General features: G+C 42.2%; 63 protein-coding genes, 7 tRNA genes and 6 pseudogenes (1 of these 76 cut by a window edge). 58 read left to right on the top strand and 18 right to left on the bottom strand.

Features of this window, described 5'->3' with window-relative positions; translation table 11 throughout:
• The 3 genes from gsiB to BXO87_RS16805 all read left to right on the top strand — a co-directional run.
• On the top strand, window positions 1-264 hold the 3' portion of the coding sequence (gsiB, locus tag BXO87_RS16815) for a glucose starvation-inducible protein GsiB (RefSeq protein WP_012116853.1). 108 nt of this gene lie to the left of the window's left edge; only the last 264 of its 372 coding nucleotides appear in the window; its start codon lies beyond the left edge, outside the window; its stop codon occupies window positions 262-264.
• A 134-nt stretch (window positions 265-398) separates the two neighbouring features.
• Window positions 399-740, top strand: a complete 342-nt coding sequence (locus BXO87_RS16810) for a cupin domain-containing protein (RefSeq protein WP_038457012.1) — start codon at window positions 399-401, stop codon at window positions 738-740.
• Window positions 734-1,093 (top strand): DUF4937 domain-containing protein, encoded by a 360-nt coding sequence (locus BXO87_RS16805; protein WP_038457013.1) that lies wholly within the window; start codon window positions 734-736, stop codon window positions 1,091-1,093. Before BXO87_RS16810 ends, BXO87_RS16805 begins: the two co-directional genes overlap by 7 nt.
• Window positions 1,094-1,129: 36 nt before the next feature.
• On the opposite strand, the gene BXO87_RS16800 is transcribed toward BXO87_RS16805, so the two are convergent.
• Together BXO87_RS16800 and BXO87_RS16795 are read right to left on the bottom strand one after the other, a co-directional pair.
• The gene (locus BXO87_RS16800) at window positions 1,130-1,951 is read right to left on the bottom strand and encodes a manganese catalase (protein ID WP_014416954.1); all 822 of its coding nucleotides are present in this window, start codon (window positions 1,949-1,951) and stop codon (window positions 1,130-1,132) included.
• A gap of 83 nt (window positions 1,952-2,034) precedes the next feature.
• Window positions 2,035-3,087, bottom strand: coding sequence for a TRAP transporter substrate-binding protein (locus BXO87_RS16795; protein ID WP_038457015.1), 1,053 nt, complete (start codon window positions 3,085-3,087; stop codon window positions 2,035-2,037).
• Between the two features lie 80 nt (window positions 3,088-3,167).
• On the opposite strand from BXO87_RS16795, the gene BXO87_RS16790 reads away from it, so the two are divergent.
• The 8 genes from BXO87_RS16790 to BXO87_RS16755 all read left to right on the top strand — a co-directional run bounded on the left by BXO87_RS16790 (window position 3,168) and on the right by BXO87_RS16755 (window position 11,515).
• Window positions 3,168-4,790: an ATP-binding protein gene (locus BXO87_RS16790; protein WP_038457016.1), complete on the top strand. Its 1,623-nt coding sequence runs from the start codon at window positions 3,168-3,170 to the stop codon at window positions 4,788-4,790.
• Entirely contained in the window at window positions 4,765-5,436 is a 672-nt protein-coding gene (locus BXO87_RS16785) for a response regulator (RefSeq protein WP_003156219.1), read from the top strand. The genes BXO87_RS16790 and BXO87_RS16785 overlap by 26 nt, the downstream gene beginning before the upstream one ends.
• Window positions 5,437-5,544: 108 nt before the next feature.
• Window positions 5,545-6,801 (top strand): C4-dicarboxylate transporter DctP, encoded by a 1,257-nt coding sequence (gene dctP, locus BXO87_RS16780; RefSeq protein ID WP_032872974.1) that lies wholly within the window; start codon window positions 5,545-5,547, stop codon window positions 6,799-6,801.
• A gap of 185 nt (window positions 6,802-6,986) precedes the next feature.
• Entirely contained in the window at window positions 6,987-8,036 is a 1,050-nt protein-coding gene (locus tag BXO87_RS16775; RefSeq protein ID WP_007410215.1) for an AI-2E family transporter, read from the top strand.
• A gap of 101 nt (window positions 8,037-8,137) precedes the next feature.
• The gene (locus BXO87_RS16770) at window positions 8,138-9,064 is read left to right on the top strand and encodes an ABC transporter ATP-binding protein (protein ID WP_038457019.1); all 927 of its coding nucleotides are present in this window, start codon (window positions 8,138-8,140) and stop codon (window positions 9,062-9,064) included.
• The gene (locus tag BXO87_RS16765; RefSeq protein WP_038457021.1) at window positions 9,057-9,824 is read left to right on the top strand and encodes an ABC transporter permease; all 768 of its coding nucleotides are present in this window, start codon (window positions 9,057-9,059) and stop codon (window positions 9,822-9,824) included. Before BXO87_RS16770 ends, BXO87_RS16765 begins: the two co-directional genes overlap by 8 nt.
• Before the next feature lie 94 nt (window positions 9,825-9,918).
• Window positions 9,919-10,254, top strand: coding sequence for a hypothetical protein (locus tag BXO87_RS16760; RefSeq protein ID WP_032872980.1), 336 nt, complete (start codon window positions 9,919-9,921; stop codon window positions 10,252-10,254).
• A 115-nt stretch (window positions 10,255-10,369) separates the two neighbouring features.
• Complete coding sequence (locus BXO87_RS16755) at window positions 10,370-11,515, top strand: acyl-CoA dehydrogenase family protein (protein WP_038457022.1); 1,146 nt, start codon at window positions 10,370-10,372, stop codon at window positions 11,513-11,515.
• Window positions 11,516-11,540: 25 nt separating this feature from the next.
• Here the strand turns inward: BXO87_RS16755 and fbpB are convergent, their stop codons facing one another.
• Both fbpB and BXO87_RS16745 read right to left on the bottom strand, forming a co-directional pair.
• Window positions 11,541-11,687 (bottom strand): Fur-regulated basic protein FbpB, encoded by a 147-nt coding sequence (gene fbpB, locus BXO87_RS16750; RefSeq protein WP_003156206.1) that lies wholly within the window; start codon window positions 11,685-11,687, stop codon window positions 11,541-11,543.
• A complete protein-coding gene (locus tag BXO87_RS16745) occupies window positions 11,674-11,853 on the bottom strand; it encodes a Fur-regulated basic protein FbpA (RefSeq protein WP_032872984.1) in 180 nt (59 codons plus the stop codon). Before BXO87_RS16745 ends, fbpB begins: the two co-directional genes overlap by 14 nt.
• Before the next feature lie 215 nt (window positions 11,854-12,068).
• Between BXO87_RS16745 and BXO87_RS16740 the strand changes: the two genes are divergently transcribed.
• A complete protein-coding gene (locus BXO87_RS16740) occupies window positions 12,069-12,962 on the top strand; it encodes a cation diffusion facilitator family transporter (RefSeq protein WP_038457023.1) in 894 nt (297 codons plus the stop codon).
• Here the strand turns inward: BXO87_RS16740 and BXO87_RS16735 are convergent.
• Window positions 12,959-13,276: a thioredoxin family protein gene (locus tag BXO87_RS16735; RefSeq protein ID WP_003156200.1), complete on the bottom strand. Its 318-nt coding sequence runs from the start codon at window positions 13,274-13,276 to the stop codon at window positions 12,959-12,961. The genes BXO87_RS16740 and BXO87_RS16735 overlap by 4 nt on opposite strands.
• Before the next feature lie 153 nt (window positions 13,277-13,429).
• Between BXO87_RS16735 and BXO87_RS16730 the strand changes: the two genes are divergently transcribed.
• From BXO87_RS16730 to BXO87_RS16710, 5 genes are all read left to right on the top strand, one after another.
• Complete coding sequence (locus tag BXO87_RS16730) at window positions 13,430-14,515, top strand: D-alanine--D-alanine ligase (RefSeq protein ID WP_003156199.1); 1,086 nt, start codon at window positions 13,430-13,432, stop codon at window positions 14,513-14,515.
• A 76-nt stretch (window positions 14,516-14,591) separates the two neighbouring features.
• Window positions 14,592-15,962, top strand: a complete 1,371-nt coding sequence (locus tag BXO87_RS16725; RefSeq protein WP_038457026.1) for a UDP-N-acetylmuramoyl-tripeptide--D-alanyl-D-alanine ligase — start codon at window positions 14,592-14,594, stop codon at window positions 15,960-15,962.
• Window positions 15,963-16,291: 329 nt separating this feature from the next.
• Window positions 16,292-17,776 (top strand): degradosome RNA helicase CshA, encoded by a 1,485-nt coding sequence (gene cshA / locus BXO87_RS16720; RefSeq protein ID WP_032872993.1) that lies wholly within the window; start codon window positions 16,292-16,294, stop codon window positions 17,774-17,776.
• Window positions 17,777-17,892: 116 nt separating this feature from the next.
• The gene (locus BXO87_RS16715; RefSeq protein WP_007410226.1) at window positions 17,893-18,372 is read left to right on the top strand and encodes a PH domain-containing protein; all 480 of its coding nucleotides are present in this window, start codon (window positions 17,893-17,895) and stop codon (window positions 18,370-18,372) included.
• Complete coding sequence (locus tag BXO87_RS16710) at window positions 18,362-19,828, top strand: PH domain-containing protein (protein WP_038457027.1); 1,467 nt, start codon at window positions 18,362-18,364, stop codon at window positions 19,826-19,828. Before BXO87_RS16715 ends, BXO87_RS16710 begins: the two co-directional genes overlap by 11 nt.
• On the opposite strand, the gene BXO87_RS16705 is transcribed toward BXO87_RS16710, so the two are convergent.
• Entirely contained in the window at window positions 19,825-20,424 is a 600-nt protein-coding gene (locus BXO87_RS16705) for a rhomboid family intramembrane serine protease (RefSeq protein WP_003156193.1), read from the bottom strand. The genes BXO87_RS16710 and BXO87_RS16705 overlap by 4 nt on opposite strands.
• Window positions 20,425-20,516: 92 nt before the next feature.
• On the opposite strand from BXO87_RS16705, the gene acpS reads away from it, so the two are divergent.
• From acpS to BXO87_RS16635, 14 genes are all read left to right on the top strand, one after another.
• The gene (gene acpS / locus BXO87_RS16700; protein WP_007609580.1) at window positions 20,517-20,882 is read left to right on the top strand and encodes a holo-ACP synthase; all 366 of its coding nucleotides are present in this window, start codon (window positions 20,517-20,519) and stop codon (window positions 20,880-20,882) included.
• Between the two features lie 164 nt (window positions 20,883-21,046).
• Entirely contained in the window at window positions 21,047-22,054 is a 1,008-nt protein-coding gene (locus BXO87_RS16695; protein ID WP_007410230.1) for a LolA family protein, read from the top strand.
• A 116-nt stretch (window positions 22,055-22,170) separates the two neighbouring features.
• Window positions 22,171-23,340: an alanine racemase gene (alr, locus tag BXO87_RS16690; RefSeq protein WP_076851405.1), complete on the top strand. Its 1,170-nt coding sequence runs from the start codon at window positions 22,171-22,173 to the stop codon at window positions 23,338-23,340.
• Between the two features lie 119 nt (window positions 23,341-23,459).
• The gene (gene endB / locus BXO87_RS16685) at window positions 23,460-23,741 is read left to right on the top strand and encodes a type II toxin-antitoxin system antitoxin EndoAI (RefSeq protein ID WP_003156188.1); all 282 of its coding nucleotides are present in this window, start codon (window positions 23,460-23,462) and stop codon (window positions 23,739-23,741) included.
• 5 nt (window positions 23,742-23,746) lie between these two features.
• Window positions 23,747-24,097 carry a type II toxin-antitoxin system endoribonuclease NdoA gene (gene ndoA, locus BXO87_RS16680; RefSeq protein ID WP_003156187.1) on the top strand — a complete coding sequence of 117 codons (351 nt, stop codon included), beginning with the start codon at window positions 23,747-23,749 and terminating at the stop codon, window positions 24,095-24,097.
• A gap of 117 nt (window positions 24,098-24,214) precedes the next feature.
• Entirely contained in the window at window positions 24,215-25,036 is an 822-nt protein-coding gene (locus BXO87_RS16675; RefSeq protein WP_003156182.1) for an STAS domain-containing protein, read from the top strand.
• A 4-nt stretch (window positions 25,037-25,040) separates the two neighbouring features.
• A complete protein-coding gene (gene rsbS / locus BXO87_RS16670; RefSeq protein ID WP_007609584.1) occupies window positions 25,041-25,406 on the top strand; it encodes an RsbT antagonist protein RsbS in 366 nt (121 codons plus the stop codon).
• A 2-nt stretch (window positions 25,407-25,408) separates the two neighbouring features.
• The gene (locus BXO87_RS16665) at window positions 25,409-25,810 is read left to right on the top strand and encodes an anti-sigma regulatory factor (protein ID WP_003156178.1); all 402 of its coding nucleotides are present in this window, start codon (window positions 25,409-25,411) and stop codon (window positions 25,808-25,810) included.
• A gap of 11 nt (window positions 25,811-25,821) precedes the next feature.
• Complete coding sequence (locus tag BXO87_RS16660) at window positions 25,822-26,829, top strand: PP2C family protein-serine/threonine phosphatase (protein WP_007410233.1); 1,008 nt, start codon at window positions 25,822-25,824, stop codon at window positions 26,827-26,829.
• A 63-nt stretch (window positions 26,830-26,892) separates the two neighbouring features.
• Window positions 26,893-27,222, top strand: a complete 330-nt coding sequence (gene rsbV / locus BXO87_RS16655) for an anti-sigma factor antagonist RsbV (RefSeq protein ID WP_003156176.1) — start codon at window positions 26,893-26,895, stop codon at window positions 27,220-27,222.
• The gene (rsbW, locus tag BXO87_RS16650) at window positions 27,219-27,701 is read left to right on the top strand and encodes an anti-sigma B factor RsbW (protein WP_003156173.1); all 483 of its coding nucleotides are present in this window, start codon (window positions 27,219-27,221) and stop codon (window positions 27,699-27,701) included. The genes rsbV and rsbW overlap by 4 nt, the downstream gene beginning before the upstream one ends.
• Window positions 27,667-28,455 carry an RNA polymerase sigma factor SigB gene (sigB, locus tag BXO87_RS16645; protein ID WP_003156171.1) on the top strand — a complete coding sequence of 263 codons (789 nt, stop codon included), beginning with the start codon at window positions 27,667-27,669 and terminating at the stop codon, window positions 28,453-28,455. The genes rsbW and sigB overlap by 35 nt, the downstream gene beginning before the upstream one ends.
• A complete protein-coding gene (gene rsbX / locus BXO87_RS16640) occupies window positions 28,455-29,057 on the top strand; it encodes a phosphoserine phosphatase RsbX (RefSeq protein WP_007410234.1) in 603 nt (200 codons plus the stop codon). The genes sigB and rsbX overlap by 1 nt, the downstream gene beginning before the upstream one ends.
• A gap of 72 nt (window positions 29,058-29,129) precedes the next feature.
• Entirely contained in the window at window positions 29,130-31,289 is a 2,160-nt protein-coding gene (locus tag BXO87_RS16635) for a Tex family protein (protein WP_038457031.1), read from the top strand.
• 9 nt (window positions 31,290-31,298) lie between these two features.
• Here BXO87_RS16635 and cmpA read toward each other — a convergent pair whose 3' ends face one another.
• Entirely contained in the window at window positions 31,299-31,412 is a 114-nt protein-coding gene (gene cmpA, locus BXO87_RS20630) for a cortex morphogenetic protein CmpA (RefSeq protein WP_003156164.1), read from the bottom strand.
• 99 nt (window positions 31,413-31,511) lie between these two features.
• Here cmpA and BXO87_RS16630 point away from each other — a divergent pair, with 99 nt between their 5' ends.
• From BXO87_RS16630 to BXO87_RS21065, 9 genes are all read left to right on the top strand, one after another.
• On the top strand, window positions 31,512-31,961 hold the full coding sequence (locus BXO87_RS16630) for a SprT family protein (protein ID WP_029326211.1): 450 nt from the start codon (window positions 31,512-31,514) through the stop codon (window positions 31,959-31,961).
• A gap of 135 nt (window positions 31,962-32,096) precedes the next feature.
• Window positions 32,097-32,171, top strand: a tRNA-Asn gene (locus BXO87_RS16625).
• 3 nt (window positions 32,172-32,174) lie between these two features.
• Window positions 32,175-32,265: transfer RNA gene (locus BXO87_RS16620), tRNA-Ser, on the top strand.
• 19 nt (window positions 32,266-32,284) lie between these two features.
• A tRNA-Glu gene (locus tag BXO87_RS16615) sits at window positions 32,285-32,359 on the top strand.
• Window positions 32,360-32,370: 11 nt separating this feature from the next.
• Window positions 32,371-32,445: transfer RNA gene (locus BXO87_RS16610), tRNA-Gln, on the top strand.
• A gap of 33 nt (window positions 32,446-32,478) precedes the next feature.
• Window positions 32,479-32,554 (top strand) — tRNA-Lys (locus BXO87_RS16605).
• A gap of 8 nt (window positions 32,555-32,562) precedes the next feature.
• Window positions 32,563-32,644: transfer RNA gene (locus tag BXO87_RS16600), tRNA-Leu, on the top strand.
• Between the two features lie 68 nt (window positions 32,645-32,712).
• A tRNA-Leu gene (locus BXO87_RS16595) sits at window positions 32,713-32,796 on the top strand.
• Window positions 32,797-33,049: 253 nt separating this feature from the next.
• The gene (locus tag BXO87_RS21065; RefSeq protein ID WP_038457033.1) at window positions 33,050-35,419 is read left to right on the top strand and encodes a P-loop ATPase, Sll1717 family; all 2,370 of its coding nucleotides are present in this window, start codon (window positions 33,050-33,052) and stop codon (window positions 35,417-35,419) included.
• Between the two features lie 179 nt (window positions 35,420-35,598).
• Here BXO87_RS21065 and BXO87_RS16585 read toward each other — a convergent pair whose 3' ends face one another.
• Genes BXO87_RS16585 through BXO87_RS16575 form a run of 3 tightly spaced genes read right to left on the bottom strand, consistent with a single transcriptional unit; the run spans window position 35,599 to window position 38,317 of the window.
• A complete protein-coding gene (locus BXO87_RS16585) occupies window positions 35,599-36,057 on the bottom strand; it encodes an SMI1/KNR4 family protein (RefSeq protein WP_038457034.1) in 459 nt (152 codons plus the stop codon).
• Between the two features lie 8 nt (window positions 36,058-36,065).
• On the bottom strand, window positions 36,066-36,584 hold the full coding sequence (locus BXO87_RS16580; protein WP_032873014.1) for a hypothetical protein: 519 nt from the start codon (window positions 36,582-36,584) through the stop codon (window positions 36,066-36,068).
• Window positions 36,585-36,595: 11 nt separating this feature from the next.
• Window positions 36,596-38,317 carry a ribonuclease YeeF family protein gene (locus tag BXO87_RS16575; RefSeq protein ID WP_032873017.1) on the bottom strand — a complete coding sequence of 574 codons (1,722 nt, stop codon included), beginning with the start codon at window positions 38,315-38,317 and terminating at the stop codon, window positions 36,596-36,598.
• 470 nt (window positions 38,318-38,787) lie between these two features.
• Here BXO87_RS16575 and BXO87_RS20740 point away from each other — a divergent pair.
• The 10 genes and pseudogenes from BXO87_RS20740 to BXO87_RS16540 form a co-directional block, all read left to right on the top strand.
• Window positions 38,788-38,874 (top strand): annotated as a pseudogene (locus BXO87_RS20740) (hypothetical protein); the annotation flags it as partial.
• Between the two features lie 212 nt (window positions 38,875-39,086).
• Window positions 39,087-39,611, top strand: a complete 525-nt coding sequence (locus BXO87_RS16570) for an NAD(P)H-dependent oxidoreductase (protein ID WP_038457036.1) — start codon at window positions 39,087-39,089, stop codon at window positions 39,609-39,611.
• A gap of 480 nt (window positions 39,612-40,091) precedes the next feature.
• A pseudogene (locus BXO87_RS20665) lies at window positions 40,092-40,247 on the top strand (tetratricopeptide repeat protein); the annotation flags it as partial.
• Window positions 40,204-40,332, top strand: a complete 129-nt coding sequence (locus tag BXO87_RS21060; protein WP_228842191.1) for a hypothetical protein — start codon at window positions 40,204-40,206, stop codon at window positions 40,330-40,332. The pseudogene BXO87_RS20665 and the gene BXO87_RS21060, both read left to right, overlap by 44 nt.
• Window positions 40,289-40,428, top strand: a pseudogene (locus BXO87_RS20625) (IS1595 family transposase); the annotation flags it as partial. The gene BXO87_RS21060 and the pseudogene BXO87_RS20625, both read left to right, overlap by 44 nt.
• 725 nt (window positions 40,429-41,153) lie before the next feature.
• Window positions 41,154-41,520, top strand: a pseudogene (locus tag BXO87_RS21055) (BCCT family transporter); the annotation flags it as partial.
• 38 nt (window positions 41,521-41,558) lie between these two features.
• A complete protein-coding gene (locus BXO87_RS16555; protein ID WP_032873021.1) occupies window positions 41,559-42,962 on the top strand; it encodes an MFS transporter in 1,404 nt (467 codons plus the stop codon).
• A 339-nt stretch (window positions 42,963-43,301) separates the two neighbouring features.
• Entirely contained in the window at window positions 43,302-43,616 is a 315-nt protein-coding gene (locus BXO87_RS16550) for a MarR family winged helix-turn-helix transcriptional regulator (RefSeq protein ID WP_076851403.1), read from the top strand.
• A 160-nt stretch (window positions 43,617-43,776) separates the two neighbouring features.
• Window positions 43,777-44,128: pseudogene (locus BXO87_RS16545) on the top strand (cystatin-like fold lipoprotein); the annotation flags it as partial.
• 125 nt (window positions 44,129-44,253) lie between these two features.
• Window positions 44,254-44,679 (top strand): MaoC family dehydratase, encoded by a 426-nt coding sequence (locus BXO87_RS16540; protein ID WP_007609622.1) that lies wholly within the window; start codon window positions 44,254-44,256, stop codon window positions 44,677-44,679.
• Window positions 44,680-44,941: 262 nt separating this feature from the next.
• On the opposite strand, the gene BXO87_RS16535 is transcribed toward BXO87_RS16540, so the two are convergent.
• The 3 genes from BXO87_RS16535 to BXO87_RS16525 form a co-directional block, all read right to left on the bottom strand.
• Window positions 44,942-45,283, bottom strand: a complete 342-nt coding sequence (locus BXO87_RS16535) for an MmcQ/YjbR family DNA-binding protein (protein WP_015239219.1) — start codon at window positions 45,281-45,283, stop codon at window positions 44,942-44,944.
• Window positions 45,284-45,431: 148 nt separating this feature from the next.
• Window positions 45,432-45,533 carry a hypothetical protein gene (locus BXO87_RS21050; RefSeq protein WP_225307344.1) on the bottom strand — a complete coding sequence of 34 codons (102 nt, stop codon included), beginning with the start codon at window positions 45,531-45,533 and terminating at the stop codon, window positions 45,432-45,434.
• A gap of 116 nt (window positions 45,534-45,649) precedes the next feature.
• Window positions 45,650-46,093, bottom strand: a complete 444-nt coding sequence (locus BXO87_RS16525) for an Rrf2 family transcriptional regulator (RefSeq protein WP_038457041.1) — start codon at window positions 46,091-46,093, stop codon at window positions 45,650-45,652.
• A 197-nt stretch (window positions 46,094-46,290) separates the two neighbouring features.
• On the opposite strand from BXO87_RS16525, the gene BXO87_RS16520 reads away from it, so the two are divergent.
• Window positions 46,291-46,929: an NAD(P)-dependent oxidoreductase gene (locus BXO87_RS16520; RefSeq protein ID WP_014416975.1), complete on the top strand. Its 639-nt coding sequence runs from the start codon at window positions 46,291-46,293 to the stop codon at window positions 46,927-46,929.
• Between the two features lie 563 nt (window positions 46,930-47,492).
• Here BXO87_RS16520 and desA read toward each other — a convergent pair.
• A pseudogene (desA, locus tag BXO87_RS16515) lies at window positions 47,493-48,520 on the bottom strand (Delta(5) desaturase DesA).
• Between the two features lie 113 nt (window positions 48,521-48,633).
• Between desA and BXO87_RS21305 the strand changes: the two are divergent.
• Together BXO87_RS21305 and cspC are read left to right on the top strand one after the other, a co-directional pair.
• Complete coding sequence (locus BXO87_RS21305; RefSeq protein ID WP_123912789.1) at window positions 48,634-48,795, top strand: molecular chaperone TorD family protein; 162 nt, start codon at window positions 48,634-48,636, stop codon at window positions 48,793-48,795.
• A gap of 446 nt (window positions 48,796-49,241) precedes the next feature.
• Window positions 49,242-49,445, top strand: a complete 204-nt coding sequence (cspC, locus tag BXO87_RS16510) for a cold shock protein CspC (RefSeq protein WP_003156143.1) — start codon at window positions 49,242-49,244, stop codon at window positions 49,443-49,445.
• Window positions 49,446-50,088: 643 nt separating this feature from the next.
• Here cspC and BXO87_RS16505 read toward each other — a convergent pair.
• Window positions 50,089-50,550, bottom strand: a complete 462-nt coding sequence (locus BXO87_RS16505; RefSeq protein ID WP_032870361.1) for a CarD family transcriptional regulator — start codon at window positions 50,548-50,550, stop codon at window positions 50,089-50,091.
• A 556-nt stretch (window positions 50,551-51,106) separates the two neighbouring features.
• Between BXO87_RS16505 and BXO87_RS16500 the strand changes: the two genes are divergently transcribed.
• Entirely contained in the window at window positions 51,107-51,787 is a 681-nt protein-coding gene (locus tag BXO87_RS16500; RefSeq protein ID WP_038457046.1) for an aspartate/glutamate racemase family protein, read from the top strand.
• A gap of 109 nt (window positions 51,788-51,896) precedes the next feature.
• Here the strand turns inward: BXO87_RS16500 and BXO87_RS16495 are convergent, their stop codons facing one another.
• The 3 genes from BXO87_RS16495 to cotR form a co-directional block, all read right to left on the bottom strand.
• Window positions 51,897-52,466: a DUF2812 domain-containing protein gene (locus BXO87_RS16495; protein WP_038457047.1), complete on the bottom strand. Its 570-nt coding sequence runs from the start codon at window positions 52,464-52,466 to the stop codon at window positions 51,897-51,899.
• Window positions 52,453-52,770 (bottom strand): PadR family transcriptional regulator, encoded by a 318-nt coding sequence (locus tag BXO87_RS16490; protein WP_015416893.1) that lies wholly within the window; start codon window positions 52,768-52,770, stop codon window positions 52,453-52,455. The genes BXO87_RS16495 and BXO87_RS16490 overlap by 14 nt, the downstream gene beginning before the upstream one ends.
• Window positions 52,771-53,135: 365 nt before the next feature.
• Entirely contained in the window at window positions 53,136-54,101 is a 966-nt protein-coding gene (gene cotR / locus BXO87_RS16485; protein WP_014416989.1) for a sporulation hydrolase CotR, read from the bottom strand.
• A 277-nt stretch (window positions 54,102-54,378) separates the two neighbouring features.
• Between cotR and BXO87_RS16480 the strand changes: the two genes are divergently transcribed.
• From BXO87_RS16480 to BXO87_RS16465, 4 genes are all read left to right on the top strand, one after another.
• A complete protein-coding gene (locus tag BXO87_RS16480; protein ID WP_038457051.1) occupies window positions 54,379-54,855 on the top strand; it encodes a DinB family protein in 477 nt (158 codons plus the stop codon).
• A 35-nt stretch (window positions 54,856-54,890) separates the two neighbouring features.
• A complete protein-coding gene (locus BXO87_RS16475) occupies window positions 54,891-55,256 on the top strand; it encodes a cupin domain-containing protein (RefSeq protein WP_038457053.1) in 366 nt (121 codons plus the stop codon).
• A gap of 162 nt (window positions 55,257-55,418) precedes the next feature.
• Window positions 55,419-55,604 carry a hypothetical protein gene (locus BXO87_RS16470; RefSeq protein WP_017419203.1) on the top strand — a complete coding sequence of 62 codons (186 nt, stop codon included), beginning with the start codon at window positions 55,419-55,421 and terminating at the stop codon, window positions 55,602-55,604.
• 241 nt (window positions 55,605-55,845) lie between these two features.
• Entirely contained in the window at window positions 55,846-56,145 is a 300-nt protein-coding gene (locus BXO87_RS16465) for a hypothetical protein (RefSeq protein WP_032873045.1), read from the top strand.
• The last annotated feature ends 249 nt before the right edge of the window (window positions 56,146-56,394 follow it).

Here is a 56,394-nt window from a genome sequence, read left to right as displayed (position 1 = left end):
GGCGGAGAAGCCACAAGCAAAAATCACGACAAAGAATTCTATCAGGAAATCGGTGAAAAAGGCGGAGAAGCAACAAGCAAAAATCACGACAAAGAATTCTATCAGGAAATCGGTGAAAAAGGCGGAGAAGCAACAAGCAATAACCATGACAAGGAATTCTATCAAGAAATCGGCCAAAAAGGCGGAGAAGCCACTAGTAAAAATCATGACAAAGATTTTTATAAGGAAATCGGCCAAAAAGGCGGAAACAGACGAAGCAGCTAATAAAAGCATAAAAGGCAGACAACCTGCAGATCAAAAGCGATCCGGCGAATCAGCTGGATCGCTTTTTATTTTGGGAAAATCTTGATCTGAGCCGCCGTTGCGATACAATAAAATGAAAAAGGGGTTTTTCACTCGTGTCTGACATGCTGAATTTAATCGCTATCGCTAATAAAGTCAAAGAAAAACACGATAATTTTTCAATCGCGGAGATCAATGACCACTGTGTGCGCCTCGCAGTGTTTACGGGAGAATATGACTGGCACCATCACCCTGACTCAGATGAATGGTTCATCGTTCTGGAAGGGGAGCTGCTGATCGATTTTAAGGACAAAGAAACCGCAGTGCTCAAAGCAAATGACAGCCTGCTCATCCCGAAAGGCACGATTCACCGCACCCGCTCATACGTCAGAACCGTGAATCTCTGTGTTGAGCATACGCATGCGAAAACAGTCATCACAGAGGAACGGTCATGCTGATCAAAAAGATTGTATGTGAAACAGACGCTGCAAACGCTGAAGCATTTGCGCAAGCACAGTCAAGGTGGGAAGCATTATCATGTGTAAATGGCTTCGTCAAACAGGCCGGCGGGTGGCGGAAAAACGCAGACGGCCTGTTCATCGCAGAGATCATCAGCGTTTGGGAGAACAGACAGGCCTATGATGATTTTATGGAGAACGAACATGACCGCCTATACGAAGAAATCGAGCAGAAGGCTGCGATTCTTTCAATAGAAGTGATGCTGTACGAAGAGGATGAACCTGTCATTCACGAGCTGTTACATCACCCGGACATCCGATACGAACCGGACTGGACGGTTCAGAAGGCATAATGAAAGCCCAAAACAGTTTGTTTTGGGCTTGTGTCTTTACTCGCGGCCGGGAAGCGTGTTGTGGACATACGGCGGGACGGGATCCAGCTTAGCTATTTCGCCGTGCGCTTTCGGTTCCTTTTCGTATTCAAATGGTTCTCCGTCCGGCGCTGTTTCCTTCAGCCAATTTTGTTCAGCGCTTTCTGCTCCATCTGAGAAATGAATAAGCTTATGGGAGAATGACTGTTTTTCCAGAGCCTTCGGGAAGGTGGAAGGAACGATCGGACCTTCCTGTTCTTCTAATTCTTTAATGGCCGCAAGCCATTGGTTTTGATGCATGGTATCGCGGGCCAATAAAAAGCTGAGCATATCTTTCACGCCTTTATCATCGGTCATTTCATACAGGCGTGCGACTTGAAGCCTTCCTTGTGATTCGGCGTTCAGATTGGCGCGGAAGTCTGCCAGAAGGTTTCCGCTTGCGACGATATAGCCTGCGCTCCACGGAACGCCCGTGCTGCTCTCCGGCATTGCGCCGAGTCCTGAGACGATCGCATGATGCGGATTCATGCCGCCTAAAATGGACCCGATGACCGGATCATCAGCCGCTTTTTCCTGCTCTGCCAGCGGGGCGTCTTCTAACAGTCTCGCAATCATCGTCGCGATCATTTCGACATGGCCGATTTCTTCCGTCGCGGTATCCATCAGAAGATCCTTATATTTTTCATTGCCCCGTGTATTCCATCCTTGGAACAAATATTGCATGGCGACGGATATCTCCCCGTATTGTCCCCCTAAAATTTCCTGCATCTTTTTTGCGAACAGCGGGTCAGGACGATCCGGTTTAGCCGGATGCTGCAGTTTTTTCGTATGTGTAAACATGTCTCCATCTCCTTTTTTGCTCTGTCCCTATTTACTTCCCCGGCGGGAAAAGGGATGAAACGGAGATGGGCGTATTGGTCCTGCTAAGGCTCGCGGCGCAAGGATAACAAATCCTGCACAAGCCCGCGGCCGATCACCTGTTCATATTGTTCGTAAATCGGGTCGAGGCGTTTCATCCATGTGTTCTTTTCCGCTTTGCTCAGCACATGAATATGAATGGATGAATTCTTCTTTATCTCTTCAAGCTGGTCTTTATTCATTTTCTCAGCGGAGGCTTCGTTCCACTCCGTCGTTTCTCTCATCGCCTCCGTTAAGATGGTTCTCGTTTTTTCTGTCTGCGAATTCCAGAAATGCTCGTCGGTCATCACGGCATAACCGAGGTACCCGTGATTGCTGATTGTCAAATAATCTTGAACATTATAAAATTTTTTAGAATAGATATTTGAAATCGTATTTTCTTCTCCGTCTACAAGATTGCTTTCCAAGAGCTGAAACGTGGAATTAAAGGAATCCTGCCGCGGGTGCGCGCCGAGCAGACGGTATTGGTCTTCGATCACGCTGCTCGGCATGATCCTGAGCGCCTGTCCTTTCAAATCGTCCGGAGTGAAGATCGGTCCTTTATTTGACGTAAGCTGCTTAAACCCGTTCGTCCAGTACGCCAGTCCTTTCAAATGATGCTTTTCTAATGAAGTGAACAGGCGTGTGCCGATTTTGCCGTTGAGGCCTTCTTGCACGGCTTTATAGTTTGTAAACGCGTACGGCAGATCCAAAACACCCCATTCGGGAGACAGTGATCCGAGCTTTGAGGTGGAGGGAGCGATGAATTGCACGTCCCCGTTTTGGAGGGCGTTTATTTCTTCATTATCTGAATAGAGGCTCCCGTTTGGAAACACCTCTACTTTAATGGTGCCGCCGGACTTTTGATAGACAAGGTCGGCAAACTTATTCGCCGCCCGCCCTTTAGGCGTGTTTTCAGCAACGACATGGCTGAATTTGAAAACGATTTGATCTTTCAGGCCTTCTTGTTCGTCATCATAATACGGTTCTTCCGTTGAGAAATGATCATGAAAGCCGATGAATAAAGCGGTTCCGATACCGAGTACCATCAGGCTGAGACAAGTCAGCAAGCTTTTCATCGAAAACCCCCTCCGCCATTTTCTATAACAAGCATAATCGGGCGGGCCGTTTTCGTAAAGAGACGGAAAGGAAGAGGCCAATGACGAAAAAAAAGCTCACCATCCGCTGGAAAATCACCATACTTTCGTATATCGTCGTGCTTTTTACCTTTTTGATCGTCGGCATCGTGCTGATCGGCAATATTCAGCATACAGAGGAGCGCGAGCTGAAAAAACGGCTGATGAATACCGCGCGGACGGTATCTGAGATGACCGATGTCAAACGCGCCCTCGAGCAGAAAAAACAAAGGGAAGACGTGCGCCATGCGGTCGAAGAAATAAGGATCATCAATGAAGCGGACTACATCGTCGTCATGGATATGGATCATATCCGCTATTCACATCCCGTCAGCACAATGATCGGAAAGCGTTCAAGGGGTGAGGACGAAGCCGCGGCGTTCGCCGAGCACATTTATTTTTCCGAAGCAAAGGGAGAGATCGGCACCGCCGTCCGCGCTTTTTATCCCATCAAAGACCGTGATTTGAATCAGATCGGCGTCGTTCTGGCCGGTAAAACGCTGCCCGGATTCGGTGAAATTCTTCTTCAGCTGAAACATGAAATACTGTTTATCGTTCTGCTGGCGCTCGGGTTCGGACTGGCCGGCTCCTTTTTACTGGCCCGCCACATCAAAAAACAAATGTTTTGGCTGGAGCCCCATGAGATCGTGAGAATGTATGAGGAACGGACCGCTACGTTTCATTCAATGAATGAGGGCGTCATCGCGATCGATAACCAGCATCACATCACCATTTTTAATGAAAAAGCGAAGCAGATATTCAATGTCAGACAAGAGACCGATGGCAGGCTGATCTGGGACGTGTTAAAAGATTCCCGCCTCCCTGAGATCGTCGAGCGGAACCGAGCCGTATATAATGAAGAAATCCAAGTCAGCGGAAAGGTGATCATGAGCAGCAGAATTCCGATCGTCATGAAAAAGAAGGTCATCGGAGCCGTCGCCATTTTTCAGGACAGGACGGAAGCGGCGAAAATGGCGGAAGAACTGACCGGTGTGAAAAATTTTGTCGATGCGCTCAGAGTTCAAAATCATGAACATATGAACAAGCTTCACACCATCGCGGGACTGATTCAGCTCGGAAAATCAGAAAAAGCGCTCCAGCTTGCTTTTAAGGAATCGTCAGAACAAGAAAGCGTCACCGATTTTCTTCATCAGGCCATTCAGAATGACGCTGCGGCGGGGCTGCTGTTAAGCAAAATCAAAAGAGGAAAAGAGCTCGGCATTTCTGTGAAAATTGATGAAAACAGCAGTTTCTCGACATTTCCGGAGCATGTCGACCAGCATGACATTGTCGTTCTGCTCGGCAATTTAATTGAGAATGCGTTCGGCGCATTCGAAACAGCGGACACGGAGGACAAACATATTGACATCAGTATCGAGCAAAATGATGAGGTGCTTGCTATATTAATAGAAGACAACGGAAGCGGGATTTCCGATCAGCACATCCCGCACCTTTATGACAAAGGGTTTACCGTCAATAAAACGGGAGGAACGGGATACGGCTTGTACCTCGTCAAACAAATCGTCGACAAAGGGATGGGCGTCATTGAAGTCGACACACGGCAGGGACAGGGAACGGCATTTTCTATTTTATTTCCGATGAAGGGGGAGGAATCATTCGATGGACATCAAGGTGCTGCTTATTGAAGATGATCCGATGGTGCAGGAGGTGAATAAAGAATTTATCACCGGTGTTTCGGGGTTCAGTGTCATCGCCACGGCCGCTGACGGAGACGAGGGAATCAGGCTTATAAAAGATCTGCGGCCCGGGCTCGTGGTATTAGACGTATACATGCCGAAAAAAGACGGAATTAAAACGCTCCAGGAAATCAGAAAACAAAAGCTCGAAGTGGACGTCATCATCGTCTCGGCCGCAAAAGACAAAGAAACAATCCAGCTTATGCTGCAAAACGGTGCGGCCGACTATATTTTGAAGCCGTTTAAGCTGGAGCGGATGAGACAGGCGCTCGAAAACTATAAACAATATAAACGGAAAATTGAAGAGCATGACACCATGTCGCAAGAGCAGCTTGACATGCTGCTTAAAATTCCGCAAAATCCGTCCCGGGATCTGCCGAAGGGGTTAAATCATTTTACGATGAATGAAATTTTGACCTATATGAAACAGCAGACGGAGCCGCTTTCAGCTGAAGAAGCCGCCAAAGCGCTCGGGATCGCAAGGGTGACGGCGCGGCGTTATCTTGATTTTCTTGAGAAAGACGGCCAGATTAAGCTCGACATTCAATACGGGGGAGTGGGCCGGCCGGTTAACCGCTACAAATTCGTCCGCTAGCCGAGACCAAAAAGACCAAAATGTCCGTTATGATCATAAGCTTCCCCTCTTCGTATGAAAACGCTATCATTTTTGTATAGACGCAGCGAGAGGCAAGGGGGAGTAGGGATGAAAATTTTCAAAAATCTTACGGTGCAGGTTATCACGGCGGTTATCATCGGCGTCATTGTCGGACTCGTATGGCCTGAGGCCGGGAAGCAGATGAAGCCGCTCGGCGATACATTTATCAATGCGGTAAAAATGATTATCGCACCGATCATATTCCTGACGATCGTGCTTGGCATCGCCAAGATGGGAGACATGAAAAAAGTCGGCAAAGTCGGGGGAAAAGCATTTATTTATTTTGAAGTCGTGACCACCATTGCCCTTATTATCGGACTTCTGGTCGTCAATATCATGAAACCCGGTGAGGGCCTTGATTACAGCAAGCTTGAAAAAGGGGATGTCTCTCAGTACACCCAAAACGGGGGACAGGGGATTGACTGGATTGAATTTATCACTCACATCGTTCCGTCAAATATGGTTGACGCTTTCGCAAAAGGCGACATTCTTCAGGTCTTATTCTTTTCTGTTTTATTCGGTGTCGGCCTGGCTGCGCTCGGTGAACGAGGCAAAAGCATCATTGATTTCTTTGATAAACTGTCGCACGTTTTTTTCAAAATCATCGGCTACATCATGCGCGCGGCGCCGATCGGCGCATTCGGGGCCATGGCCTATACGATCGGGCACTTCGGCCTTGATTCCATCAAGCCGCTGGCGAGTCTGATGCTGTCTGTATACGTTACGATGTTCCTGTTTGTATTTGTCGCTTTGAATATCATTTGCAAACTATTCGGTTTCAGCTTGTGGAACTATCTCCGTTTTATTAAAGATGAACTGCTCATCGTTCTCGGCACAAGCTCTTCTGAGTCCGTCCTTCCGCGGATGATGGATAAAATGGAGCGTTACGGCTGTTCCAAATCGGTTGTCGGCCTTGTCATTCCGACGGGATATTCTTTTAACCTGGACGGCACCTCGATTTATCTTTCCATGGCGACGGTTTTTTTGGCGCAGGTGTTCGGCGTTGACCTTACCATCGGCCAGCAGGTTACGATCATTCTCGTGCTGATGCTGACATCAAAAGGCGCGGCGGGCGTAACCGGAAGCGGATTTATCGTACTCGCCTCCACTTTATCGGCGCTTCAGGTTATCCCGCTGGAGGGACTGGCGCTGCTCCTCGGCGTCGACCGCTTTATGAGTGAAGGAAGGGCGATCGTCAACCTGATCGGAAACGGAATCGCCACCATCATCGTAGCCAAGAGCGAAAATGAGTTTGACGAAACGAAAAGCACACAGGCCGTAAAAGAAATGAAAACGGCGGTATAAAAGGAAAGGAACGGCATGCATCGGGCATACCGTTCTTTTTTTCGGCCTCCATGAGTAAAAAAGATAAATTTGTTTAAATTTATTAGGAGGTGGACAAAGACCTTAGCGTCATTTTGTTATATAATTTACAATTAGAGAGTGAAAGATGAAATCTAAGGGCTTTTTGTCCTAGCAGGAGTGTATAAATGGCGGCTATTTTTAAATTTTTTCAGCATCCGGGTGTCAGACGTTTTTCCGTTTTTCTTGTTTTGACTGGGGTGTTAGTTGTATTCCGAAGTATGATTAATTTGATTTTGCTTACGTTTATTTTTACTTTTCTGATGGATCGGCTGGAGACTGTCATCCGGCACGTGTTGAACCATTTTTTCCGGATCAGCCAGAGGGTGGTCATCACCGTTTTATATATTGCGCTGGCTGTCGGGGCGACTGTCGGAGGCTTTGTCTTTTACCCGATTGTTGCCAAGCAGATTGAACAGCTGATTAAGCAGATCAAGCACATCGCGTATCATCCCGATGTCATTCCGTTTTATGATGAGATATCGAGCGTGTTCGGCGATATCAATATCGGTTCCTATGTAAAAGAAGGTTTTAATGTACTGTATACATACTTGGCCGATATCAGCACTTTCGGTTTGCAGGTCGTGATGTCACTGATTCTCAGCATGTTTTTCCTGTTCGAGAAAAAGCGGCTCACGGAGTTTATGAAAAAATTTCAGCACAGCAAGCTGTCTGTTTTTTACTACGAACTTGCTTATTTCGGCAGCAAGTTTGCGAGAACATTCGGCAAAGTGCTTGAAGCCCAATTTATTATTGCGCTGGTGAACTGTATCCTCACCTTGATCGCATTGGCGATTCTGCATTTTCCGCAGCTGTTCGGCCTGTCAATCATGGTCTTTTTCCTCGGGCTCATTCCCGTGGCGGGTGTGGTGATTTCGCTCATTCCGCTCAGCATCATCGCGTATACGACGGGCGGCGCAGCGTATGTCATCTACATCGTGCTGGTCATTTTCGTCATCCATGCGATTGAGACGTACTTCCTTAATCCGAAACTGATGTCAGCGAAAACGGAACTGCCGATCTTTTTTACCTTTACGGTTCTGATTTTCTCGGAACATTTCTTCGGTATCTGGGGCTTGATTATCGGAATTCCGATTTTTGTGTTCCTGCTTGATATTCTGGATGTCGTCAATAATGAAGAGAAGGAAAAAAACGGACCGGTCCCGGATAAGACATAACGTCGGCTCCGGCTCTTCACGAATATATGACTAATGTTATAATGCAGACAGTGCCTATGTACGGGCACTGTTTATTTTTTGTGAAAAAGGAGGAAGGCTGTATGACTGAGCCGATTTTACATATTGAAGGCCTTGACAAAACAATAGGCAAAAAGCACATTTTAAAAAACATCAGCATGGATGTCAGGCAGGGCGAGATCATCGGTTTGCTCGGTCCGAACGGGTCGGGAAAAACCACACTTATCCGAATCATCGTCGGTCTTTTAAAGAAAAACAGCGGCACGATTACAATTAACGGCTTTCAGCACGATGCTGATTTCGAAAAAGCGCTTGAATCCATCGGAGCGATCGTGGAAAATCCTGAATTCTACCCGTACCTGACGGGGTGGGAAAACCTGAAGCACTTTGCCAACATGCACAAAAACATCAAAGAGGACAGGCTTCAGGAAGTCATCGAGCGGGTCGGGCTCACAAATGCCGTTCATGACAAAGTTAAAACGTATTCCCTTGGTATGCGACAGCGTCTCGGGATTGCGCAGGCCATTCTTCACCGTCCGAATCTGCTCATTTTAGATGAACCGACAAACGGGCTTGATCCCGGCGGAATGAAGGATTTCCGCGATCACTTAAAGGAACTCGCGGAGCTTGAAGGGACGAGCATCCTTTTTGCGACGCATTTATTGCGTGAAGTGGAGGACCTTTGCGACCGTGTCATCATCATTCAAAAAGGTGAGATCAAAACAGAGGTTGTTCTGCGCGGCGCTGAGGAAAAAGAAGAAAAAGCCGTCCTCGACATTCAGCCGGCTGACGAAGCATTCGAATGGCTGTCAGAACAGCAGTTTGCTCCGGAGAAAAACGGCGGGGGCATTACCGTCACCGTAGCGAAGAAGGACATCCCGGCATTAAACCGTGCGCTCGTCGGACAAGACTTTCTCGTGTATTCCATCATGCCGTATGCGGAATCGCTGGAGGATGAATTCATGAAAGTGACGACGGCGCTTCAAGAGGAGGGGGAGACGAATGTTTAAATTGACAGCGAATGAGCATATGAAGCTCTTTAACCGAAAAGTCTCATTAGTGGCGCTGATTCTGATGGCCGTTCTCCAATTTATTATGGCGCTTGTCATTAAACGGCTTGTCATCAGTTCCGGAACGGATGAGAATTTCATCGGCTATATGGCGTACGCGCCCGGGCTGAATATTCTGCTTGAGGCATTAACAATCGTGATCGCGGCAACGATCATTTCCGCTGAATTTGATAAGAAAACGATCAAATTTCTGTTAATCCGCCCGGTAAAGCGGGAGCGGATTTTTGTATCTAAACTCATTACCGTATTTTTGGTCAGCTTGTACCTGTATGCGGCGTACTATATTCTGTCTCTGCTGTTCGGCATGGCTTTCTTCGGCATGTCGGTGACATCTGAATCAGGGACGCTTCTTATGAACACCCTGAAAGTAATCGGCACGAACTGGGTCGAGGCGTTTGCGATGGCATGTTTTGGCTTGTTGTGTTCTTCTGTATTCCGAAACAGCGCGACGGCCGTCATTTTGTCATTTATCGTGCTGTACGGCGCAAAATCACTCGTGACGATTATGTCGCTCTTCCAAAACAAATGGGGAAGTTTTCTGCTGTTCGCAAATACTGACCTGACGCAATATATGAGCGGGGCGAAACCGCTGTTTGCGGGAATGACGCCGTTATTTTCCGCAGGCATTATCATTATCCATATCGTATTCTTCTTAGCCGTCGCTTGGTGGAGCTTTTGCAAACGCGATGTTCGGGTATAAAGTAAAGGAATGACATTTTTGTGAAAAAGATCACGATAAATCAATAATTTATGCTATTTTGATTTATAATAAAGGTAATGACGGAGGTGCTCACTTGAGAAATTTTATTACCGCATTACCGATTGTGTTATTGCTTGGTTTTTCCTTTGTGTCATTCATGTTCCAATTCGAACATCTTGTTTATTTCAGACTTGCGCTGGGATTGTTTTCTACAGTGGGGCTGTTTCTCTTATATAAATTGAAGACGGGATTCCGTTATTTCATCATCTACCTGTATGCAAGCTGGATCGTGCTTGCGGCGGTTACCGCGTTTGAAGAGCCGATTTTTTCAAGCTTTTTCTTTGGCGGGCTTGTGATGACGATGGGTTATCTCACATATATGCTGATTTATCTCGGGCTCAAGCAGGACCGCGGCCCGGAAGCAGTCTGAACGCGCTATTCCATGGAATAGCGCGTTTTTTTTGTACAGCCTCACAGTTGCGAAACGAGACTTGAATCTCTATAATACTTATTAACTTTATCGGAATTATAATGGGGGGATTCCAGTGTCTTTATGGATACAGAATGAACGGCAGAGGGAATGGGTGGAAAAAATCGGCCTGCTTGCAGACGAATTTCAAACAACAGCCGCGCTTGATGATGAGGCGGGCCGTTTTCCCGCGGAGAAAATTCAAATACTGCGCGACGCAGGATATACGGCGTTAACAGTACCTGAGGCATTCGGCGGTGCAGGCATTTCCGTTTATGATATGGTGCTGTTTCAGGAACGGCTGGCGCGGGGAGACGCGGCCGTGGCTCTCGGAATCGGCTGGCATTTATCCGTCATGGGTGAGCTCGGAGAAGGAAACAGCTGGGATGAAGATGTCTTTTCATTTATCACAAAAGAGGTGAAAAAGGGAGCTGTCCTGAACAGGGCAGCGACGGAACGGCAGACCGGCAGTCCGACGAGGGGAGGAAGACCCGGCACCTCCGCTGTCAAAAAAGACGGAAAATGGGTGCTGAACGGCCGAAAAACCTTTACAACCCTTTCGCTGACTTTGGATTATATGCTTGTGACGGCATGGATTGAAGAAAAACAAACGACCGGTGTTTTTCTCATTCATAAAGATCAGGCAGGCGTCTCGGTCGAAGAAACATGGGATATGATTGCCATGAAGGCGACCGGAAGCCATGATCTCCTTTTAGATCATGTCACGGTCAATGACGAGCGGCTTGTGGAGCTTATCAGCGGGCCAAGAGCGGCGAAAGTGAATGGCTGGCTGCTTCACATTCCCGCTGCTTATCTGGGTATCGCTCAAGCGGCAAGGGACTATGCCGTCCGGTTTGCATCCGAATATTCGCCGAACAGCCTGAACGGACCGATTAAAGACGTGCCGGCCGTTCAGCAGCGTGTCGGGGAAATGGAGCTTGAATTGTTAAAAGCGAGACAGTTTCTCTTCACGGCGGCGCAAATGTATGATGACCCGAAACGCCGCCCTTTCATCAAAAGCGAGCTCGGCGCCGCAAAACATATTGTGACAAATGCCGTCCTTTCTGTTGTTGATAAAGCAATGAGAATCACTGGCGCAAAAAGCCTTGAGCGAAACAATCCGCTTCAGCGGTATTATCGGGATGCCCGGGCCGGCCTTCACAATCCGCCGATGGACGATGCGGTCATCGGCAAATTAGCGGCGGAAGCCTTTGAGCAATAAAAAAAAGAGCCTGAAAAAGGCTTTTTTATGTATGGCTGTTGTGCCGGAGCAGTTTTTGATGCTTGCGGTCAATTCTGTCATAGATCACATTCATCAGCTTTTGATTATTCATAATGGCCGCCTTGTTTTCTTTTATCAGCTGTTCGTATGTTTTTATTTTACGTTTCGCCATAAGTCCGCACCTTCCTAACATATTTGTATTCGCTTTCTAATTCTCCGAGCGATAATTCATATAAATGCCGTTCCGACTTTTTGTATATTCCGTTATTGATCAGCAAATGGATCAGATGTTTTTTTCGTCCTTCAACTGATGATCTGAGCTGAGGAGAAGACCTCATGATTACCCTCCTAATCAAATGATATTGAGAATCATTATCAATTAATGAAAGTATACAATGGGCATATTCATATGTAAAGGAAAAATACCGCCAATTTTTCGACAAAAAGTTTCCCGGGGAATAATGCTGTCGAATTGATTTGATTCTGACAGATCAAAGCTGCTATTTTTCCGCTTTTCCATCCATACTATGAATGAGAATGGAGGAGTCCTTACATGAATGATCAAACGGCAAACTTAAAACGGGGTGAGAAAGGCGCGATTCTTAATATCGCCGCGTACCTCATCCTTGCCGCCGTCAAACTGGTGATCGGTCTTATTTATCATTCTGAAGCGCTCAGAGCGGACGGGTTAAATAATGCCACGGATATTGTCGCATCGCTGGCTGTGCTGATCGGGCTCCGGATTTCCCAGCGCCCCGCGGACAGTGATCATGCCTACGGACATTATCGGGCTGAAACAATTTCTTCATTAATTGCGTCTTTTATTATGATGGCGGTCGGTATTGAAGTGCTGATCGGAGGAGCAAAGGCGATTGTCAGCGGAACGAAGGCCGAGCCGAGCTTCATTGCGGCATGGACGGCGCTCGGAAGCGCGATTGTAATGTACGGCATGTATGTATATAACAGCCGTCTTGCGGATCGGATTAAAAGTTCTGCGCTTCATGCGGCGGCGAAAGACAGCCGTTCTGACGCCTATGTCAGTATTGGGGCGTTTATAGGCGTCTTAACGGCCCGGCTTCATCTGCCGTGGATTGATCCGGTCATTGCTTTTCTGATCGGAATCATCATCTGTAAGACGGCATGGGACATCTTCAAAGATGCTTCCCACTCATTGACGGACGGGTTTGATCTGAAAGATTTGGAGCCGTATAAACACACAGTGAAAGAAATAAAAGAGGTCAGCAGGCTGAAGGATGTGAAAGCAAGGTATTTGGGGAGCACGGTTCATGTGGAAATGGTCATTACGGTAGATCCGGGACTGTCTGTGAAAGAAGGCCATGAAGTAGCCGATGCAGTCGAGTATGCAATAAAACATGAACATGATGTGACTCATGTCCATGTTCATGTAGAGCCTGAAGTCATAAACAAAGATCGTGAAACGAATTAAATATGCTGTGATAAAAACTCTGTGACTTCTTCGGGTGTTTTCGCGTTTGCGCTGTGAAGATGCGCTTTCTTTTCGCCGTTTTTAAAGATCAGAAGGCTCGGTATGCCCATTACCTGATATTTGTCGGCAAGCTCAGGGAGCTCGTCTCTGTTCAGTTCATACCAATCATTTTGATTATATTCTTCCAAAATATCGCCGATGAACATATTCATGCGCGTGCAGTCAGGGCACCAGTCAGCGAAAAATTTCACGATGATTTCCTTGTCGGATTGAATAAGTTCATTAAATTGTTCTGTTGTACTGATTTTTTTCATATGACACATCTCCTTTTCCATGCCATTTTAATATAAAATAAAAAGGAATTACATACAAATGCTTTCATATTCAGAATGCCCAAAAATAATTAGATCATTTTCTGAGGAAAGTGATAAGATAGTAAAGATGAATTGTTGTGGGGGGAATATCCATTGAAAACAAGTCTAGGATTGGTGTACGGCGGAAAGTCAGCCGAACACAATGTATCGCTGCAGACAGCATTAGCTGTAACAAAAGCGCTTAATACTGAGAAGTTTGATATACATCCGATTTACATCACTGAAAAAGGAGAATGGCAAAGAGGCCCGCTGCTGACTGAGCCGGTTTCCAACGTGAAAATGCTTCAGCTGGAACAAAACGGTGAAAGTTTCGCTCTATCAGCATTGAACCGGGAAATGTTTCCTGAAGCGTCGCCTGACGAAAAGGCGCCGATCGATGTCGTATTTCCGCTTCTGCACGGACCGAACGGTGAAGACGGCACCATTCAGGGTCTGCTGGAATTGCTGAACGTTCCTTATGTCGGCAACGGGGTGCTTGCATCATCAGCCGGCATGGATAAAGTCATCATGAAGCATTTGTTCGCTCAAGCGGGGCTTCCGCAGGCGAAGTACGCCGCTTTCTTAAAAAAGGACTGGAAACAGACGCCGGACAGCTGCTTACAGCAGGTTGAAGAGGAGCTGGGATATCCGTGCTTCGTCAAACCGGCGAACCTCGGATCAAGCGTCGGAATCAGCAAATGCCGAAACCGTGAAGAGCTTGAAAAAGCCTTCGAACTGGCTTTTGAGTATGACCGAAAAATTGTGGTGGAAGAAGGAATCGCCGGCAGAGAAATCGAAATCGGCGTACTCGGAAATGACGAACCGAAATGCTCCGCCGTCGGTGAAATCGCGCCGAAAACCGACTTTTACGATTACAAGGCGAAATATGAAGACGGCGACACGGATTTAATGATTCCCGCGCAAGTGACGGATGAACAATATGCGGAAATCAGCGAAATGGCGATTAAAGCCTTCAAAGCGATTGACGGATCAGGCCTTGTCCGCGCCGATTTCTTCCTGACCAATGACGGTCAAGTGCTCATTAACGAAGTGAACACAATGCCGGGCTTTACGCCATTCAGCATGTTCCCGCTGCTTTGGAAAGAAGCAGGCGTAGATTACAGTGATCTGATCGAACAGCTGGTTGAGCTGGCAAAAGAACGCCATGCCGAAAAACAGCTGATTAAACATACATTTTAATGAAGACGGACACTGCCTGAAGGGGCAGTGTCTTTTCCCGTAACAGACAACATTTTCAGAAAGCGAGGTGCCACCTTTGATAAAGCGAACTGTAAAGCGAATCGCAGACATGGTCAAAGGCACACTGACAAATCCCGTATTTGAACAAACAATGATTGAGGGCGCCGCAACCGATACGCGGACTTTGGAAAAAAATCAGCTGTTCATTCCTTTAAAAGGCGAGCATTTTAACGGCCACACCTTTGTGCCGCAGGCTTTCGAAAAAGGCGTTTCCGCGGTGTTGTGGGACCGCTCTGAACCGAATCCGCCGGAAGAGCGTGCTGTCATCCTGGTCGATGACACGCTGGAGGCGCTGCAAACATTGGCAAAAGCTTATTTGGAAGAGCTCGGCACACGGGTTATCGGGGTGACCGGGAGCAACGGAAAAACGACAACGAAAGACATGCTTCACGCCGTTCTCGGCACTCAGTACCGCGTTCACAAAACCGCCGGCAATTTCAACAATCATATCGGCCTGCCGCTGACTGTGCTTGCCATGCCTGAAGATACAGAAATCGCCGTTTTAGAAATGGGAATGAGCGCGAGGGGCGAAATTGATTTTCTGAGCCGTCTTGCTGAACCGGAAGCTGCCGTCATTACCAATATCGGCGAATCCCACATGCAGGATTTAGGCTCAAGAGAAGGAATTGCGGAGGCGAAACTTGAAATTATAAACGGACTTCGGGAAGACGGCGTTCTGTTTTATTTCGGGGATGAGCCGCTGCTTCGCGAAAAGACGTACACTTGCCGGACAACGACATACGGCGCAGGCGCGGACAATGATCTCCGCCTGAAAGAAATAAAACAGGCGGAAGAAGGCACGTACTTTAATATCGACGGGATCGGCCGTTCTTTCTTTATTCCCGTTCTCGGCAGACATAATGTGATGAATGCCATGGCCGCATACGCCGCCGGCATCTATTTCGGCATTACGCCGGAAAATGCCGCTCTGGGACTGAGCCGCCTGAAGGTGACGGGGATGAGATTGGAACTGGTCAAAACGGACAACGGCATCTCGATCGTAAACGACGCGTATAATGCGAGCCCGACGTCAATGAAAGCGGCGGTAGAATTAATCGAAACGATGAAAGGCTATCGGAAGAAAATGCTCGTGCTCGGTGATATGCTTGAACTTGGTGATGAAGAAAAAGCATTCCACGAAGAATGCGGAGCTGCGGTCAATCCGGCGGAAATCGACCATGTATTTACTTACGGCACACTCGGCGCATTCATCGCTGACGGAGCGCGCCGGCATTTTGAAGAAGGGCGCGTCAGCCATTATCTTGACAAAAAAGAACTGCTTCACGCCATACAGGAAATGGCCGCTTCCGGCGATCTCCTTCTGTTTAAAGCATCGAGAGGTATGAAGCTCGAAGAAATCGTTAAAGATTTATTAGAGAAGAACTGAAAAAATACTGATCAGCATTATAAAAATATACAAAAATGAAGAAACTAATTCAGGGTGAAATAATTCTGTCCGTATGAAAAAGAAAGACCGCCGGCTGGGAAATCCCGTCCGCGCAGGGTCCGGCCTCGTTCGCGGGAAGAATCCGGTCAGGCCGCTTCCGGCCGCCTGACCATCTCGCCTTATTGAAAAACACATAGTGTAATGGTAAGATTAAACGTAAAGTAATTCGGGCTTTGTATACGTATGATCCTGTCCTTTGGATGAAAGGACGGTTTTTAGTGGTAAATCACGACATTACTGAAACAGCAATTAGAAGGAGTTTGAATAATTTGACTATAACGTTTCAAGATTTTCAATTAAGTTCTGATCTCATGAAGGCAATTAATCGTATGGGGTTTGAAGAAGCAACGCCGATTCAGGCACAAACGATTCCGCTCGGACTTTCAAATAAAGACGTCATTGGACAAGCGCAAACAGGTACAGGTAAAACAGCTGCGTTTGGTATACCCCTTGTTGAAAAAATGAACCCCGAGTCTCCTAATATTCAAGCAATCGTAATCGCGCCAACCCGTGAATTAGCCATTCAAGTATCTGAAGAGTTATATAAAATCGGACAAGATAAGCGTGCGAAAGTGCTGCCTATTTATGGCGGACAGGATATCGGACGTCAGATCCGCGCATTGAAGAAAAACCCGCATATCATCGTAGGTACGCCGGGGCGTCTTCTTGACCATATCAACCGCCGTACGATCCGTTTAAACAACGTGAATACGGTTGTCATGGATGAGGCTGATGAAATGCTGAACATGGGATTCATTGATGATATTGAATCCATTCTCTCAAATGTACCGAGCGAGCACCAAACGCTCTTATTCTCAGCAACAATGCCTGCGCCGATCAAACGGATCGCAGAGCGTTTCATGACTGAGCCGGAACACGTAAAAGTAAAAGCGAAAGAAATGACTGTGTCCAACATTCAGCAGTTCTACTTGGAAGTGCAGGAACGCAAAAAATTCGATACCCTGACTCGTCTTCTTGACATTCAGTCTCCGGAACTTGCGATCGTATTCGGACGTACGAAACGCCGTGTCGATGAGCTTGCTGAAGCCCTGAACCTTCGCGGATATGCGGCCGAAGGAATTCACGGCGACTTAACGCAGGCGAAACGTATGGTTGCGCTTCGTAAATTTAAAGAAGGTGCGATTGAAGTGCTTGTAGCGACTGACGTTGCCGCCCGCGGACTTGATATCTCAGGCGTTACCCACGTTTACAACTTTGACGTGCCTCAAGATCCTGAAAGCTACGTTCACCGTATCGGAAGAACGGGACGCGCAGGAAAAACGGGTATGGCGATGACGTTTATCACACCGCGTGAGAAAAACATGCTTCGCGCGATCGAACAAACGACAAAACGCAAAATGGACCGCATGAAAGAGCCGACGCTTGACGAAGCATTAGAAGGTCAGCAGCAGATGACGGTTGACCGTCTGCGCACGGCGATCAGCGAAAACAACCTGAACTTCTACATGACGGCAGCTGCGGAATTGTTAGAAGATCATGATGCAGTGACAGTTGTGGCTGCAGCCATTAAAATGGCGACAAAAGAGCCGGACAGCACGCCTGTACGCCTCACTGATGAAGCGCCGATGGTCAGCAAACGCTATAAAAACCAGCGTACTTCTAAGCGCAGAGAAGGCCAAGGCGGCGGCTACCGCGGCGGCAAAGGGAAAACCAACAACCGTTCTTCCTACGATAAAAAACGCTCAAGCGACCGCCGTTCTTCAGGTGACAGACGCCAGAAAAAATCATACTAAGACACAGGAAGCGGACCCTTTTACGGGGTCCGCTTTTTTTTGATATGCCGGAAAGTGAATCTTTTTTGCAAATCAGCCGTATTTGTATGTATGATAAAAAATGGGAGGTAGGTATGTTGAGAGCACAGCCAAAAAATCGAATCAGTCCAAGCGGCTTAAAAGTCTGGCGTCTTCAGGAAATCATCCTGTCCGCCTTCTGTCTTCTGGCCGTTATAGCAGCAGCTGTTTTAAGCCATTTCTTCCATTGGCCGTATTGGATCACCGGAGTCCTCGGCATCATTTGGATATTCGGTTCAGTGATATCCGTCTATGCCATACCGAAAATCAGGCACAGGATCTGGCGCTATGAAGTCCATGAAAATGAAATTGATATTCAATCCGGCATTTTTATTGTCAAACGGGTCATTGTGCCGATGGTGAGGGTGCAGCACGTAGATACTTCACAAGGCCCGCTCCTCAGAAGGTATCGTCTGGCCTCAGTCAAAATCTCCACGGCGGCAACCGTTCATTCCATTCCGGCGCTTGATATGGAGGAAGCTGACCGGCTGAGGGATTCCATTTCCCGTCTGGCAAGGGTGACGGAAGATGATGTCTGAGCCGAAACGTCTGCACCCGGCGGCCGTGATTTTGAACTTATTCCATATTATTATCGAAACCATTAAAAACATTATTCTGCCATTTTTTCTCGTCTATATTGTTAATTCCAACCACTTCATCCGCTTTTACGGAGGCATTGCGCTCGCCGTCCTGCTTATCTGGCTGATTACGGCAAGTGTGATCGAGTGGAGAAAATTTACATACCGGATTGAGGACGGAGAATTCAGAATTGAAGAAGGCTTGTTTTTTACCAAAAAGAGATACATCTCCATTGACCGTATTCAATCAATGAATACGAGTGCCGGCATCATTCAGCAGCTTTTTAAGCTTGTTAAGCTTCAAATCGAAACAGCCGGCGAAGGGAAAAACGCCGAGGCCGTCTTATCCGCCATTACTGTGGAAGAGGCGGAACGGATCAGAGCGGCTGTTTTTCAGCAAAAAGCGGAGCAAGAAGAACGAGGGGAGACCGCAGCGGAGCAGGAGCCGATGCGCGGGGAAGATGTGCAATCCGTTTACCGCCTGTCTGTAGGTGAGCTGCTTATGGCCGCCTCAACATCCGGGGGAATCGGTGTCATCATCTCAGCGGTATTCGCCCTCTTTTCTCAGATTGATGAAGTACTTCCGATGGACTGGCTCTATGACAGGTTTTCCTTTCTCAAGCATGCGAGCATCGGCATATACGCCGTGATCATTTTCATAGGATTGTTCATCGCCTGGCTGTTAAGCATCGCCGGTATGATGATCAAGCATGCCAACTTTAAGATAGAAAAAAAAGAACACGAATTGGTCATTACCAGAGGAATTATTGAAAAGCATCAAGTGACGATCCCGCTCCGTAAAATCCAAGCCATTAAAATGAAAGAAAATGTGATCAGGCAATTATTCGGATACGCGACGGTTGCGATTGTCAGCGCCGGCAGTGCGGGGAATGAGAAAGAAGGAGCACAGACGATTCTGTTTCCGATCATCCGCAAATCAAAGCTCGGAGTGATGCTGAATGGTTTCACACCGGATTACGTGCTGGAAGAAAACCGGAATCATTTGCCGAAAAGGGCGCTGCGCCGGTATTTATTCCGATCCATAATCTTCTCGGTATTCGTGATCATCCCGCTTTGTATTCTGTTTAAACCGTGGGGATATGCATCGCTCCTTGTGCTTCCCGTCGAAATGGTGCTTGGATATGCCTCGTTTAGGACAGCGTCATGGTGCATAAACGGCGGCAGGCTTCAGATCACCACGAGGCTTATCGGGAAGACGACCACGATTATGCTGAGAAGAAGAATGCAAATGTTTGAAGTCAGCCGCTCCTTTCTGCAAAAAAGAAGGCGGCTCGCATCTGTGGCTACCGCAGTGAAATCAGCTCACCACATGGAGCATGTCATGCTGAAGGATGTCAGCGAGGAAGATGCCGAACGCATCGGGCGCTGGTATTCATATGAAAAAGCGGACGGTTAATACCGCCGCTTTTTTTGCTGCACGCATAAAAAGGAAAGCAAAAATCCGCCTGCCAGTCCGAACAAATGCGCCATAATGTTAATATTAGAGTTGATAAACGTCGACAGCACCGCGATGATAAGCAGGGTCATAATCATTTTCGACTGATCCCGGCCAATCAGCTCCTTGCGGAAAACAGTCAAAAACACATACACGCCGAAAAGTCCGAAGATCGCGCCGGATGCGCCGACATGCACATAATCAAGCGGTTCGGCAAGATACGTGCCGATATTGCCGATGATGCCCGATGCGATGTACACAATCAGAAAACGGACTTTTCCGAGCATCTGCTCAAGCGGGGGCGCGAATAAAAAGAGAGACATGGAGTTAAACAAAAGGTGAGTGAAATTCGCGTGTAAAAACATCGGTGTCACCAGCCGCCACCATTCTCCCGAGGAAACGCCGTAATTATAGCCGGTCACAGCATCTGACCACATCATGACGGAATGAAGCGGCATACTGAAAAACAGCCACAAGAACGCCTGCAGCGCCAAGATACAGCTGACGGCCGGATAACGTCTGATAAAAGTCTGGAAATTTTCCGTTCGTATAAACATCGCAAGCCCCTTTGCATCTGATTTGTTACATATATAGTAACACGTTTATGACATAAACCGTTTTTTAGTACGGACTTTTAGGAGGAATTCACATGATTTTCGGAATCGGAATCGACATCGTTGAACTGCACAGAATTGAAAACATGCTCAGCCGGCAGGCGAGGTTTCCGCAAAGAATATTGACGGAGGCTGAATACGCCCGTTTTACATTGCTGTCGGACAAAAGGAAAATTGAATTTCTCGCGGGAAGATTTGCGGCAAAAGAAGCTTTTTCGAAAGCATACGGCACAGGTATCGGCAAAGAGCTCAGCTTTCAGGATATTGAAACCGGAAACGACACGGCGGGAAAGCCTGTGCTGGCCTGCGCCAAGCTTGACGGCGCGGCGGTTCACGTCTCCATTACCCATACAAAAGAATACGCCGCGGCACAGGTCGTGATTGAAAGGTTGTCACGCTAGTCTGCATATTAGCCGGAACCCCTTCATATATTTGATAGTGCATTAAGGGAGACAAGTTGTTTGAGGCTTTTATGGTACGCGTCCGTCCGTTCAGGGCGTACCGTTAAAGTCAAACAAGCGATTTCTTCCCTTTACATCAATTGAGAAGAAGGGGTTGAAAAAAGGTGAGAAAAAGCTTTGTTTTGCTTTTAACGGGACTGCTTGCCGTCCTTATTCTTTCGGCCTGCGGCCAAAAATCACAGGAAGATATCGTGAACGGTTTAGATAAGAAGGCGAAAGAATACACCTCGTACAAAGCGAAAGCCAAAATGACCATCGAAACGGGGAGTGATCCGCAAGTATACAATGTGGAAATCTGGCATAAAAAACCTTCCCTGTACCGGGTCTATTTGGAAAATCCGAAAAAAGACCAAAACCAAGTCATCTTACGGAACGCCAACGGAGTCTTTGTCCTCACGCCGTCTCTAAATAAGAGCTTCAGATTCCAAAGCGACTGGCCGAATAACAGCAGCCAAGTATATTTGTTTGAGTCACTTGTAAAGGACGTACAGCATGACAAAGACGCCGTCTATTCCGCCAAAGATAAAAAGTACACGTTTGAAACAAAAACAAACTATCAGCACAACAAAATGCTGCCGACTCAGGAGATCACTTTCAACAAAAAGGACATGAGCCCGTCGCTCGTCAAAGTCATGGATACAGACCGGAAAGTGATGGTAAAAGTCGAATTCAAAAGCTTTGAATTCAACAAGCCGTTTGATAAAGACTCTTTTGACGAGAAGAAAAATATGACGCTTTCCCAGATGGACGTCGCCACAAGCGCCAAACCGTCTGATTCATTTGCGGTCAAAACACCGCTTCAAGTTCCGGCCGGCGTCAAAAAGCTTGAAGAGAAAGATATTTCAACGGCGGATGGCAAACGGATCGTCATGACTTACGGCGGAGAAAAATCATTCACCCTTATTCAAGAAAAAGCCCATATCGCAAAAGCCGCCTCTGCCGTCACGCTGAAAGGCGAACCGGTTAATCTCGGCTTCACGGTGGCCGCATTATCTGATACGTCTTTAACGTGGACATATGACGGAGTGGATTATCTTCTGTCATCACAGGATCTGACAAAAGATGAAATGGTGGCAGCCGCCAAAAGCATGCAGGGACAGTCGTCAAAATAACGTCAAAAAAGAGGCCGCCGCTGTCGGCCTCTTTTTTGATTCCATTTCACTTTGCAGAATAATTTTAGTATGATAATAACAATATGAATTGAAAATAATGCTAGGAAGTGTATCGAATGAACACAGCATCCTTTTACAGAGAAACGTGGGCGGAAATCAACCTGTCCGCGATTAAAGAAAATGTCACGCATATGAAAAAACACATCGGGCAAAACGTCCATCTCATGGCGGTTGTAAAGGCGAATGCTTACGGCCACGGAGATTTGGAAGTTGGGAAAGCCGCGCTTGAAGCGGGTGCCTCTTGTCTTGCCGTAGCCATACTGGATGAAGCAATTTCATTGAGGAAACGGGGCATTACAGCGCCGATTCTCGTGCTTGGCGCCGTGCCGCCCGAATATGTACAAGCAGCTGCCGAGTATGACGTAACACTCACGGGGTATTCTGTTGAATGGCTTCAGGAAGCTGCGCGCCACCTCGGAAGTGAAACAGTGCCGTTTCATCTGAAAGTCGACACCGGCATGAACAGACTCGGAGTCAAAACGGAGGAAGAAATCCAAAGCGTGTTAAAAATCCTCAGCCAAAATCCCGGTTTAGTCTGTAAAGGCGTATTCACCCACTTTGCTACCGCGGATGAGAAAAACAGAGATTATTTCCTCTTCCAGTTTGACCGCTTTAAAACATTGATCGCTCCGCTTCCTTTAAAAGAATTGATGGTGCACTGCGCGAACAGCGCTGCCGGACTTCGTCTTAAAAAAGGCTTCTTTAACGCGGTTCGTTTCGGCATCAGTATGTACGGGCTTCGTCCTTCTGCTGACATCCAAAGCGAAATTCCGTTTCAATTAAAGCCGGCTTTTGCGCTGCACTCTGTTTTATCCCATGTGAAAAAGATCCGCAAAGGGGAAAGCGTCAGCTACGGCGCAACATATACGGCAGAGAAGGATCAATGGATCGGAACGGTTCCCATCGGCTATGCGGACGGGTGGCTCCGCAAGCTGAGCGGCACGTCTGTGCTGATCGGAGGCAAACGGATGAACATCGCGGGAAGAATCTGCATGGATCAATTGATGGTCGAATTAGATCAATCTTATCCGCCGGGCACCAAAGTCACCCTGATCGGCAGCCAGAAGGAAGAAACGATCACGATGGATGAAATCGCAGGGCGGCTTGAGACGATTAATTACGAGGTCCCTTGTACCATTAGTTCCCGCGTTCCCCGTATGTTTTTGGAAAATGAGAGTATAATGGAAGTAAGAAATCCTTTACTGCAAGATAATACAAACAAGTAGCCGTCATCCGGAAAAAGAGAATTTATAAAACAGCTTTGCTTGACGTTTGAATAATGGTATCATTATGTCTGGATGGATGTATTGGTCGTATCCGTAAGTTTGGTGGAGGTGTATGTTTTTTGTCTGAATCCAGCGCAAGAACCGAAATGAAAATCAGCTTGCCTGAAAACTTAGTAGCTGAATTGGATGGTGTAGCGATGCGGGAGAAACGAAGCAGAAACGAACTGATATCACAAGCAGTGAGAGCGTATGTCAGCGAACGGACAACTCGCCATAACCGTGATTTGATGAGACGCGGGTATATGGAAATGGCGAAAATCAACTTGAATATCTCTTCTGAGGCTCACTATGCTGAGTGCGAAGCAGAAACGACCGTTGAGCGCTTAGTCAGCGGAGGATAATCATTTTGATTGTAAAGCGCGGCGATGTTTATTTTGCTGATTTATCTCCTGTTGTTGGCTCAGAGCAAGGCGGCGTACGCCCGGTTTTAGTGATCCAAAATGATATCGGAAATCGCTTTAGCCCGACTGCTATTGTTGCAGCCATAACAGCCCAAATACAGAAAGCGAAATTACCAACCCACGTCGAAATTGATGCAAAACGCTACGGTTTTGAAAGAGATTCCGTTATTTTGCTGGAGCAAATTCGGACGATTGACAAGCAAAGATTAACGGATAAAATAACTCATCTGGATGATGAAATGATGGATAAGGTTGATGAAGCCTTGCAAATCAGTTTGGCACTCATTGATTTTTAGTCATATTTTGGTTGCTCATAAAGAGCAACTTTTTTTGTTTTCGAAAAACATAAGCGCTATAATAAAGAGATAATCAAACAAAATTTGTTGTTTTGTGTCGGGAGGTCAGTGAAACCCATGTCGAATCAGAAAGTGTATCAGTTCATCATTGATCAGCATGATGAACTGCTTGATACTTGGACAGCCAAACTAAAAGAAGTAGGCAATCAGGAAGACTATCAGCTTACGAATCACATATGTGAAAATATTTGTAAAGACTATATAGACATTCTTTTATTATCGACTAAAAATGACGAGGCTACGGAAGAGCAGATCAGTGAACTCGCACTGCGCGCCGTTCAGCTCGGCCTGTCACTGAAACTTCTTTCAGCCACCCTGTCAGAGTTTTGGAAACTGCTTTACGAAACGATGGTCGACCTTAATATGGCCGATCAGGACAGAGCAGATTTGATTTTGGAAATAGACAGCTTTTTCAATCCGATCAACACGGAAATCTTAAATCAGTATTCTATCTCCTGGGAAAAAACGGTTACTTTGCAAAAAATCGCGCTTCAGGAATTGTCGGCTCCGCTGATCCCGGTATTTGAGCATGTAACGGTCATGCCGCTTGTCGGGACGATTGATACGGAGCGCGCAAAGCATATTATGGAAAATCTGTTAAACGGCGTCGTGAAGCACCGTTCACAGGTTGTATTAATTGATATCACGGGCGTGCCGGTCGTTGATACGATGGTGGCGCACCATATTATCCAGGCATCGGAAGCGGTGCGGCTTGTCGGCGCGAAATGCCTGCTCGTCGGAATCCGTCCGGAAATCGCGCAGACGATCGTTAATCTGGGAATTGATTTGTCGCAGGTTATTACGAAGAATACCCTTCAAAAAGGAATTCAAACAGCGCTTGAAATGACAAATCGAAAAATCGTTTCATTGGGGGAATAACATTGTGAGACATCCAAAAATCCCGATCCTGAAACTGTATAACTGCTTATTGGTATCCATCCAATGGGAACTTGACGACCAGACAGCTTTGCATTTTCAAGAAGATCTGCTGAACAAAATCTATGAAACCGGCGCAAACGGGGTCGTCATTGACCTTACATCCGTTGACATGATCGATTCATTTATCGCGAAAGTGCTCGGCGATGTCATCACCATGTCTAAATTGATGGGCGCAAATGTCGTATTGACGGGAATTCAGCCGGCTGTGGCGGTCACATTGATTGAACTCGGAATCTCACTTGAGGAAATTGAAACGGCGCTCGATTTAGAGCAAGGGCTTGAGACATTGAAGCGGGAATTGGGGGAATAGCGATGAACGACCAATCCTGTGTGAAAATCATGACAGAATGGGATATCGTAGCCGCCAGACAGCTTGGCCGCAACGTTGCGAAGGAATTAGGCTTCGGTACGGTGGACCAGGCCAGAATCACGACGGCTATCTCAGAATTGGCCAGAAACATTTACTTATATGCAGGCAAAGGCCAGGTCAGCATAGAACAAGTAAACGACAGAGGGAAAAAAGGCCTTAAAATTATAGCAGAAGACAAAGGACCCGGAATCCCCGACATCCGTAAAGTGATGGAAGACGGCTTTTCAACGTCAGGCGGACTGGGAGCGGGACTTCCGGGCGTCAAAAGGCTGATGGACGAATTCAGCCTGCAATCTGTTGCAGAGGAAGGAACAGAGATTCAAGCCGTGAAATGGCTTCGGTAGGAGGTTAGAACGTGGATTTCAGGGAGGTTATAGAGCAGCGGTATCATCAGCTGCTTAGCCGATATATAGCCGAATTAACAGAAACATCTTTATATCAAGCCCAAAAATTCAGCCGAAAAACGATTGAACATCAGGTTCCTCCGGAGGAGATTATCAGTATCCACCGAAAAGTAGTAAAGGAACTGTATCCGGATCTGCCGGAAGATGTTTTTCATTCGCTGGATTTTTTAATAGAAGTCATGATTGGCTACGGGATGGCTTATCAGGAACATCAAAGTCTGAGAGATATCCAGCAGGAGCTTCGTTCAGAAATTGAAATTGCCGCAAATGTTCAGCAGACGCTGCTTGGCACAAAAATTCCTGAAGAAGAAGATCTGGATATCGGGGCGATCAGCGTCCCCGCCAAACAGATGAGCGGGGATTATTATCACTTTGTCAAAGACAAGGAATCGATTAACATCGCGATAGCCGATGTCATCGGAAAAGGAATACCCGCCGCATTGTGCATGTCGATGATCAAGTATGCCATGGACTCTCTTCCGGAGATCGGCATTCACCCCTCCCAAGTGCTGAAAAATCTTAACCGCGTTGTAGAACAGAACGTGGACTCAAGCATGTTTATCACCATGTTTTACGCAAACTACAATACGAAAAATCACCAATTTACATATGCCTCTGCGGGGCATGAACCGGGCTTCTACTACTCTGAAAAAGAAAAAAAGTTTTATGATCTGGAGGCAAAAGGATTGGTGCTGGGAATTTCTCAGGATTTTGATTACAGCCAATATGAACAGCACATGGACGAAGGAGACATGATCGTTCTTTTTTCTGACGGCGTCACCGAATGCCGTACCGAAAACGGTTTCTTAGAACGCAGCGACATTCAGCGCATGCTGGAAGAACATATGGACTGCTCCGCGCAGGATATGGTCAAAAACATTTACGACAGCCTGCTGAGACTCCAGGACTTTCAGCTTCATGACGATTTTACGTTAATTGTTTTGAAAAGAAAGGTTTAAAAAAACAGCAGCACGGGTAAAAAGCCATTAGCACGAGTAAGGATAACTTTCAGAGGTGATACGATGAATTTAACGGTAGATATGAAGGAGAATCTTTCAGATATACAAATCAATATCGCTGGAGAAATCGATGTATACTCAGCTCCGGTGGTTCGTGAAAAGCTGATGCCCCTGGCAAACGAGGGGAAGGACATGAGAATCTGCTTAAAAGATGTAAATTATATGGACAGTACGGGTTTAGGCGTTTTTGTAGGCGTGTTTAAAACGGTGAGCAAGGAAGGCGGCTCTCTCAAGCTTGAGAATCTTTCCGACCGGCTCGTCCGTCTGTTTGAAATTACGGGGCTTAAGGACATCATCGACATTTCGGCAAAGTCAGAAGGTGGCGTGCAATGAGTACATCAGTTGATTATATAGAGATGAAAATTCCGGCCGAACCGGAATATGTAGGAATCGTCAGGCTTACGTTATCAGGGGTCGCAAGCAGAATGGGCTATACCTATGATGACATTGAAGATTTAAAAATCGCTGTCAGCGAAGCTTGTACAAACGCTGTCCAGCATGCATACAAAGATGAAAATAAGGGAGAAGTATCCGTGCGGTTCGGTGTGTTTGAGGATCGGCTGGAGGTCATTGTCGCCGATCAGGGAGACAGCTTTGATTTTGATCAGAAGCAGCAGGATCTCGGGCCGTACACACCTTCACACACAGTCGATCAATTGTCAGAAGGAGGGCTCGGTCTGTATTTAATGGAAACGCTCATGGATGAAGTCAAAGTTCAAAGCAACTCTGGCGTAACCGTGGCGATGACAAAGTATTTAAATGGGGAGCGAGTTGATCATGGCACAACCATCAAAAACTACGAAACTAACTAAAGATGAAGTTGATCGGCTCATACGCGACTTTCAAACACATGATAATAAAGAAGCCCAGGAAACACTCGTCGAGGTGTATACCAATCTCGTCGAAATGCTGGCAAAGAAATATTCAAAAGGAAAAAGCTTTCATGAAGACCTCCGCCAGGTCGGGATGATCGGACTTCTCGGAGCCATTAAACGGTATGATCCCGAGGTCGGCAAATCCTTTGAAGCATTTGCGATTCCGACCATCATCGGCGAGATCAAACGCTTCCTCAGAGATAAAACATGGAGTGTACACGTCCCGAGACGGATTAAAGAACTCGGGCCGCGCATTAAAATGGCGGTGGATCAGCTGACGACAGAGACGCAGCGGTCGCCGAAAGTCGAAGAAATCGCAGCCTTTCTCGATGTGTCAGAAGAGGAAGTGCTTGAAACGATGGAGATGGGAAAAAGCTATCAGGCGCTGTCTGTCGATCACAGCATCGAAGCGGATGCGGACGGAAGCACCGTCACGATTTTAGATATCGTCGGTTCGCAGGAGGAAGGATACGAACGCGTCAACCAGCAGATGATGATCAAAAGCGTGCTTCATGTGCTGTCCGACCGCGAAAAACAGATTATCGATCTAACATTTGTGCAAAATAAAAGCCAAAAAGAAACAGGGGACATTCTCGGAATATCTCAAATGCACGTCTCGCGCCTGCAGCGGAAAGCGGTCAAAAAACTGAGAGAGGCCTTGATTGGAGATCCCTCCATGGAGCTAATGTAATGATTCAGGTTGAAGAAAATGAACATGTTCAAACTCTTGTATACCAATTAAATAAAGAAGGCAAGTCCATATGCGGCGACAGCTTTTTTATGAAGGCGAATGAAGAAGAATTAGTTTGCGCGGTAGCAGACGGTCTCGGCAGCGGATCTCTTGCCAACGAATCCTCGTCAGCCATTAAAGACATCGTGGAAACGTATGCGGATGAGGATGTGGAAAGCATCATTGAGCGCTGCAATCAAGCGATGAAAAACAAAAGAGGGGCGACTGCCTCCATCTTAAAAATCAATTTCATCAAAAGGGAATTGACATATTGCTCGATCGGCAACGTCCGTTTCTTCCTGCACTCCCCATCAGGCGAAGTCTTTCATCCGCTGCCGATTTCGGGTTACCTCTCAGGCAAACCGCAAAGATACAAAACGTATACGTCATCATACGAAAAAGGGGCGAGGTTCATCATCTACACGGATGGGCTTGAGGTTCCGCATATCCGCACCTGCTTAAAGCAGGGACACTCAATAGAAGATATATCAAAATCACTTCATCCGTACACAACATCCAGACGTGATGATTTGACCTATATTCTAGGGCAGCTTTTATCGTAAGGCTGCTTTTTTTATGTTCCGCCGTTTTTTGATACACTAGAGAAAGAATGAAGAGATGGAGGCTTTTGTGATATGGAAACGTTAGCCCTTTTGAAAAAACAAATTGCTGAAGAAACAGCGTTATCCCAAAAACATGTCGAAAGTGTCATCCGCCTGCTGGAAGACGGCAATACCGTCCCGTTTATTGCGCGGTACCGAAAAGAGCAGACCGGCTCAATGGACGAGGTGCAGATTCAGGCAATCTCCGAGCGGTGGCAATACATACAAAACCTGACGCAGCGGAAAGAAGAAGTCATCAGATTGATCTCTGAGCAGGACAAGCTGACGGAAGGGCTGAAGCAAAAAATCGAACAAGCGGTCAAGCTTCAGGAAGTCGAGGATTTATACCGTCCCTTCAAACAAAAACGGAAAACAAAAGCCACCGTCGCCAAAAGCAAAGGCCTTGAACCGCTTGCGGACTATATTCTTTCTCTCCCGAAAGAAAACCGCCTTCACGACATCGCTGATCAATATATCAGTGCAGAAAAAGAAGTCCCTTCAAGAGAGGAAGCCATCGAAGGCGCGAAGCACATCATAGCCGAACAAATCTCGGATGATCCTCATTTCAGAAAGTGGATTCGCCAGGAAACGTATAAAAAAGGAATTCTCACTTCCGCGGCAGGCAAGTCAGCCGCAGATGACGAGAAAAATGTCTATGAAATGTACTACGAGTACGCAGAGCCGATCCAAAAGGTCGTTCCTCACAGAGTACTTGCGATGAACCGCGGTGAAAAAGAAGGCATTTTAAAGATTGCGATCGAACAGCCCGCCGATCAGATAAAAGCTTATTTAGAAAAGCAAATCATCAAACACCGTGAAACGCCTGTGAAAGAAACGCTGAAAGAAGCCATTGAGGACAGTTACAAACGTCTGATCCAGCCGGCTATTGAGCGCGATATCCGCAAAGAGCTGTCAGAAAAAGCAGACGCGCAGGCGATTCATATTTTCGCTGAAAACCTGCGTAAGCTCCTGCTGCAGCCGCCGATGAAGGGGAAAGTTGTGCTCGGCGTCGATCCGGCCTTCCGTACGGGGTGCAAACTGGCAGTTGTTGATGAGACGGGAAAAGTGCTGAAAATCGACGTCATTTACCCGCACGCTCCTGTAAAAAAGACAGCGGAAGCCCGGAAAAAAATCAAAGAATTGCTGGACCGGTACGAAGTCGAGGTTGTGGCGATCGGAAACGGCACGGCATCACGGGAGACAGAGCAATTCGTCGTTGATGTGCTGAAAGAAACAGAGCGGGACATTTATTATGTCATCGTTAATGAGGCCGGAGCAAGCGTGTATTCCGCATCAGAAATCGCCCGTGAAGAATTTCCGGATTTTCAGGTCGAAGAGCGCAGCGCCGTCTCCATCGCACGGAGGTTGCAGGACCCGCTGGCCGAGCTTGTAAAAATTGATCCTAAATCCGTCGGCGTCGGGCAATACCAGCATGATGTCAGCCAAAAGCATTTAAATGAATCACTCCGTTTTGTCGTTGAGACCGTCGTCAACCAAGTCGGGGTGAATGTCAATACAGCATCAGCCGCGCTGCTTCAATATGTAGCCGGGTTATCCAAAACCGTTGCCGGTAATATCGTTAAAAAAAGGGAAGAGCTCGGAAAATTTACAAATCGCAAAGAGCTGAAAGAAATCCCGCGTCTCGGCGCAAAAACATATGAACAGTGCATCGGCTTTTTGAGAGTGCCCGGGGGACCGGAACCGCTCGACCGCACCGGGATACACCCGGAAAGCTATAAAGAGACAAAGGCGCTGCTCAAAAAACTGCAGCTCACTGCGGATCAGATCGGAAGCGCGGACGCAAAAGAGAAAATAAGCGCACTGCCGCTGTCTGAAACGGCTGAAGAGCTCGGTATAGGGGAAATTACGCTTGCAGATATTTGCGGGCAGCTGACAAGGCCGGAGCGAGATCCTCGTGACGAAGTACCGAAGCCTTTGCTGAAAAAAGACGTTCTGCAGCTTGAGGATTTAAAGGAAGGAATGGAATTGCAGGGCACCGTCCGCAACGTTGTAGACTTCGGCGCTTTCGTCGATATCGGCGTCAAACAGGACGGGCTTGTGCACATTTCAAAACTGAGCAATCAATACGTCAAACATCCTCTCGACGTCGTATCGGTCGGGGACATCGTCACCGTATGGGTCGAAGGGGTGGACGTGCAAAAAGGCAGAGTGTCGCTGTCTATGGTAAAATAAAAGCACTGCTTACGAGCAGTGTTTTTTTCTGTAGAAATACCAGCACTGATTCAGCAGTTTGATTTGGTAATTATCCTTTTCTAAAAACGCTTTTTGCATTTGTTTCATCAGCCAATTCGGCATGGCTCATTCCTCCTCAGCTTTTAGTTAGAGGTCGGTTTTAACTCATTGTATGCGAACGGTGAATTGTCCCGTTCAATGTTTTTAAAGCGGGGTGCACATATGGATAACGAACAACTTCAAAAGCTGACGGAAGACATCTCTGCACAAGATTTCGGAAAACCGTTCCGTCACCGGGCCTTTTTCAATGACCGGCTGAAAACGACAGGCGGCCGGTACATGCTGTCTTCCCATAACATCGAATTAAACCGAAAATATCTTCTCGAACACGGGCAGAGCGAGCTGGAAGGAATCATTAAACACGAGCTGTGCCATTACCACCTTCACCTTGAAGGAAAAGGGTACAAGCACAGAGACAAGGACTTCAGAGAACTGCTTCAGAAAGTCGGAGCGCCGAGATTCTGCACGCCGCTGCAAACCAAAAAGCCACAAAAGAAAACATATATGTATAGATGCGCGGCTTGCGGCCAACAGTATATAAAGAAGCGGGCAATGAACCCGGAAAGATATGCCTGCGGAAAATGCAGAGGGAAAATCAAAAGAATTTTTTAAAAAGGCTTGACTCATTTTAATGTTCTATGTTAAATTATAAAAGTCGTTGAGAGACAACGACACTTTCTTAAAAAAATAAATGTTGCTTCTTGACACAATATGTCGCATCATTTATAATAAAGAAAGTCTGATTATTCCACAGTAGCTCAGTGGTAGAGCTATCGGCTGTTAACCGATCGGTCGCAGGTTCGAATCCTGCCTGTGGAGCCATATGGAGAAGTACTCAAGTGGCTGAAGAGGCGCCCCTGCTAAGGGTGTAGGTCGCGTAAGCGGCGCGAGGGTTCAAATCCCTCCTTCTCCGCCAGATAAGTTCTCAACCAGACGGCCCGTTGGTCAAGCGGTTAAGACACCGCCCTTTCACGGCGGTAACACGGGTTCGAATCCCGTACGGGTCACCATTTACCTTCGTTGGGCTATAGCCAAGCGGTAAGGCAACGGACTTTGACTCCGTCATGCGTTGGTTCGAATCCAGCTAGCCCAGCCATTTTATTTAAAAATTTTGAATCACTTTTAGAGCGAGCCATTAGCTCAGTTGGTAGAGCATCTGACTTTTAATCAGAGGGTCGAAGGTTCGAGTCCTTCATGGCTCACCACTTGTCACGCGGGTGTGGCGGAATTGGCAGACGCGCTAGACTTAGGATCTAGTGTCTTACGACGTGGGGGTTCGAGTCCCTTCACCCGCACTTTATTTTCAAAGTGCTGATCATCATCACTAGCTTATATGCTTAGTGGAAAGACAGCTTCATAGCACGCGGTCGTGGCGGAATGGCAGACGCGCTAGGTTGAGGGCCTAGTGGGTGAATAACCCGTGGAGGTTCAAGTCCTCTCGGCCGCATCTCAAAAATACCAAGGGTTTAACCACCTTTGGTATTTTTTTTTATGCTGAAAATACGGCCTTGAAAAAGGACTTGCTCACCAAAACCCACCAGTTACTTAAAGTAAGCCTTAATTGTGAAACTTTTCAATTTTTCTGATTGGGACTAGAGCAGGAGATGAATTGTGTCTAATTTGAAAATAAAAAGAGTTCCAAATTCTTCTTTTATTATAAAACTTTAGGTGATATAATTAATTCAAAGGAGATGTAGACAATGGCAATTCCAAAGGCTTTTTATGCATATCCATCACATAGGCCCGACTTATTACAAGATATTCGTGAATCAGTTGAAGAGATCAATAGAGGCCACTCTATTAAAATTACAACATGGGAAGATTACGAGATTTCCGGGAAATTTATAATAAAAAACATTTTAAAGGCAATTGAACAATGTGACCTTTTTATGTGTGATCTTACATACTTAAATCCTAATGTACTGTATGAATTAGGTTATGCTATTGCAAAAGAAAAAAAAATATGGATTACGCTAAATACTGCGCATCGTGATTCTGTTAAGAATTACAAAATGTTAAGAGCTATTACTACTATTGGTTACAATGGTTACGAAAATTCTGATGAGCTTGTTAAAAAATTTTATCACGATAGCCCTTACAGAACATTAACTAAAATTGACCTTAGACCTGAACATGCTGAAATAAACAGTAATTTAATATATATGAAATGCGAAATCAATACAAATGAGTCAAGCAAAATAGACTCTATAATAAATAAATCAAGATTACCTAAAAAGATGGACGATCCTTATGAGGGACGTGAACCATTAAGTTGGTATCTAAATTTATTGCCGAATGCTTTAGGAACAGTAATACATTTTCACAATAAGGATACTCAAGAAGATAAGCCATTGATTACTGCAAGAAAATCTCTTATAGCGGGTTTGTCAGTTGGGTTAGGAAAAAAAACTATATTGCTAGCTCATGATCAGTTTAAATCTCCATTGGATTTTGAGGATGTTTTAAAGACACATAGAAATACGGAAGAATGTGAATCATTATTTAAAGAATGGTTTGAACCAATTGTTAACAAATTCAACGAGAAGAGTTCAGATCATTCAGAATTTAAACAAGAAAAAAAGGCCCTAGGAAAGTTATCGAACCTTTTAATAGGTGATCATGTAGCAGAAAATGAAAATCATGATTTAGTCGAGTATTTTCTAGAAACTGCTGAGTATAAAGAAGCGTTAAGTGCACAACAAGTTTTATTTGTAGGACGTAAAGGCACTGGGAAAACTGCGAATTTAATTAAAATTAGAAGTGAAATGAGAGAAGACAAGAGAAATTTTGTGGTATCTATCCAGCCACAAGGTCATGAATTTGAAGGTGTATTAAAAATTATTAGCAACTTAAAGAAAGGATCAGAACAAGGACATTTAATAGAGAGTGTATGGAAATTTCTAATATACACGGAGATTGGTAGACAGTTTTTTGAGTACCTTGATAATTTACCTCTTCACTATCAAAGAACTGAAGAAGAAGATAATTTTATAGGTTTTGTCAAGACACAAGAAAGAATAATAAACGCTGATTTTACATTAAGACTAGAAAATGTAGTTAATAACTTAAGTTCTTTATCAGCCGAAGAGAGCATGGAAGAAAATAGATTAAGAGTAAGTGAATACTTACATGAAACCATGATTAAAGAGTTAAGAAATCATTTGGGAATGGTTTTAGAAAATAAGGAGAAAGTCACCATATTAATAGATAATTTAGACAAGGGATGGAATGATAGTGCCGAACTAGAAAGTATGAGTCAATTATTATCAGGTCTATTAAATGTTGTTCATAAGGTTACAGATGAATTTCATAAAAGTTCATATAAACATGTAAAAGTCAATCTTTCTTTAATAGTTTTTTTAAGAAGTGATATCTATTCTAGACTTATGAGCTTTGTTGACGAGAGAGACAAGGTCCCTTACAAAAATTTGTCTTGGAATGAACCTATAATGCTTTTTAGAATTATTGAAAATAGAATTGACTATAGTAATAACGGTGTTACTAGCCCTGAGGCACTTTGGAAAGAGTATTTTTGTGAAAATGTAAATGGTATTCCATTAAAGAACTTTATTTCTAATTTAATAATTCCTCGTCCTAGAGATATAATTTTCTTTTTTAAATCTGCTTTACAAGAAGCAGTGAATAAAGGACATGCTACAGTTGAAGAAGAAGATTTTCTAGCTGCTGAATACGCTTATTCAGAATATGCCTTGTCTTCTTTGTTCCCTGAAAATGGGAATAGGGTTGAGGATCTTGAATCTATTTTTTATGAATTTGTCGGAGAACAGCCAATCCTCTCTGAAGAAAGACTTATAGAATGTTTGCAAAATTGTACCTCTCAAAATATAGATGAGGTAATAAAAATTCTTTGTGAATTAACGTTTCTTGGAAAAGAAACACAGAAGGACACATTTGAATATTATGGTGGCAAAAGGCCTCCCAAAATAATTGATAAACTCTCGGACAAACTTGCTCAAAGAAATAAAAAGTCTAAAAGATATCGGATTAATCCAGCCTTTTATGCTTACCTTGGTATTGAGCCAATAGAGACGTTTGATCAAATAGTTTAAATTTAAAAAACATACCAAACAAATTTGGTATGTTTTATTTGAATTTCCCTTTAGCTATATAAAGAAGAACCAGTTCTATTTTGTTGAACAGGTGCTGTGCTTAGTATTTTTTGAGAATACTTTAATTTATTTGGATATTATTGTACAATTAGTACTTTTTTAAGAAGAGTAGTAAAATATTAATCCTCCCAATCCTGATCTTCGTCTAAGTCCTCTTTACCTTTTTTCAATTGCTGAAGAAGAAATTCAAGAAAATTATTTGCAGCTGTATAACCATATCCTTCATGGTTGTCCCAAAGGATAACAGGACATTCTCCATCTGCCATTTTATTTGTATCAAGACAATAAGAGAATTCATCTATATACTCAATAACAACAAGACCTGGTATAAGATTGTAGAACGTTCTGTATTCTTTGGTTTGTTCTACAACTTCAGCTCCATGAGAGTCATAACCGAGTATCATAGTCCCGAACGCGCCTCCTGAACCATATTCAGTTAAAAACCACTTATAACTGTCTGGGAGGGTTGCTTTGAGGTCTTCTTCTATCTCTTTAATTTGTTTATCAGTGACGCTTTCAGTAAGAATTGAATATTTTTTATTCTCTTCAAAGAACTTTTTCACTCCAGAGTAATTCACATTTAACCTCACATACATTTAATTTTGGTTTGCAATTCATCGATCTTATTAAGTTCATACTCATAATCACAGTTTTCTTCTAAAACAAAATTCATAGTTTCAAAGAAACTTTTCGCATTCTTTAAAAGTGATTCAAAAAAATCAAGTTTCGGTAGTAATACTTTTTGTTTTTGGTCAATTTCAAATAACAACATATCATTCGATATTGATTTCATTTTCAATAGAAGGGGTTGATCTGGAAAATAAGTTTCGCTTTTTCCCGTTTCAATAGCTTCTTCAATTAGATTTAAAAAATAAGCCCACAATTGGTCAACCAAGTCCCACATAGTGACATCAAGCAAATCTTGTTCACCATATTTTAAAATAATCGCCCCACATAAATAGTAAGAGTCTAACTGTGGTTTTATGCTCTTTAGTCCCTCTATATTGTTAAGGGGGACAAAGTAATCGTTAACATTCTTTTTTAAGACTGAAAGATCCTTTATCTTCTTATTTGGCTTGAGAATTAATGATTGTATATAAAACATTCTTACCTCTCCTATTTTTCCGGATAGAATTGACCTACTCTTCCTTTTTGAAAGCCTACAACATATTGCTGACCCTTATACGTTCCTCTAATTTGATAACTGAATTTTGTTCCTTTTTGTACTAACTCTTCACGGTTTTGTTTCATGATTGATTCTATCGCATCTGCAACATCGCTAACAGTCATCTCTTTATTGAGAAAAGATTGACGAGACTTAACTGAACCATCCCATAAACTAGGATGATGGCGCTCTAAAATATGCTTCATTCCACGTTTATCAATAAGAAATGATTGTCCTCCAAAAATGTATTTCCTGCTTTGAAAAGTCTCTAATTCGTTTACAACTTCATGCGGCTTTGCTTTTTTTATACCATGTGTAGCAGACTGGTTCTTAAAAACTTCAAGTGCAGAGTTTTTATAACTCTCCCCATCAATTGTGTTGAAAGGAAAAGTCCCTGAACCGCCAGCCATTGCATATTGTTGTTCAAAAACATTTGGTATTTTAACGTATTCAATCCCTTTTTTTATTCCTGTTTTTGAAACTTCAAGTGTCTTAATTGCAGCAAATTTTGAACCGGCTTTTGCAACTTTGGATACTTTATCAATACCCTTTGGACCAACTATTGCAAGAACAACAGTGCTGCCGACATAGGACACCCATTTTGCCCTGCTGTAGCTATCTCCATTAATCATATCACGTTGGAAAGTGTCTTCTATGTCTTTTGCTATGATCTTATAAGTATCGATTGGATGTAAGACGGCGTTCACCGTTCCAGAAAGCGTTTCAATAGGGTGCATTGCAAGTTGATAGAGACCCATCACGGTATCTTTACCTGCTTCATACATTCCAACTGCAATACCTTTTCCGATTTCGGCTTTTTGTTGAAGTTCTTCGAGCTGGCGGAAATAAACTTTTTGGTCAGGCTCCAAATTTTCGTATCCAATTTTTTCAGCAATTTTTAAATACTCGTCAGGATCTGTTACATTTACAAGCTGTTTTTTCAAATCTTTAATTTCGCGTTGTTTAGCTTCCTCTTTTTTGAGCTTTAAATAAGCTTCAGACCGCTTTTCGATATCGCCTTTTTTCTTATGTATGTCACTCTCGCGATAAGCCTTGGCATTATAATGTATAGGTGAAGCGTTTTTGCCCCTACCTGTTGACTCCTGTAACTTTTGAAAGTCTGCTTTAATAAATTGTTCGTTAGGTTCAGTCATTGCATATTCAGTTTTTAAGTTCTCGTCTGTATCGCCTATTTTCTCAATAGTTTTTTTTCGTTTGTTTTCGGCGGACGAGAGCTCATCCTTAAAAGCCTCTGTTGAAAATAAATCAAGTGGAAGAATGTCATCAATATCACTCAGTATATCTTTCATTGCTTTCTTCTGCTCGGACATAATTGCTTGTGATTTTCTATATGCGTTTGCCAGTTCGTGTTCTAAGAAGGATTCTTCGATATATGCATCAGATAAGCTGGCATCTTCCAGAATACCGGAGATGCTAGTAAGGAAAGCGATTTTCATATCAATTAAATCAATCCATTGATCAGCTACACCGGTGTGATCGTGAAAAAATGCTTTAATATTGTTTGCTCCCTTCCCAGAGAACTCACTATCATCAAGATCAGCAACTGCCGTAAAGGCTTTTCTTAAATTAATCATTTGATTTTTCAACTCTTTATAATCGTTTGCTCGGTTTTCAGCTTCAGATAACAAAGACTTTGCTTCAAATACTTTCATTGGACAATCCTTTCAGTAAGTTTATATCTAAATATTACCATGGATAGGATGTGAAGTTCGAAAAAATTGTTGAAGAAGAGGTAATGAATTGAACGTAATGAGATTTCGAGAAGTGGGGAATTAAGGGGGTTTTTTTTCTCACCAATTATTAACCATAATTCATTCAAACCTATAGAAATGATGTAATGTGGTGTTAGAAAGTGTAATGAAAACAAGCTTTCATAATCAGTGATACGGATTTACAATGTTGAGGGCCCAGCGGGTGAGTAACCCGTGGAGGTACAAGTCCTCTCGGCCGCATCAATGATACCAAGGATAATAGAGATCCTTGGTATTTTTTGTGCTTATTTTTAAATGATCTACTATCCACAAACTGTCCACTTACCTGGAGTAAGTCATCTACAGTAGACATCGCACAAATATTTTCATTATTTATTGATAGTTACTAATGCCTCAAACTCCAATTTGCAAAAGCAGAGAAAGTATTGCTAAGCATGGAGGAAAACAAAGATGCCTTGTTATATGATCAGCTATTAGAATTTAGACACGAGATAATAGGATAGGGGCATAAGGGTACTGAAAAGGCTTAATCTTTTTTAAAAGGTTAAGCCTTTTTTGGGCTATTAATGTAATCAGTGTCCAATTAGTTGCCCTGAATTCATGAAAAAGGATAAAATAGGTGTAAATAAGTTGTTATTTTAAAATTAGATTCAATTCATTATCGCAAAAGCAATAATAACTAATCGGCGAAGAAAGGATAATCAGCCAAATGAAAACATTAGTTATCGTTATACACCCTAATTTGGAAACGTCTGTTGTCAACAGAACCTGGATGAATCGTTTAAAGCAAGAGAATGACATTACGGTTCATGACCTGTACGGTGAATACCCTAATTTTATCATTGATGTAGAAAAAGAGCAGCAGCTCCTGTTAGATCATGAGCGTATCGTTTTTCAGTTCCCAATGTATTGGTACAGCAGTCCCGCGTTACTCAAACAATGGGAAGATGATGTGTTAACACATGGCTGGGCTTATGGAACTGGAGGTACTAAATTGCATGGAAAAGAACTACTCTTAGCTATCTCCTTAGGCGCACAGGAATCTGATTATCAAGCAGGCGGAGAATATAATATCACGATCAGCGAGCTTATCAGACCGTTTCAAGTCACTGCTAACTATATAGGAATGCGTTTTCTTCCTGCCTTTACACAATATGGGACACTTCACCTTTCAAAAGAAGATGTTAAGAACAGTGCGGAGAAATTGGTTGACTATCTTAAAGCTGAGCATTGATCCGGTATTCGCGAGGGAAGCTGAAATAAATGATGTGAAACTAATTACAGCAGGGCGATGAGTACATATTTCTTGATGAAATGCAGATTTCCTTGGTCTCTAATAGGTGCCCGGTTTGTGCTCAGAATTCATGAAAAATGATGAAAATAAGTATAAATAAAATAAACAGGTGCTTTGAATAAAAGTTTTTGTAACTCATGATAGGTTTTTACTAGGTTGAGGGCCCAGCTGGTGAATAACCCGTGGAGGTTCAAGTCCTCTCGGCCGCATCTCAATGATACCAAGGGTAATAGAGAGATCCTTGGTATTTTTTTGTGCTTATTTTTAAATGATCTACTGCCCACAATCTGCCCACTTACCTAAAGTAAGTCATCTGCAGTAGACATCGCACAAATATTTTCATCATTATAGGTAGTTACTAATGCCTCAAACTCCAATTTGCAAAAGCAGAGAAAGTGCTGCTAAGCAAGGAAGAAGACTTCGAGGAAAATGTTTGCTGGTGTTGAAAATTTTTCTATCGAAGTCGCTGATTATTTTCATGAACGAGGAAGCTTAATGCTCTCTACGAAAATTAAAAAAGGGGAGATTATTGATGAAAATCAGCCGGTGTCTATTGGCTGCAGTGATTTTAGGTAGTGTGTTTTCAATAACTTATTTGCAAAGTGATCAAAATACTCAAACTATGTGGACAATACTTTGCTTGGTTCTTATTCGTCGATAGTCGCCGTAACGAAAGCACTAAACAACACATTAAAGAGATTCTTTTGATATGATGGAAACATATGACAGTTTGAAATTGTCAAAATTCAATGTTTAATCCTTGTTCAACTTACCAAGTTCAGTTAAAAGTTTGTTAAAATTGTGATAAATGTATGAAAGGATTAAATGTTCATATCGAAACATTTGGATTACAGGGAAGGGGATACAAATACATGTCGATTTACCAAAAATAAAACCATTACCTAAGAAATGTTTCTTTATTTCCAGCTGGATTTAAAAAATAATTTTGTTAGGTGTCATGCAATAAATTCAATTGTCGGTGATTGGCCTGTTTAAATGCATCCATTATTTCATACCCGGTGCAACTTATTTCTGTTGTAGTCTGCATACTGATTAATAGGTAAAGAAAGTCGAAAAGGTATACGACATTCTTCATACAAATTAAAGTTTTGAATGAAAGAGCAGGATTACTCCTGCTCTTTTTCTTTCTAATTGGGCTGGATTAAACGCAGACGGTTATTCCTTGGGAAAAACAAAAAAATTTCTTCTATCCATTGACTAGCTGGGCTTTAGCCGGGTTTCTATCACCCTGTGGAGCTTGTCAGATTTTAAAAAGGTATGGTACGTTTATAGTGTTTTGTTTCACCTGATTGTGGGGTAATAAAGATAGAATCAGTAAATAATTCTTAGGAACGACATCAATCTTATAATAAACATATTGGAAGACGTAATGGAAGAACTAAAATAAAGGTTTAGGATACTTTGAAGAAATAAAAGTTTTTTTTCGATTGTGATAATATTCACAATAGAGCTGTATGAAGGGGAATCATTTCTCCAAATATTCTGCAGAAAATACCAACCACAGCCCACGGATATATCACTAACCGCTTTGGCTGGTATTATCTGTTGGATGTTTCTCTTTTTGTTGCTTTTTGTATTATTTTTAGTCCAATCGGCAAAAATAAGTTAAGGAAACCAGCGAAAAAACTGAATTTCATCCTTCTTTCCTGGTTTACAATGTTATTTGGCGCTGATATGGATATTAGTCTAGTCTTTTAAGGTACAGTTGAACCAATCATCCACTATGCCGTTAGCTCTCCATCAGGTGAAACAGAAACCCCCAGACTTTTAGAGAAGCATTACGCTATACATTCTGGGACTGCATGCTTGGACTGTTTATGCGCTTGTATAATGTGGATTTGATAATTAAGGAGTCGATATTATTAAATGAAGTTTAACAAGAAAAAAATTAACGTTGTAGACATTCAAAAAGCGAAGAAAAGCGTGTTTGCTACAGGGATAGGAAACGCGATGGAATGGTTTGATTTTGCTTTATATTCTTATTTGGCAGTTATTATTAGTAAAAACTTTTTCAGTCCAGTTCAAAACGATGAATTAAAGTTAATATTTACTTTTGCTACATTTGCAATTGCCTTTTTGCTTAGACCGGTAGGCGGAATTATTTTTGGTAAAGTTGGTGACAAATTTGGTCGGAAAATAGTATTAACAATTACTATTTTAATGATGGCTTTATCTACTTTAATAATTGGTGTGCTTCCTACCTATGATCAGATTGGTGTATGGGCCCCTATATTATTACTCTTAGCTCGTATTCTGCAAGGTTTTTCTGTGGGTGGAGAGTACGCTGGTGCAATGGTATATATCGCAGAATCTTCTCCAGATAATAAGCGTATAAGGTTAGGCAGCGGTTTAGAAATCGGCACATTATCTGGTTATATAGTAGCTTCTGTTTTAGTTACAGTACTTTTCTGGACTTTATCTGATGTTCAAATGAATAGTTGGGGATGGAGAATTCCTTTCTTCTTAAGTATTCCAATAGGATTATTTGGTTTATATTTGAGAAGTCATTTAGATGAATCACCAATCTTTGAAAATGACATCTCTGAAAACCAAGAACAACAACCCGGTTTATTAGAAGTCATTAAAACATATAAAAAAGATATCTTTTTATGTATCGTATTTGTGGCATTTTTCAATATAACCAATTACCTATTGTTAGGTTATATGCCTTCTTATTTAGATGAGAACCTTGGTATAAGTGATAATATAAGTACACCGGTTACAGCAATTGTATTGATTATTATGGTACCGTTCGCTCTAACTTTCGGTAAACTAGGAGATAAATTAGGAAATAAAAAAGTTATATCAATTGGATTAGTATTAGGAATTGTATTTTCGATTATCTCTTTTCAATTTCTTAATATGGGGAATATAACATTCTTATTTATAGGACTTTTAATGTTAGGTATTGTATTATCTGTATACGAAGGCACTATGCCAGGCTCTTTACCTACGTTGTTCCATACTGACATTAGATATCGTACATTATCCTGGACATTCAACTTATCAGTTTCTATTTTTGGTGGAACAACACCTTTAGTTGCTTCTTGGTTAACCCATGTGACAAGAAACAATTTGGCGCCGGGTTTCTATTTATTAGCAGTTAGTTTAATTGGCTTAATAGTTGTGTTAACCTTATTTAAAGATACTTCAGGTAAATCTTTAAAAGGTTCTTACCCAACAGTTGCTTCTAAAGCTGAGTTTCAAGAAGCTGTTGAAAATCCAAAAGATGCACTGTGGTGGAAAATGGAACAAACAGAAAAGGAATGAAAAAAACATCCATTTAATTGACCGGCTACTCGAAATGCAGACTCAGAATAAGCTGGGATTATCCGAACAGCAATGACTGCAGCTCTTTTATATTCTGGAGGGCTTACTGCTTTGCAAAAGCAGTGTTGCTATTCTCGATCGTCATTATTTTATTGGTTGTGTCCTAATAATAAAACATTGACGCAAGAGCGAAGAGAAATTAAAAGGTCCGAGCAATACAGCAAAATAAGAAGCAAGAAGCTTTGTTATGCCAGTTCTTCTCCCGAAGGAGAGCTGGCTTTTTATTTTCTATATGGGGTCCAAAGCAGAAAACGAGAACTTGTACGCTAATCACAGTATTTGGTTCTTCTTGTTTTATGGGAGAAGGAAAAAATATCTGTTAAAGGTTTAGGCGAAGAATTATATCTGGACTCCGGAACATTAACTCCAGTTTTAAAACGACTTGAGGAGCGAGGTCTTATTATAAGAGAGCGTTCAAAAGAGGATGAACGAAGTGTAATTATTACGTTAACAACTGAAGGGAATGAGTTTAAAGAAAAAGTCACAATGATACCTAATGCAGTATTTGATAAAACCGGTTGTAATGAAGAAGAAATTAAAAGTTATAACAAGGAAATTCGTAATTTACTTCAAATGCTGACAACTGAGCAATAGTTTTATGAATATAGATGGCGGGCCCAGCGGGTGAATAACCCGTGGAGGTTCAAGTTCTCTCGGCCGCATCAATGATACCAAGGGTTTTGACACCCTTGGTATTTTTTGTTTATAGAAATTTACCTGTTACTGTCCACTTACTTATAGTAGGTCGTATGATTTGTCAGTCACCTTCATCCTTCTGCTGACTGCGTGCGGCGGTAGTAAATATGATAATGATTAATGAAGTGATGAAGCAGGAGAAGAAAGTCAGAAAAGAAATGCGAGCAGAATCAGATGAGCACAAAAGAGATAACGCCATAATTTGTGTATATGATGACGGGAAATATATTCAACTTGCGTTTTATCAGCCAGAAGAAAGTTCTCGTAGGCTGACTGCTTATTCTTATTATGAGAAGCTTGGAGATTCTTATGAGGAAATGGCACATATGCCGGGTGATGGTGATGGCGACCGCCTTGGTCTTTATAAGAAAACACCTGATTATAAAGAGGTTAAAGGCAAGGAAACAAAAACAATGTGCTTGTTCATTCCTGATAGGGGAACAATTGTTTTACCGTTAAGTTGTTGTGTGAGAGCCAGTATGTTAAAATGCTACGTAGATTTAATAATAAAGTTAAGATTCAAGGAGATTTATTTATGAAATTGGATGAATTCACCATCGGGCAGGTTTTTCAAACTAAATCTTTTGAATTAACAAAAGAGAATATAATGAATTTTGCAGAAGTGTATGACCCACAATACATGCATTTAAATGAAGAAAAAGCAAAAATGGGCAGATTTAATGGAATTATTGCTTCTGGAATACAAACGTTATCTATTACTTTTAAGCTTTGGATTGAAGAAGGGCGTCATGAAGACGATATTATTGCTGGGACAGGAATGAATAATATAAAATTCCTAGCACCCGTTTACCCTAATGATAAACTGCACACTATTGTTAAGGTTATTGATAAAAAACCAAATAAAAGCCAGACGGGGATACTTACTGTATTGTTATCTACCTATAATCAGAAAGAGGAAAAAGTGTTTGAAGGTGAGTTATCAGTATTAATTAAACGCTAAATGACCTTTGTGGCATATCATCGTCACCTTTCATTTTTAATAGGTGTCTGGATGAAATGAGCAATCATCTTAATTAATTGAGTGGACTTTGAGTCTGCTCTTTTTTATTTGTTCAACCTATGTCAAGAAACAAAGGACTAACAATAACGAAAAAATCATCTCGTAAATACAAATTTAAAAATTGCTGCTTTGAAGTTTTTGCATATTCCTCTGTACAATTGCACCGGATGGATATCTATAATGAGCGTTCTATCCTTCGATGTTATGTTTCCTTTTTACTTTTTGGTTTTGTCAGTTCAAAGCTGTACTTTACCATGTCATGGATTTGGTGCTCTGGGAGTCCCTCATCTAAGGTAAGAGTATTCCAATGCTCCTTGTTCATATGGTATCCGGGCTTGATTTCTTCAAAAAGACCACGTAGAAAATCAGCCCTTTCAGGTTCGCATTTAAGGTTGACACATAAGTGTTCGTCGCGAGTGAAGATAAGTGCAAATATTTTCTTATTCCCTTTGTGCCGAATTGCAGTCCAACCATCTCCGAAAGGATGGTCTTCATAAGAGTTTGGAAAGGTTAGGCAGTAATCTTTAATTTCATCATAATTCATTATCAATTCACTCCATACCTCATAATTTTTATATACAGAACATATTCGTTTAAACTAAGATTTGCGGTTTCTTTTATACCAATCCGAGATTTCCTCAAGTCTTTGTTTGAACTTAGCTTCTGAACCTTGAGTTGTTGGATAGTAATACTCAACGCCCTATTAAAGAATCTGGCATCGTCTGCATTGTCGTTAATTTTTCCTCTGTATCATGAGCATATTTATATCCCTTACCGTAATCTAAATCTTTCATCAAAAGAAGCAGACTTTATGTCTGTTCTTTTTCATAAAAAAGCCACTTTTTTAATCAAAAAATCAATATCAATTCGGGGCTGGATTCAATATGATAAAAGATTTTCTGTGAATCATTTAACAATTATTGATCAATTTTTCTTTTTCAATAATATCCTTTACCACATCCTCAATTGTGATATGCCCAAGAGCTTTTTCCAAGGCAGATTGGGCGATTTCAAATATTGGACCAATTGTACTTTGAATGTTCCGGCCTACAGGACATTGAGGATTGGGATTTTCATGTATACTAAACAATTCTTTATCTTGAACAACATTAACTGCTCTATAAACATCAAGTAAGGTGATTTCAGTTAAATCCTTCGCTAATTCAGCTCCTGCAATACCTGGCCGAACATTTACTAAACCTGCTTTTTTCAGCATCCCCATAATTTTTCTTATGAAGGCGGGATTTGTATTTACACTTCCAGCTAAAAATTCAGAAGTGCTAATTCCGTCTTCATTTATTTCAATAAGAGCCAATATATGAATTCCTACAGCAAAACGGCTGCTAATAGACATGATTTCTTCACCATCCTAATTACTTTACACTCTTAATAGTACACTTGTAACTGAATGTATTACAAGTTCTTTTACTCTAATATGCTCAATTAACAAGATGATAAAAGTATTGACAAATAACTAAGGTGTAACTAAAATTATTACATGTAATCAATATGGTTACATTTAAAATTTTGAATGATTAGGAGGACTTTAAATTGAAAATTGGAATCATTGGTGCAACCGGAAAAGCTGGAAGTCTTATCTTGAAAGAAGCGGTAAGCAGGGGACATGAAGTAACTGCAATTGTAAGAGATGCTGCAAAACTTAAAGAGGAAAAGATTTCAATCATTGAAAAAAATATAATTGATCTTACATCGGATGATCTAAAAAAGTTAGATGTAATAGTTAATGCCTTCGGTGCTCCATTAGGAGAAGAACAGGCACATGTAGATGCTGGCCGGGCATTAATTAGGGCATTAAAAGGAACGGGTACAAGAGCTGTAATTGTAGGTGGAGCAGGGAGTCTTTATGTAGACGAAAATAAAACTGTCAGTGTAATGGATACACCTGATTTCCCGGAGATTTTTATTCCAACAGCTAAAGGGCAAGGTCGTAACTTGCAAGAACTAAAGGAAACTTCTGATATTAACTGGACATTTATCAGTCCTTCAGCGGTATTTGACCCAGACGGGAAAAGAACTGGATTTTATCAGTCGGGAAAAGATCATCTTCTTGTGAATTCGAAAGGCGAAAGTTATATCAGCTATGCAGACTATGCAATTGCAGTATTGGATGAAATCGAAAATCCAAAACATATAAATGAACGCTTTACAGTTGTTGGAGAAGCTGAATAAGTGATTGAGTAGAAACAAAGGGGTACCATTAGTGTCATCGCTAATGGTATTTTCCTTCTAAGAATGTACGGAGACATTGAAAACTTTGCAATCAGAGTAGCTGATTATTTTTTGAAAAAGGGGATTTATCACGTTTAGAGCTTTTGTAAACCCACTCGTTTTCGTGAGTGGGCTTTTTAAAAATACACCTATCAACATGATATTTATTATTAAGTACGGTAAGGGGTCAGTCAAAACTTCATAATGTCACTTTCGAATAATATCGATTAAACTTGATTGAATAGATCAAGACATAAATAACGATTAGTGCGGCAAATGTGTTTAGAACAATGGTTTTATAACAGAAAACACAGTTTCACTTTATTGAGGGCCCAGCGGGTGAATAACCCGTGGAGGTTCAAGTCCTCTCGGCCGCATCCCAATGATACCAAGGGTTTTGACACTTTTGTTGTAAGTGCATGTGGCATTAAAAAAGTGCTGACCTCTGCACAAAATCTTTGCGCGAGTCTGCACTTTTATTCTGCAAGATACACTGCCCATTATCATCGATTATGGGCGTTTATTTAATCCGTTCTTACCCGAGCTGATACCTGGCTTTTAGAAGTTTTTTTTAAGTGGGTAAAACCAACAAATTTTTTGCCTTCTTCATCCCATAGGCGGAACTTTAACGACTTAATACTTGTTGCCAGTGTGATGGTCGGAACGTTTTGCAATGGTTCAGTGTTGTTATGCACGATTTCAAGCTTATAGTTTGGGACTCTTGGGCTTAAATGATGAACATGATGGAAACCGATATTGCCTGTTAACCATTGCATGACTTTTGGAAGCTTATAAAAAGAGCTTCCTTCAACGGCTGCTTTTACATATTCCCAATGCTCATCTTCTTCGAAATATGAATCCTCAAACGTATGCTGAATATAAAACATCCAAATTCCAAGGGATCCCGATATCATAAAAATTGGCGTCTGGACCAGCAGAAAGGTTTGCCAGCCGATAGCCCAACATAAAAGTGCTGCCAAAGCGACGATCCCCAGGTTTGTTACATATGTATTCATCCGTTCTTTGCGTTTTGCTCCTTTACGATTAAAACGATTGGTAATCCCGAAGACGTAAATCGGTCCGATAATAAACATAACAAACGGATTTCTGTACAAACGGTACATTATTTTGTCTTAGTTGAGGCTTCTTTATATTCCTCAACAGTCAGTACCCAAATATCGCCCGTACCGCGTTTGTCCAGGTTGCTGCTTGTCGCATGATGGACAGAATGATCGTGTGCCCAATGATCAAACGGATGCAGAGTCAGAATTCCTGTTATTGTTCCAAGGATTCGATTCGCCTTTCGGTTCTTAAAAAAGGAATAGTGGCAGCAATCATGAAAGATGATGAAGGTTCTTACTAAAAAACCTGCCGCAACGACAGAAATCGCTGATGTAAGGAAATAAGAAATGGACAAGCTCTTATATGCCAAATACCATAGCAGGAAAAATGGCACCAATGTGTTAATGATTTGACATATACTTTTTTGTAAATCGGACTTTTCATAGGGTGTAACCAGTTTTCTCAAAGTCCTTAGGTTTTGTTCATTCATTTTTTAAAAATTTCCCCTTCCCTGATGTTCTTCTATGTATCGAAAACGTTTGTCTTTGAAGTCACAGCGTCATACACCATAGATGATAAGTATCTTTCCCATTTGTTTGTGAAATTATTGGAAATGAGATACTTTTTTCCAGGCCGATTAAATCTTTATTAGCAGAACCAGCCGGAATACAAAAGGTGTATGAAGATTATACCCAGCTCTTTATCGGGCCAAACTCTCTCCATGCTCCCCAATGTGAATCGGTTTATTTAGACCGTAAACTTTGATTGTTTGAGGAACAAACATGACAAGTTAATACCGTTAAAATAGAGGTATACCTGAGTGATCGTTTGGAAACATCTGCAGAAACAAAGCTATACCAGTGAACAGCCAAGAATATTTTGTACTTGAACAAGAAACAGCTGAGCTTTTTAAAGAAATCTTTAACAATCAATATGAAGTACTGGGTTTGAAGGCACTCGTGATTCATTTTCACGGTGTTTTCAAACCATAGCTATTAATAGGCATCTTATTTTGCACTGGTATCGACAGGTTTAACAAATAAAACATGAATGAACACATTATTAATTTGCAGTTATTTCCGTTTCGTGCTATGATAAAGGAGAATTATTTTTGTTCGTGTAAAGGATAGTATGAATATCGACTTTTCGTCTTGATGATACTTTGGGCAAGGATAGTAATACAATGTGTAACACACTAGGAGGCAACAAAAATGGAACAAGGTACAGTTAAATGGTTTAATGCAGAAAAAGGTTTTGGATTTATCGAACGTGAAAATGGAGACGATGTATTCGTACACTTTTCTGCAATCCAAAGTGACGGATTCAAATCTTTAGACGAAGGTCAAAAAGTAACGTTTGACGTTGAGCAAGGTGCTCGTGGAGCTCAAGCTGCTAACGTTCAAAAAACTGCTTAATCTTCAATCGTTTATACAAACAGGCTCTTTATATAGGGCCTGTTTTTTTATGTTCTCTGTATCATACTGAATAAAAAACCCTACTCAACGTTCGAGTAGGGACAGTTGCTACAAGGTAAGAAAAAGGTTTAAAACCTCAAAGGATTGTTTACAGTATAACATACCGGATTGACGATATGTGGAATATATATAAATGATTTGTTTTTATGTTCTCAATATAACTGTATGTTATTCTTTGTTACATTTCGCATATCTCTTTTATGAAAAGAAGATAAACAACTGCTATTCACTGTGGGAGCAGATGTAAGAAATTCTTAAAGATAAAGAGGAGAGTGGTTGTTTTTTCTTCTGGAAATAATCACTTAGACCTAAAACAATGAAAGCCCTGCCTCTCTTCCATCCTTACGGCTCCATGTCCGTGCCAGTGTGAATCAGGATTACAAAAATCAAGTGACTATTTCATCGAGAATTCAAATGTTCGTTGAAGAAAAAAATAAAACAGATTAGATTGTAGGAATAATAAAAGAGGTTAATGTTCTAAAAGTAAGTTGAAGAAGTTAAGCGTCTTTGAAATATTTTAATCGTAATATTCCGAAAACTCGTGGGTGCTTTTTGGAATGCAAAACATTATTTAAAATTAACCTTAGCAGAAACTTTTTATTTGTTTTTCAGTGATTCCTTTAATGACTTCCAGTTCACTAATCAAAAATTCATATGCATTATCCAACATTTTTTTTTCGCTTGAATTAAGTGCTTTTTCTTTCTTCATTCGCATTAAATCACGTACAACTTCAACGCCTTCTTGTATTTCACCCGTTTTTATTTTGTTCGTGTTTACTACATACCTTTGCTTCCATGGCAGTAACCTATCTGATTCTCCATGCTGAAAAATGTGTAAAATGTGTTTTAATGCACGTATATCAGTAACTGGCCGTATATTTGAACTCAATATTTTACGCGTTGGAATCATAACTGTCATATTACTGATTGACATTCTTATGACATAATACTGTTGTTTTTCCTCTAAGAATTGTTTTTCTTCTATGGCTTCAATTGTACCTGCTCCGTGCATTGGATAAACAATGTTATCGCCAATTTGAAACATATAATCCACCTCCATATATGGGAACTTAACTTAAGGTTACCATATATGGAGTGAGATATCAAATTTTTAATGATAACATGGTCATTTATTGGTGTCAATAACTTTTTTAAAAAAACAAGAGGGAACCTGTCGGGGTCCTAAAAAAGGAAAGATCAATTGGTCCGTGTATATCTTGGAATCTCGACTAATTAACAGAAATCAGTTTTTCGTTGAAAATGAGTTATTAAATCTCCTTTAGGAGTTCATGACTTGACATCAATGACACTTTACTAATCTATATGGGCACAATTTAATCACCGATTTTTAACCATAATTCATGAAAACATATAGAAGTGATGAAAGTGGAGGATAGAGAGTGTAATGAAAACAAGATTTCATAACCTTAATGTATCTGCCATTCTTCTGCGTGCGGCGGAATTAGATATGATAATTCGATTAATGAAATGATAAAATAGGAGAAGACAGCCAAAAAGAAATGAGAGCAGATTCAGATGAGAAACACAAGAATAACTCATCGTGATCGTATTCGTACACATTTTTACAGAGGAGGACAATTATGATTGGAATACTGGCAGGAATGGGGCCAAAATCTACTGGGCCATTTGTAGATAAGGTAGTAGACGAGTGCCAAAAAATATATGGAGCAATACATGACATGGATTTTCCTCATATGATGATTTATTCCTGTCCGACTCCTTTCTATATGAATAAACCTCTCAATCATACGGACATGGAAAAGGCAATTATTCAGGGGGCTGTAAAGCTTGAAAAAACGGGTGTTGATTTTATTGCCATCCCATGTAATACCGCACATATCTATTTTAATCAAATAAAAAAATCGATTTCAGTCCCTTTACTAAACATGGTTGATGAAACCATAAAAAAAATACCTAAAGGCTCAAAAAAAGCAGCTCTTTTAGCCACCGTTCCTACGGTTCAATCTGGAATATTTCAAGAAGCGTTAAACAGAGAAGGTTATGATTTTTTACATCAAGATAGTTGGCAAATCTATGTCGATCACATAATAGAAAAGATTAAACAAGGTCAAATCGATAAGGCTGGTACATTATATGATGAATTACACCGTGAATTAGCAGAAAAGGTTGATACGGTTATCATTGCATGTACGGATTTAAATATGGTCACGGATCAAAAAAGAAGCGGACTTACCTTTGTTGATTCATCAGCTTGTCTCGCTCAAGCCATTGTAAATAAGTATGTATTATTAACAAAATAAGTCACCTGATTTATCAGTAAATTCAGGGCGCTTCTTTTTTCCGTTAAAGCGCCCGGCTTCGGCAAATACATGATCCTCGAGTTACTTCTTTGAATGTAACTTCCCCGTGTTATTGTTCTTTTAACATTGAATACTTTCGATACGCTTTAAAGAAACTGCAGCCAAATAGAACAGTCATAAGGGCGGGAAGCGACCTCAAAAGGGCAAATGGAGTTTCAAATAAAAATGCTTTCCAAAACATTGCGCTTTCCATACTCCACAGACCTTCAGTTAAATATAAACCTGAATCCTTGTAAATCAAATAAGAATAAAACAAGCACAGTAAACCAAAACAAGATGAAAAACTCATTAGTCTTTTATAATAATTACTCTTTGATTGGCGATCCGAGAAGATTTCATTTTGATCATCATCTTCTTTTTGCCAATATCGAGTTCCGCTAAGCCATGGGCTGTTTATATAACTCCAGCCGAAGTCTTCATAGATCTCTTTGTAGTCTTTGAACTTTTTCTTTGATAAATAATCTTGATAATCCAGTCGCATTACATATTTTTTGTCGGTTTTTTTGAAAGTGTATATTCCTAATCCGCTGATATTTGTACAGTGATAGCCTTTTTGTAGGTGCTCGTTCAGCCATTGCTCCTCTTTTTCAATATCAAAAAACATCTTAAATTTCTTCATTCGATTCACTTCCTTCGTACAGGGATAAAATATGAAGTAATCTGTTTTGTTCCATTTTCAAAATGGCGCTTCCTTCCGCAGTTATCATATAAACTTTTCTCCGGCCCGATTCTCCAACAGGTTCAATCCAGCCATGCTTATTCAAGTTTTCAATCGCGCCGTATAATGTGCCGGCTGCTAAAATAACAGTTCCGTTACTCATCTTTTCGATCTTCTGCATGGCAGCATAGCCATGAAGCGGCTCCCGCAGAGCTAATAAAATATAATGCATGGTTTCAGACAGCGGTAATAATTTATGTTTCATATCCTCATCCTCTATTCAGTCTGACTATATAGTTAAACTTAATACAGTTCAACTGAATAGTCAATGGTCTTTTCAAAATTTGTCAAGGAACTTGAAAATCAAATCTAAAAAGTCGCTTTTCTTACGTAATGGGAAGCGACTACTGAGTAGTCCTATTCAATTAAATGGCCCGATTGTTGGATGTAATGCTTAACTTCAGTGCTTGAAATGCCGGGTGGTAATAAGCTAAGCTTTCACTTTATCGAATGCCCAGCGTATAAACACCCCGTAAAGGTCCAAACCCTCTCGGCCGCATTAATAATACCAAGGGTGTTGAGTCCCTTGGTATTTTTTGTTCATTGAATTATTATAAACTTCTAACTTAGTTAATGGCTGTCGTTCCAGTTTTTCTCTATAAATGTATTCGCAGGCTGTAAGTTGGTTTTGTTCGCAATTTCAATGACAGCGGGAACCACGGAAGGGTCTGTTTTGGAGAAGTTAGGAATCCGCGGATCTAACCGGAAAAAGCGATCTCCCAGCAGATTCGCGCTGACCATGGATTCATAGTAGCCATTTCCGCCGGAGATCATCTGAAGAAATGGCAGTAAAGGTTCATTAGGCGACCTGTCCAAAAGGACTCCCCAATTTGGAGGAAGGTTCTTCAGATTTTCGGGACGTATGTTATCCGCACTTACCATTCCCCATCCCCTCGTATCTCTTCTTAACCGAGTCGGGGCTTCACCTGTCCCGATGGATAGCGCCGCAATTTGATCCAATGGCACGTTGGCTTTACCAACCGCAAACGCGATACTGGCCGTACTGGGGTTCGTTGCCACTACATATCCGTCCACGTAGTTTTGATAGGCGCGCTGTGTCGCGGGAGCACCGCTGCTCCGCAGTATGACATCACTCACTTTCTCATTTAAATAGGGAGAGCCGGGAAAGTTGTGAAATAATACGGGCGTCCAACGATCCAGTGCCGGGGAGTATAATTTGAATGAAGGGACAACAATTCGTTTTCTTACATCTTTAAGACGAAGGCCTGGCGGGAAAAAGTTTCGTACCGCTTTAATAAAACCGGAATATGGTAATTGCTGATTGAAAACAGGTCCGCCCGGCCGGGAAGTGCTGAATGCGGGCAGGATTTCATCCTCAAAATACTGAAGTGTTTCCTTCGGAGATCTTCCGCTTGCTAATGCCAGGGCAGTAAATGAACCGATTGAATTTCCCGCAAATACATGGGTTCGGCTTATTAATGCCGGATTTTCTTCAGCCAGTCTGTTCAATAGTTGTAAACTTAAAGCACCTAATGTACCGCCCCCGTCAAAGGTCATGATCCGATATTTTGCCAAAGCTGATTTCTCCTTTCTGATGAAAACTATCATTCAGTATATGTTCAGCCAGAGTCTATTGTATGGATGAATGAATATCTCTTTATCTTAAAATTGTTCGATTTATCAATCTAGCGAGTTGTTTCTCACCATTTTTAACACCGCGTCTGTCAATGATGTGGATGGGACTATTTATTTAGAGGCGAAAGGAATATATCTTTAATTTTTTGAGGCAGCTCATGAAGGTATTCCTGGAAAGAAGGAGAATAGGTTATAAAAATAAAAGGGGGAAAAATATTTGAATACGATTGACCTTATCGTTTTACATTTTGAAGAGGTGAGACGGCGAAGCATCAAGTTATGGACAGCTATACCTGAGGAAAAAATGGACTGGCGCCCGGATTCCGAAGCCATGTCGTGTAAAGAAATGATAAGACACATATTAGAAGCAGAATTTCTTTATCATCAAATTTTAATGAAAAATATGAGTGAGTTTTCAGAGGAAACTATTAATCCTTATGAATCAAAAATGTTTACCACTGTAAGCGAAGAATTAGAATTTGCAAAACCGTATCGGGCCGAGTTTTTGACATTCATCAAATCGTTAAACGAAACAGATTTAACAAATATAAAGATTGACAGGTCTGATGTTGGATATATTCGCGAACTAGGAGACATGTTATTAAGAATCGCTTACCATGAGTCCGTACATACCGGTCAGCTTTTAGACTATCTCAGAACTGCTGAGGTTGACAGGCCTTTAATTTGGGACTAGTTAAATGATTGAGTTTTACACGGGAAGGGGAAAGAATGGAATATAAACCGATTAATTTTCAAGAGAAATTAGCTGCGTTCCAAGATCAATGGTTTCCAAAAGTAATCGCTGAAATGAATGATTATCAATTTAAACTTGTTAAGGTACAAGGGGATTTTGTTTGGCATAAGCATGACGAAACAGATGAAGTCTTCATTGTCATTAAGGGTAATTTAATCATTGAATTTCGTGATGGAGAAGTAAAATTAAATGAAGGTGAAATGTTTGTCATTCCGAAAAATGTTGAACATAAACCTTATGCAGAATCAGAGTGTAACATTTTGCTTGCAGAACCTAAAGGTGTTGTGAATACCGGGCAGGAAATAACTGATCAAACAGCTGAAAATGATGTCTGGGTCTAGCCTGTAACAAAAAACGATCAAAACTCCGAAAGATTGAATGACGATTAGAGAAAATGATCAGGAAAACCAATTAAGAATGATTTAAGGTTAAATATTGAAAAATTTTGTTATTATTATAATACATTGTTTGGAAATGTAATCATTTTATAAGGAGTTTTCTAATTGCGTTGGAGTAAATGGTTCAATATTTTTTGCATAGCAGCATTGGGATCAATATATGGCTATAAATTGTTTACTAACCAAGAAGTCAGTACGGCTCGTTTGATCATAGCTGCTGCAATTATCTTGTGGAACATTGTCGGACTTTTTAGCAAAGAACCAGTAAAACAAACACAGCAAGCAAACTAAAAGTCAAAAACACAAAAAGTTGGTAAAGAAGGATGCTGCAGCGCGCAGCATCCTTTTTCGCAGTCTCCCTTTTTACGCTGCTTAATATAATCGTCAAAATCATTCAAGCATCCAGAATCTGTTTGTATCGATAAATCAAAATTGCCCTAAAATGTGCCGGTTCATCATAATACCAGTCCAAGCTGCAGTTATTTATTTACATAGTATGTAAAGATTGAAAAATGAGAGAAGGAGTGGCGTAATGTATTATAACGAAGGTGAAGATCAACAGTACGTTCAGAAGAAAAAGCCATACAACGAAGCCTGTGACCTTGGCCATGATTTTGATATGGCGGACGATGAAGCAAGAGCGGAAGCAGCAAGAGAAGCAGAAGCGAGAGCCAGAGCGGAAGAGGCAATAGCAAGAGCGGAAGAAGCAAGAGCCAGAGCAGCAGAAGCAAAGGTAGAAGCGGCAAAATTAGCAGCAAAAGCGAAATGTAAAAAACGTCATAAGAAAGAGAAAAAACAGGATTGCAAACGTAAGCACAAGAAGAAAAAATAAGAGCTTTTCATCATGTGAAAGATAAGATTCAATGTGTATTGATGTTATCCGTACAGGGGTGCAAAAACGATAAAGAATAAGATTCTTGTCGGGGGATCAAACAGAAAGATTGCTCAGCAGAACCACGCATGGCAGGGCAAACATAATGTTCTATGGACTTCCATAGTTTGGTCGGGATATCACGCCAATAAATGTAAGTGCCTATCATGATAAAAAAGGCAGGAGAGACAAGAGTTTCGGCAGCTTGCC

Origin of the sequence: Bacillus sp. GZB (assembly GCF_001975995.1) — a bacterium.
Taxonomy (GTDB): domain Bacteria; phylum Bacillota; class Bacilli; order Bacillales; family Bacillaceae; genus Bacillus; species Bacillus velezensis.
The sequence above is the reverse complement of the archived record's forward strand: the minus strand, read 5'-3'. Positions and strand labels throughout refer to the sequence as shown.

Bases quoted from the DNA above. Each gene is read 5' to 3' on its own strand.
- BXO87_RS16535 (WP_015239219.1), bottom strand. From the start codon at position 45,283: ATGAATTATGATGAAATTAAAGATTACTGCCTAACCTTTCCAAACTCT.
- acpS (WP_007609580.1), top strand. From the start codon at position 20,517: ATGATTTTCGGAATCGGAATCGACATCGTTGAACTGCACAGAATTGAA.
- BXO87_RS16710 (WP_038457027.1), top strand. From the start codon at position 18,362: ATGATGTCTGAGCCGAAACGTCTGCACCCGGCGGCCGTGATTTTGAAC.
- BXO87_RS16800 (WP_014416954.1), bottom strand. From the start codon at position 1,951: ATGTTTACACATACGAAAAAACTGCAGCATCCGGCTAAACCGGATCGT.
- BXO87_RS16765 (WP_038457021.1), top strand. From the start codon at position 9,057: ATGTTTAAATTGACAGCGAATGAGCATATGAAGCTCTTTAACCGAAAA.
- BXO87_RS16555 (WP_032873021.1), top strand. From the start codon at position 41,559: ATGAAGTTTAACAAGAAAAAAATTAACGTTGTAGACATTCAAAAAGCG.
- cmpA (WP_003156164.1), bottom strand. From the start codon at position 31,412: ATGCCGAATTGGCTGATGAAACAAATGCAAAAAGCGTTTTTAGAAAAG.
- BXO87_RS16540 (WP_007609622.1), top strand. From the start codon at position 44,254: ATGAAATTGGATGAATTCACCATCGGGCAGGTTTTTCAAACTAAATCT.
- BXO87_RS16705 (WP_003156193.1), bottom strand. From the start codon at position 20,424: ATGTTTATACGAACGGAAAATTTCCAGACTTTTATCAGACGTTATCCG.
- BXO87_RS21060 (WP_228842191.1), top strand. From the start codon at position 40,204: ATGAAAATCAGCCGGTGTCTATTGGCTGCAGTGATTTTAGGTAGTGTG.
- BXO87_RS16525 (WP_038457041.1), bottom strand. From the start codon at position 46,093: ATGTCTATTAGCAGCCGTTTTGCTGTAGGAATTCATATATTGGCTCTT.
- BXO87_RS16785 (WP_003156219.1), top strand. From the start codon at position 4,765: ATGGACATCAAGGTGCTGCTTATTGAAGATGATCCGATGGTGCAGGAG.
- BXO87_RS16495 (WP_038457047.1), bottom strand. From the start codon at position 52,466: ATGAAGAAATTTAAGATGTTTTTTGATATTGAAAAAGAGGAGCAATGG.
- BXO87_RS16475 (WP_038457053.1), top strand. From the start codon at position 54,891: ATGGAATATAAACCGATTAATTTTCAAGAGAAATTAGCTGCGTTCCAA.
- rsbW (WP_003156173.1), top strand. From the start codon at position 27,219: ATGAGTACATCAGTTGATTATATAGAGATGAAAATTCCGGCCGAACCG.
- dctP (WP_032872974.1), top strand. From the start codon at position 5,545: ATGAAAATTTTCAAAAATCTTACGGTGCAGGTTATCACGGCGGTTATC.
- BXO87_RS16465 (WP_032873045.1), top strand. From the start codon at position 55,846: ATGTATTATAACGAAGGTGAAGATCAACAGTACGTTCAGAAGAAAAAG.
- BXO87_RS16735 (WP_003156200.1), bottom strand. From the start codon at position 13,276: ATGAAAAAAATCAGTACAACAGAACAATTTAATGAACTTATTCAATCC.
- BXO87_RS16745 (WP_032872984.1), bottom strand. From the start codon at position 11,853: ATGAGGTCTTCTCCTCAGCTCAGATCATCAGTTGAAGGACGAAAAAAA.
- BXO87_RS16570 (WP_038457036.1), top strand. From the start codon at position 39,087: ATGAAAACATTAGTTATCGTTATACACCCTAATTTGGAAACGTCTGTT.
- BXO87_RS16675 (WP_003156182.1), top strand. From the start codon at position 24,215: ATGTCGAATCAGAAAGTGTATCAGTTCATCATTGATCAGCATGATGAA.
- BXO87_RS16505 (WP_032870361.1), bottom strand. From the start codon at position 50,550: ATGTTTCAAATTGGCGATAACATTGTTTATCCAATGCACGGAGCAGGT.
- BXO87_RS16790 (WP_038457016.1), top strand. From the start codon at position 3,168: ATGACGAAAAAAAAGCTCACCATCCGCTGGAAAATCACCATACTTTCG.
- cspC (WP_003156143.1), top strand. From the start codon at position 49,242: ATGGAACAAGGTACAGTTAAATGGTTTAATGCAGAAAAAGGTTTTGGA.
- rsbV (WP_003156176.1), top strand. From the start codon at position 26,893: ATGAATTTAACGGTAGATATGAAGGAGAATCTTTCAGATATACAAATC.
- BXO87_RS16490 (WP_015416893.1), bottom strand. From the start codon at position 52,770: ATGAAACATAAATTATTACCGCTGTCTGAAACCATGCATTATATTTTA.
- BXO87_RS16775 (WP_007410215.1), top strand. From the start codon at position 6,987: ATGGCGGCTATTTTTAAATTTTTTCAGCATCCGGGTGTCAGACGTTTT.
- BXO87_RS16575 (WP_032873017.1), bottom strand. From the start codon at position 38,317: ATGAAAGTATTTGAAGCAAAGTCTTTGTTATCTGAAGCTGAAAACCGA.
- BXO87_RS16580 (WP_032873014.1), bottom strand. From the start codon at position 36,584: ATGTTTTATATACAATCATTAATTCTCAAGCCAAATAAGAAGATAAAG.
- BXO87_RS16665 (WP_003156178.1), top strand. From the start codon at position 25,409: ATGAACGACCAATCCTGTGTGAAAATCATGACAGAATGGGATATCGTA.
- BXO87_RS16770 (WP_038457019.1), top strand. From the start codon at position 8,138: ATGACTGAGCCGATTTTACATATTGAAGGCCTTGACAAAACAATAGGC.
- BXO87_RS16740 (WP_038457023.1), top strand. From the start codon at position 12,069: ATGAATGATCAAACGGCAAACTTAAAACGGGGTGAGAAAGGCGCGATT.
- BXO87_RS21050 (WP_225307344.1), bottom strand. From the start codon at position 45,533: ATGAAAGATTTAGATTACGGTAAGGGATATAAATATGCTCATGATACA.
- BXO87_RS16630 (WP_029326211.1), top strand. From the start codon at position 31,512: ATGGATAACGAACAACTTCAAAAGCTGACGGAAGACATCTCTGCACAA.
- alr (WP_076851405.1), top strand. From the start codon at position 22,171: ATGAACACAGCATCCTTTTACAGAGAAACGTGGGCGGAAATCAACCTG.
- BXO87_RS16500 (WP_038457046.1), top strand. From the start codon at position 51,107: ATGATTGGAATACTGGCAGGAATGGGGCCAAAATCTACTGGGCCATTT.
- BXO87_RS16635 (WP_038457031.1), top strand. From the start codon at position 29,130: ATGGAAACGTTAGCCCTTTTGAAAAAACAAATTGCTGAAGAAACAGCG.
- fbpB (WP_003156206.1), bottom strand. From the start codon at position 11,687: ATGGCGAAACGTAAAATAAAAACATACGAACAGCTGATAAAAGAAAAC.
- sigB (WP_003156171.1), top strand. From the start codon at position 27,667: ATGGCACAACCATCAAAAACTACGAAACTAACTAAAGATGAAGTTGAT.
- BXO87_RS16795 (WP_038457015.1), bottom strand. From the start codon at position 3,087: ATGAAAAGCTTGCTGACTTGTCTCAGCCTGATGGTACTCGGTATCGGA.
- BXO87_RS21065 (WP_038457033.1), top strand. From the start codon at position 33,050: ATGGCAATTCCAAAGGCTTTTTATGCATATCCATCACATAGGCCCGAC.
- rsbX (WP_007410234.1), top strand. From the start codon at position 28,455: ATGATTCAGGTTGAAGAAAATGAACATGTTCAAACTCTTGTATACCAA.
- BXO87_RS16805 (WP_038457013.1), top strand. From the start codon at position 734: ATGCTGATCAAAAAGATTGTATGTGAAACAGACGCTGCAAACGCTGAA.